55 protein-coding genes and 1 pseudogene (2 of these 56 running past the window's edge) are annotated in these 55,863 nt (G+C 68.2%); 33 read left to right on the top strand and 23 right to left on the bottom strand.

The window, feature by feature from the left end; genetic code table 11:
• The 5 genes in view from ABZS29_RS24020 to ABZS29_RS24000 are tightly spaced (at most 52 nt apart) and all read left to right on the top strand, a layout consistent with a single transcriptional unit that may run on beyond the window.
• Positions 1–379: the 3' portion of a class I SAM-dependent methyltransferase gene (locus ABZS29_RS24020; protein ID WP_355464715.1), read on the top strand. It extends 257 nt beyond the left edge of the window; 379 of the gene's 636 nt are visible here — the last part of the coding sequence; its start codon lies beyond the left edge, outside the window; its stop codon occupies positions 377–379.
• Entirely contained in the window at positions 376–1,017 is a 642-nt protein-coding gene (locus ABZS29_RS24015; RefSeq protein WP_355464713.1) for an ABC transporter ATP-binding protein, read from the top strand. Before ABZS29_RS24020 ends, ABZS29_RS24015 begins: the two co-directional genes overlap by 4 nt.
• Entirely contained in the window at positions 1,014–2,633 is a 1,620-nt protein-coding gene (locus ABZS29_RS24010; protein WP_355464711.1) for a DUF6297 family protein, read from the top strand. Before ABZS29_RS24015 ends, ABZS29_RS24010 begins: the two co-directional genes overlap by 4 nt.
• 52 nt (positions 2,634–2,685) lie before the next feature.
• Positions 2,686–3,036 (top strand): PadR family transcriptional regulator, encoded by a 351-nt coding sequence (locus tag ABZS29_RS24005; RefSeq protein WP_355464709.1) that lies wholly within the window; start codon positions 2,686–2,688, stop codon positions 3,034–3,036.
• Complete coding sequence (locus ABZS29_RS24000) at positions 3,033–3,587, top strand: hypothetical protein (RefSeq protein WP_355464707.1); 555 nt, start codon at positions 3,033–3,035, stop codon at positions 3,585–3,587. The genes ABZS29_RS24005 and ABZS29_RS24000 overlap by 4 nt, the downstream gene beginning before the upstream one ends.
• Here the strand turns inward: ABZS29_RS24000 and ABZS29_RS23995 are convergent.
• The 4 genes from ABZS29_RS23995 to ABZS29_RS23980 form a co-directional block, all read right to left on the bottom strand.
• A complete protein-coding gene (locus ABZS29_RS23995) occupies positions 3,576–4,616 on the bottom strand; it encodes an LLM class flavin-dependent oxidoreductase (protein ID WP_355464705.1) in 1,041 nt (346 codons plus the stop codon). The two genes, ABZS29_RS24000 and ABZS29_RS23995, sit on opposite strands and share 12 nt — an antisense overlap.
• A 260-nt stretch (positions 4,617–4,876) precedes the next feature.
• A complete protein-coding gene (locus ABZS29_RS23990) occupies positions 4,877–5,185 on the bottom strand; it encodes an NUDIX domain-containing protein (RefSeq protein WP_355464703.1) in 309 nt (102 codons plus the stop codon).
• Positions 5,124–5,591 (bottom strand): DUF4304 domain-containing protein, encoded by a 468-nt coding sequence (locus ABZS29_RS23985; protein WP_355464701.1) that lies wholly within the window; start codon positions 5,589–5,591, stop codon positions 5,124–5,126. The genes ABZS29_RS23990 and ABZS29_RS23985 overlap by 62 nt, the downstream gene beginning before the upstream one ends.
• 83 nt (positions 5,592–5,674) lie before the next feature.
• Complete coding sequence (locus ABZS29_RS23980) at positions 5,675–6,241, bottom strand: helix-turn-helix domain-containing protein (RefSeq protein ID WP_355464699.1); 567 nt, start codon at positions 6,239–6,241, stop codon at positions 5,675–5,677.
• Between the two features lie 76 nt (positions 6,242–6,317).
• On the opposite strand from ABZS29_RS23980, the gene ABZS29_RS23975 reads away from it, so the two are divergent.
• On the top strand, positions 6,318–7,181 hold the full coding sequence (locus ABZS29_RS23975; protein ID WP_355464697.1) for an aldo/keto reductase: 864 nt from the start codon (positions 6,318–6,320) through the stop codon (positions 7,179–7,181).
• Here ABZS29_RS23975 and ABZS29_RS23970 read toward each other — a convergent pair.
• From ABZS29_RS23970 to ABZS29_RS23960, 3 genes are read right to left on the bottom strand one after another with little or no spacing between them, the layout of a single operon-like run.
• Entirely contained in the window at positions 7,165–7,320 is a 156-nt protein-coding gene (locus ABZS29_RS23970) for a hypothetical protein (protein ID WP_355464696.1), read from the bottom strand. The genes ABZS29_RS23975 and ABZS29_RS23970 overlap by 17 nt on opposite strands.
• On the bottom strand, positions 7,317–7,592 hold the full coding sequence (locus ABZS29_RS23965; RefSeq protein ID WP_355464694.1) for a hypothetical protein: 276 nt from the start codon (positions 7,590–7,592) through the stop codon (positions 7,317–7,319). Before ABZS29_RS23965 ends, ABZS29_RS23970 begins: the two co-directional genes overlap by 4 nt.
• Positions 7,589–8,080, bottom strand: coding sequence for a DUF1990 family protein (locus ABZS29_RS23960; protein WP_355464692.1), 492 nt, complete (start codon positions 8,078–8,080; stop codon positions 7,589–7,591). The genes ABZS29_RS23965 and ABZS29_RS23960 overlap by 4 nt, the downstream gene beginning before the upstream one ends.
• A gap of 214 nt (positions 8,081–8,294) precedes the next feature.
• Here ABZS29_RS23960 and ABZS29_RS23955 point away from each other — a divergent pair, with 214 nt between their 5' ends.
• From ABZS29_RS23955 to ABZS29_RS23930, 6 genes are all read left to right on the top strand, one after another.
• Complete coding sequence (locus ABZS29_RS23955; RefSeq protein WP_355464690.1) at positions 8,295–8,888, top strand: PadR family transcriptional regulator; 594 nt, start codon at positions 8,295–8,297, stop codon at positions 8,886–8,888.
• A gap of 105 nt (positions 8,889–8,993) precedes the next feature.
• The gene (locus ABZS29_RS23950; RefSeq protein ID WP_355464688.1) at positions 8,994–9,947 is read left to right on the top strand and encodes an ATP-binding cassette domain-containing protein; all 954 of its coding nucleotides are present in this window, start codon (positions 8,994–8,996) and stop codon (positions 9,945–9,947) included.
• Entirely contained in the window at positions 9,944–10,789 is an 846-nt protein-coding gene (locus ABZS29_RS23945; RefSeq protein WP_355464686.1) for an ABC transporter permease, read from the top strand. Before ABZS29_RS23950 ends, ABZS29_RS23945 begins: the two co-directional genes overlap by 4 nt.
• A 165-nt stretch (positions 10,790–10,954) precedes the next feature.
• On the top strand, positions 10,955–11,233 hold the full coding sequence (locus ABZS29_RS23940) for a DoxX family protein (protein ID WP_355464684.1): 279 nt from the start codon (positions 10,955–10,957) through the stop codon (positions 11,231–11,233).
• Positions 11,234–11,281: 48 nt separating this feature from the next.
• Positions 11,282–12,094 carry an alpha/beta fold hydrolase gene (locus ABZS29_RS23935; RefSeq protein ID WP_355464682.1) on the top strand — a complete coding sequence of 271 codons (813 nt, stop codon included), beginning with the start codon at positions 11,282–11,284 and terminating at the stop codon, positions 12,092–12,094.
• Complete coding sequence (locus tag ABZS29_RS23930) at positions 12,091–12,585, top strand: ATP-binding protein (protein ID WP_355465561.1); 495 nt, start codon at positions 12,091–12,093, stop codon at positions 12,583–12,585. The genes ABZS29_RS23935 and ABZS29_RS23930 overlap by 4 nt, the downstream gene beginning before the upstream one ends.
• A 118-nt stretch (positions 12,586–12,703) precedes the next feature.
• On the opposite strand, the gene glnA is transcribed toward ABZS29_RS23930, so the two are convergent.
• Positions 12,704–14,128 carry a type I glutamate--ammonia ligase gene (glnA, locus tag ABZS29_RS23925; RefSeq protein ID WP_355464680.1) on the bottom strand — a complete coding sequence of 475 codons (1,425 nt, stop codon included), beginning with the start codon at positions 14,126–14,128 and terminating at the stop codon, positions 12,704–12,706.
• Positions 14,129–14,319: 191 nt separating this feature from the next.
• On the opposite strand from glnA, the gene ABZS29_RS23920 reads away from it, so the two are divergent.
• Positions 14,320–14,790 carry an RDD family protein gene (locus tag ABZS29_RS23920; protein WP_355464678.1) on the top strand — a complete coding sequence of 157 codons (471 nt, stop codon included), beginning with the start codon at positions 14,320–14,322 and terminating at the stop codon, positions 14,788–14,790.
• Position 14,791: 1 nt separating this feature from the next.
• On the opposite strand, the gene ABZS29_RS23915 is transcribed toward ABZS29_RS23920, so the two are convergent.
• The 3 genes from ABZS29_RS23915 to lipA all read right to left on the bottom strand — a co-directional run bounded on the left by ABZS29_RS23915 (position 14,792) and on the right by lipA (position 17,942).
• Positions 14,792–16,072, bottom strand: coding sequence for a cyclopropane-fatty-acyl-phospholipid synthase family protein (locus ABZS29_RS23915; RefSeq protein ID WP_355464676.1), 1,281 nt, complete (start codon positions 16,070–16,072; stop codon positions 14,792–14,794).
• 218 nt (positions 16,073–16,290) lie between these two features.
• Positions 16,291–16,986: a DUF4191 domain-containing protein gene (locus tag ABZS29_RS23910; protein ID WP_355464674.1), complete on the bottom strand. Its 696-nt coding sequence runs from the start codon at positions 16,984–16,986 to the stop codon at positions 16,291–16,293.
• Between the two features lie 17 nt (positions 16,987–17,003).
• Entirely contained in the window at positions 17,004–17,942 is a 939-nt protein-coding gene (gene lipA / locus ABZS29_RS23905; RefSeq protein WP_355464672.1) for a lipoyl synthase, read from the bottom strand.
• Positions 17,943–17,998: 56 nt separating this feature from the next.
• On the opposite strand from lipA, the gene ABZS29_RS23900 reads away from it, so the two are divergent.
• The gene (locus ABZS29_RS23900; RefSeq protein ID WP_355464670.1) at positions 17,999–19,330 is read left to right on the top strand and encodes a sensor histidine kinase; all 1,332 of its coding nucleotides are present in this window, start codon (positions 17,999–18,001) and stop codon (positions 19,328–19,330) included.
• Positions 19,327–19,989, top strand: coding sequence for a response regulator transcription factor (locus ABZS29_RS23895; protein ID WP_355464668.1), 663 nt, complete (start codon positions 19,327–19,329; stop codon positions 19,987–19,989). Before ABZS29_RS23900 ends, ABZS29_RS23895 begins: the two co-directional genes overlap by 4 nt.
• Here the strand turns inward: ABZS29_RS23895 and ABZS29_RS23890 are convergent.
• Positions 19,944–21,095 carry a low temperature requirement protein A gene (locus ABZS29_RS23890; protein ID WP_355464666.1) on the bottom strand — a complete coding sequence of 384 codons (1,152 nt, stop codon included), beginning with the start codon at positions 21,093–21,095 and terminating at the stop codon, positions 19,944–19,946. The two genes, ABZS29_RS23895 and ABZS29_RS23890, sit on opposite strands and share 46 nt — an antisense overlap.
• Before the next feature lie 117 nt (positions 21,096–21,212).
• On the opposite strand from ABZS29_RS23890, the gene ABZS29_RS23885 reads away from it, so the two are divergent.
• Both ABZS29_RS23885 and ABZS29_RS23880 read left to right on the top strand, forming a co-directional pair.
• Positions 21,213–21,953, top strand: a complete 741-nt coding sequence (locus tag ABZS29_RS23885; RefSeq protein WP_355464664.1) for an SDR family oxidoreductase — start codon at positions 21,213–21,215, stop codon at positions 21,951–21,953.
• A complete protein-coding gene (locus ABZS29_RS23880; protein ID WP_355464662.1) occupies positions 21,950–22,144 on the top strand; it encodes a hypothetical protein in 195 nt (64 codons plus the stop codon). Before ABZS29_RS23885 ends, ABZS29_RS23880 begins: the two co-directional genes overlap by 4 nt.
• A 37-nt stretch (positions 22,145–22,181) precedes the next feature.
• Here the strand turns inward: ABZS29_RS23880 and ABZS29_RS23875 are convergent, their stop codons facing one another.
• Complete coding sequence (locus tag ABZS29_RS23875) at positions 22,182–23,066, bottom strand: RNA polymerase sigma-70 factor (RefSeq protein ID WP_355464660.1); 885 nt, start codon at positions 23,064–23,066, stop codon at positions 22,182–22,184.
• 226 nt (positions 23,067–23,292) lie between these two features.
• On the opposite strand from ABZS29_RS23875, the gene ABZS29_RS23870 reads away from it, so the two are divergent.
• The 3 genes from ABZS29_RS23870 to ABZS29_RS23860 all read left to right on the top strand — a co-directional run bounded on the left by ABZS29_RS23870 (position 23,293) and on the right by ABZS29_RS23860 (position 26,402).
• Positions 23,293–24,174, top strand: a complete 882-nt coding sequence (locus ABZS29_RS23870; RefSeq protein ID WP_355464658.1) for an ATP-binding cassette domain-containing protein — start codon at positions 23,293–23,295, stop codon at positions 24,172–24,174.
• Positions 24,171–25,343 (top strand): ABC transporter permease, encoded by a 1,173-nt coding sequence (locus ABZS29_RS23865; protein ID WP_355464656.1) that lies wholly within the window; start codon positions 24,171–24,173, stop codon positions 25,341–25,343. The genes ABZS29_RS23870 and ABZS29_RS23865 overlap by 4 nt, the downstream gene beginning before the upstream one ends.
• Before the next feature lie 96 nt (positions 25,344–25,439).
• Positions 25,440–26,402 carry a LysR family transcriptional regulator gene (locus ABZS29_RS23860; RefSeq protein WP_355464655.1) on the top strand — a complete coding sequence of 321 codons (963 nt, stop codon included), beginning with the start codon at positions 25,440–25,442 and terminating at the stop codon, positions 26,400–26,402.
• A 35-nt stretch (positions 26,403–26,437) separates the two neighbouring features.
• Here ABZS29_RS23860 and ABZS29_RS23855 read toward each other — a convergent pair whose 3' ends face one another.
• Positions 26,438–28,150: a hypothetical protein gene (locus ABZS29_RS23855; protein WP_355464653.1), complete on the bottom strand. Its 1,713-nt coding sequence runs from the start codon at positions 28,148–28,150 to the stop codon at positions 26,438–26,440.
• A 143-nt stretch (positions 28,151–28,293) separates the two neighbouring features.
• Here ABZS29_RS23855 and ABZS29_RS23850 point away from each other — a divergent pair, with 143 nt between their 5' ends.
• A complete protein-coding gene (locus tag ABZS29_RS23850) occupies positions 28,294–28,773 on the top strand; it encodes a DUF2975 domain-containing protein (RefSeq protein ID WP_355464651.1) in 480 nt (159 codons plus the stop codon).
• Positions 28,773–29,003: a helix-turn-helix transcriptional regulator gene (locus ABZS29_RS23845; protein ID WP_355464649.1), complete on the top strand. Its 231-nt coding sequence runs from the start codon at positions 28,773–28,775 to the stop codon at positions 29,001–29,003. The genes ABZS29_RS23850 and ABZS29_RS23845 overlap by 1 nt, the downstream gene beginning before the upstream one ends.
• Positions 29,004–29,628: 625 nt before the next feature.
• Here the strand turns inward: ABZS29_RS23845 and lipB are convergent.
• Entirely contained in the window at positions 29,629–30,345 is a 717-nt protein-coding gene (gene lipB, locus ABZS29_RS23840; RefSeq protein ID WP_355464647.1) for a lipoyl(octanoyl) transferase LipB, read from the bottom strand.
• Positions 30,346–30,417: 72 nt separating this feature from the next.
• On the opposite strand from lipB, the pseudogene ABZS29_RS23835 reads away from it, so the two are divergent.
• Positions 30,418–30,846: pseudogene (locus tag ABZS29_RS23835) on the top strand (protein kinase); the annotation flags it as partial.
• Positions 30,847–32,883: 2,037 nt separating this feature from the next.
• Positions 32,884–33,213, top strand: coding sequence for a hypothetical protein (locus ABZS29_RS23830; RefSeq protein WP_355465586.1), 330 nt, complete (start codon positions 32,884–32,886; stop codon positions 33,211–33,213).
• Positions 33,214–33,486: 273 nt separating this feature from the next.
• On the opposite strand, the gene ABZS29_RS23825 is transcribed toward ABZS29_RS23830, so the two are convergent.
• From ABZS29_RS23825 to lpdA, 3 genes are all read right to left on the bottom strand, one after another.
• Positions 33,487–34,377, bottom strand: a complete 891-nt coding sequence (locus ABZS29_RS23825) for a TIGR01777 family oxidoreductase (RefSeq protein ID WP_355464645.1) — start codon at positions 34,375–34,377, stop codon at positions 33,487–33,489.
• Positions 34,378–34,462: 85 nt separating this feature from the next.
• Positions 34,463–36,394 (bottom strand): 2-oxoglutarate dehydrogenase, E2 component, dihydrolipoamide succinyltransferase, encoded by a 1,932-nt coding sequence (gene sucB / locus ABZS29_RS23820; protein WP_355464643.1) that lies wholly within the window; start codon positions 36,392–36,394, stop codon positions 34,463–34,465.
• 140 nt (positions 36,395–36,534) lie between these two features.
• A complete protein-coding gene (lpdA, locus tag ABZS29_RS23815) occupies positions 36,535–37,926 on the bottom strand; it encodes a dihydrolipoyl dehydrogenase (protein WP_355464641.1) in 1,392 nt (463 codons plus the stop codon).
• A 152-nt stretch (positions 37,927–38,078) separates the two neighbouring features.
• On the opposite strand from lpdA, the gene ABZS29_RS23810 reads away from it, so the two are divergent.
• Positions 38,079–38,396 (top strand): hypothetical protein, encoded by a 318-nt coding sequence (locus ABZS29_RS23810; RefSeq protein ID WP_355464639.1) that lies wholly within the window; start codon positions 38,079–38,081, stop codon positions 38,394–38,396.
• 38 nt (positions 38,397–38,434) lie between these two features.
• Here ABZS29_RS23810 and ABZS29_RS23805 read toward each other — a convergent pair whose 3' ends face one another.
• Entirely contained in the window at positions 38,435–39,928 is a 1,494-nt protein-coding gene (locus ABZS29_RS23805; RefSeq protein ID WP_355464637.1) for a leucyl aminopeptidase, read from the bottom strand.
• 97 nt (positions 39,929–40,025) lie between these two features.
• Here ABZS29_RS23805 and gcvT point away from each other — a divergent pair, with 97 nt between their 5' ends.
• The 8 genes from gcvT to ABZS29_RS23765 all read left to right on the top strand — a co-directional run bounded on the left by gcvT (position 40,026) and on the right by ABZS29_RS23765 (position 52,084).
• A complete protein-coding gene (gene gcvT / locus ABZS29_RS23800) occupies positions 40,026–41,132 on the top strand; it encodes a glycine cleavage system aminomethyltransferase GcvT (RefSeq protein ID WP_355464635.1) in 1,107 nt (368 codons plus the stop codon).
• A gap of 190 nt (positions 41,133–41,322) precedes the next feature.
• A complete protein-coding gene (locus tag ABZS29_RS23795) occupies positions 41,323–42,603 on the top strand; it encodes a BTAD domain-containing putative transcriptional regulator (protein WP_355464633.1) in 1,281 nt (426 codons plus the stop codon).
• Between the two features lie 412 nt (positions 42,604–43,015).
• A complete protein-coding gene (locus tag ABZS29_RS23790) occupies positions 43,016–44,023 on the top strand; it encodes an ABC transporter permease (RefSeq protein ID WP_355464631.1) in 1,008 nt (335 codons plus the stop codon).
• Positions 44,024–44,064: 41 nt separating this feature from the next.
• Positions 44,065–45,822: an ABC transporter substrate-binding protein gene (locus ABZS29_RS23785; RefSeq protein WP_355464629.1), complete on the top strand. Its 1,758-nt coding sequence runs from the start codon at positions 44,065–44,067 to the stop codon at positions 45,820–45,822.
• 107 nt (positions 45,823–45,929) lie between these two features.
• Positions 45,930–46,922 carry an ABC transporter permease gene (locus ABZS29_RS23780; RefSeq protein WP_355464627.1) on the top strand — a complete coding sequence of 331 codons (993 nt, stop codon included), beginning with the start codon at positions 45,930–45,932 and terminating at the stop codon, positions 46,920–46,922.
• A 32-nt stretch (positions 46,923–46,954) separates the two neighbouring features.
• On the top strand, positions 46,955–48,082 hold the full coding sequence (locus ABZS29_RS23775) for an ABC transporter ATP-binding protein (protein WP_355464625.1): 1,128 nt from the start codon (positions 46,955–46,957) through the stop codon (positions 48,080–48,082).
• A gap of 20 nt (positions 48,083–48,102) precedes the next feature.
• Positions 48,103–49,161 carry a dipeptide ABC transporter ATP-binding protein gene (locus ABZS29_RS23770; RefSeq protein ID WP_355464623.1) on the top strand — a complete coding sequence of 353 codons (1,059 nt, stop codon included), beginning with the start codon at positions 48,103–48,105 and terminating at the stop codon, positions 49,159–49,161.
• A gap of 76 nt (positions 49,162–49,237) precedes the next feature.
• Complete coding sequence (locus ABZS29_RS23765; RefSeq protein WP_355464621.1) at positions 49,238–52,084, top strand: BTAD domain-containing putative transcriptional regulator; 2,847 nt, start codon at positions 49,238–49,240, stop codon at positions 52,082–52,084.
• 57 nt (positions 52,085–52,141) lie between these two features.
• Here ABZS29_RS23765 and ABZS29_RS23760 read toward each other — a convergent pair whose 3' ends face one another.
• The 4 genes from ABZS29_RS23760 to ABZS29_RS23745 form a co-directional block, all read right to left on the bottom strand.
• Positions 52,142–53,455, bottom strand: a complete 1,314-nt coding sequence (locus tag ABZS29_RS23760; RefSeq protein WP_355464619.1) for a sugar ABC transporter permease — start codon at positions 53,453–53,455, stop codon at positions 52,142–52,144.
• On the bottom strand, positions 53,452–54,267 hold the full coding sequence (locus ABZS29_RS23755; RefSeq protein ID WP_355464617.1) for an ATP-binding cassette domain-containing protein: 816 nt from the start codon (positions 54,265–54,267) through the stop codon (positions 53,452–53,454). Before ABZS29_RS23755 ends, ABZS29_RS23760 begins: the two co-directional genes overlap by 4 nt.
• Positions 54,268–54,406: 139 nt before the next feature.
• Entirely contained in the window at positions 54,407–55,483 is a 1,077-nt protein-coding gene (locus ABZS29_RS23750; protein WP_355464616.1) for a substrate-binding domain-containing protein, read from the bottom strand.
• A gap of 114 nt (positions 55,484–55,597) precedes the next feature.
• A protein-coding gene (locus ABZS29_RS23745) for an ROK family transcriptional regulator (RefSeq protein ID WP_355464614.1) crosses the window boundary here: on the bottom strand, positions 55,598–55,863 show its end. It continues 919 nt past the right edge of the window; 266 of the gene's 1,185 nt are visible here — the last part of the coding sequence; its start codon lies beyond the right edge, outside the window; it ends in the stop codon at positions 55,598–55,600.

Here is a 55,863-nt window from a genome sequence, read left to right as displayed (position 1 = left end):
GCAGCTGATCTGCCTGGACGCCAGCGAGGAGTGGACCGCGATCGGCCGCCGGTACTGGGAGCGCGCCGGGGTGAGCGAGAAGATCGAGCTGCGGATCGGCGACGGGCACGCGCTCGCGGCGGCGTTGGAGGGATCGTTCGACCTGGCCTTCGTCGACGCCGACAAGCCCGGGTACGTCGACTACTTCGAGAAGCTCGTTCCGCTGATCCGGCCGAACGGGATCCTGCTGTTCGACAACACGCTGGCCGGCGGCCGCGTCGTGAACGCCGACGGTCCGGCCGACCGCAAGGAGTTCAACGCGCACATCGCCGCCGACAAGCGCGTCGACGTCACGATCCTCGGGATCGGCGACGGACTGACCCTGGTCCGCAAGAAGTGAGCAAGGCGACGCCGCGGCTGGCGATCACGGACCTGCAGCACAAGTACGGCGACCGGCCGGTGATCGAGGGCCTCACCTTCACGCTGAAGCCCGGCCAGGCGGTCGCTCTGGTCGGCCCGAACGGCGCCGGCAAGACCACCGTGCTCAAGTGCATCGTCGGCGCGGCCGAACCGGCGGCGGGCACCATCCTGCTCGACGGTCAGCCGATCGACGAGCGGTCCGACGTCGTTCGCCGCGACGTCGCCACCCTGCTCGACGACCTCGACTTCTTCCCCGACCTCACCGCGGCCGAGCACCTCGACCTGCTCGCCCGCGCCCACGGCAACCCGACGCCCGAGGACCTCGTCGACACGTTGCTGGACGACATCGGGCTGTTGCCGGCCGCCGACCAGCTGCCGGGCTCGTTGTCGTCGGGTCAACGCCGACGGCTCGCGCTGGCGACGGCCTTGGTGCGCCCGCGGAAGCTGATGGTCCTCGACGAGCCCGAGGCCCGGCTGGACGTCGACGGCGTGCGCTGGCTGTCCGAGCGGCTGATCGAAGAGAAGAAGTCCGGTACGTCGATCCTGTTCGCGAGCCATGATCCTGGTTTGGTCGAGGCGGTCGCGGACTCGATCGTGACGCTGACGCCGCTGCCATGAGTGAACCGGTGGTGTTCGACCCCGCGGACTTCGGCGCGATTCCGGCGCCGCGGGCGCTGCGGAAGTGGATGCGGGAGACCCGGCGGAAGCACGCGGACCGCTCGTTCGGGCAGCTGTTCGAGGATGTCTACCTGGTCATCTTCACGCTCGCCATGCTCGGCGCGACCGGCGGTAACGTCGTCAAGCACCTGAACGCCGACATGACGACCTGCGACTCGCTGCACTGCATGCGGTTGTGGAGCGTGATCCCGTACATCCTGATCCCGTTGCTGGTGGCAACCACCTTGCGGGTGCTCGTGAGCATCGGCCCGGTCTCCGCCTCGCAGGCGACCGGCTTCTGGCTGCTCGGTACGCCGGTCAACCGCAGTGCGATGCTGCGTCCGACGTACTGGAAGGCGATCGCCGGTACGGCGGTGCTGGGTGGTGTCGTAGCGACGGTGGCGTGGGCTGTGCTTGGTTCGCCGTTCACGTCGCTCGCGGAGATGTCGATCGTGACGACCGCGCTGATGATTTGTGCGGCGTGTGTGACGGTGTGGGCGCAGCAGACCGAGCGGCGGACGTGGTGGACGCTGCGCGCGGCTGACCTGCTGCTGGTGGTCGCGGTGGTGCCGGCGGTGTGGCTGGCTGTCCAGCGCTTCAGGGACCCGGTGAAGGTCCAGACCGCGAACGTCGTGATCGGGCAAGGTTGGGGCCTACGCGAGGGCAGCGGCTTCCCGCTTGCAGGGCCGACCACGGAGCATTGGTACGCGAGGGCCCGAAATGTGTACGAGCAGGAGCCGGCGTTGAGCTCCGGGGATGTGCGGTTGCTGGTGATTGGGGCCGCCGCGCTCGTCGTCGTGCTCGCGCTGGTTGTGCTCACCGCGCGGACGCTTGGGCGGCTGAGCCGGACAACCGTGATCGCGGGCGGCGAGCTGCTGGCGGGACTGGCAGGCGCGGCCTCCACCCTGGACCCGAGCATGCTGGCGGACGTGGTCTCCGGGCGGCACTGGCGGTTGCGTGGCCGGGCTCGTACGCGGCGGGGTCGTGGGGCTCATGGTGGCGCCCTCATCCACCGCGAGTTCGTGCGGATCCTGCGCTGGCCGCGGCGGCTCGTGATGGCGTTCGCGTTGCTCGTGGTCCCGTACGCCGTGGCCGGCGCCGGGTTCGATCCACTCGTACCGATCGCCGCCGGGTTCGCCGGCTTCGCCGCCATCCGGCCGTTGATGGACGGACTGCGGTCGGTGTGCCGGTCGAAGGGACTCGTCCGCGCGCTCGGCTACGACCTGCGCGAACTTCGCATCCTGATGGCGATCGCGCCCGGGCTGATCACGATCGTCTGGGCGCTCGCGGCGTACCCGATCCTCGGGAGCGGAGCCGCCACGTTCGCGGTCGGAGCCGGCATCATCGCAGGCGCGGTCCGCCAGGCGTCGGCGCGGCCGCCGTCGTACGCCGGGCCGTTGGTCGCCTCGCCGATGGGCGCGATCCCGCCGGGGTTGTTCTCGCAGCCGATGCGTGGATTCGACGTACTGCTGATCTGCCTGGCGCCGGTGCTGCTCGGCCTCAGCTCGACGTGGCTGCTGTCGATCCCGGGCTTCGTGCTGGCCGTGATGTTCGCCGTCCGCCCGAAGACCGACTGAGTTCGACCGCTGCGGTTGGCTTATCTTTGCGTGGACAGGTACCTTGTATCGCATGGTAGCGGAGAAGGTCTTCACCCAGCTGCGGCGCGGGACGCTGGAGTACTGCGTGCTGGCGCTGCTGCAAGGTGAGGAGCGGTACGGGTTCGACCTGGTGAAGGAGCTCGGCGAGATCGACGGAATGGTCACCACGGAGGGCACGATCTACCCGCTGCTCGCCAGGTTGCGGCGCGAAGGGCTCGTCGAGACCAGTTGGCGCGAGTCCGAGTCAGGCCCGCCGCGGCGCTACTACCGGTCCACACCGTCGGGCACTCAAGCCTTGGCCGACTTCACCACGGACTGGGATCGGTTTCGAACGTCGGTCGACGCCATCTTGCGGCGCGGCAACGAGGGGAGACGGAAATGAGCGCGGATCGACTGGTCGCGGCGTATGTGAGTGAGCTGGTGACGGCAGCCGAGCCGCTGCCCGAAGAACGGCGTACCGATCTGCTGATGGATGTCACCTCGCACATCGCCGAGGCGCGGGCAGCGGGCGCGTCATCGGAGGAAGACGTCCGGCAGGTGCTCAAGCAGCTGGGGGACCCTCGCGATATCGTCGCGGCCGCGACCGACGGCCTGGTCCTGGTCGACCGCCCGCAACCCCAGCCGCGCTTCCGCGCCCGCGACCTCGCGGTCTTCGGCTTGCTGCCCTTCGGGGTCTATGTGTTCTTCGCCGGCTGGATCGCCGGGTTGTACCTGCTGTGGACCTCGGATCGCTGGACAACTCGCGAGAAGTGGCTGGGGACGCTGGTCACGCCCTTCGGGTACGCGTCGGTCCAGGTCCTGGTGACCGTTGATGCCGGCTTCACGCTGCCCAGGGCGGTCGGCTGGCCGCTCGGCGTCCTGCTGCTGCTGGGGCCGATCGTGTCGATCGTCGTACTGGCTCGCAACGGCAGGCCCGGCCGTTCAACGCAGTAGCGGCAGCAGTTGGTCGCCGATGCGAATGGTCTCCTCGCGGTACGGCGTATCGGACAGGATGAAGTGCGTGATGCCGAGATCCTGGTACTTCTTCAGCGACTTCGCCACGTCCTCGGCGGAGCCGACGAGCCACGTCGTACCGGCGCCGCCACCGCCGTACTTGCCGGGGGCTGTGTAGAGGTTGTCGTCGAGTACGTCGCCGCGCGCGGCCAGGTCGATCAGCCGCTGCTGCCCGACCGCCTTGAACCAGCGGTGGTCGCGGTCGCCCGCATTCTCCGCCATGGTCGCGACCTTGGCCTCGGCATCGGCCCAAGCCTGCTCGGTGGTGTCGCGCACGAGCGTGGTGATCCGCAGACCGAACTCGAGCGGCTTGTGCTCACGGCCCAACTCGTCCTCAAGCTCGCGCAGCCGACTGATCCTTTGAGCAATGCCGTCCAGCGGCTCCCCCCAGAACAACTGCACATCCGCATCAGTCGCCGCGACCCGCTGCGCCGCCTCAGACGCCCCACCGAAGTAGAGCTTCGGCGGTACGACGGGCCTGGTGGCGACCGTGGAGTCGGTCACCTGGAAGTACTCGCCGGTGAAGGTGACGTTCTCCTCGGTCCACAGCCGCCTGGTCAGCTGCAGGAACTCCTTCGTGCGCGCATAACGCTGAGCCTGGTCACCCTCGGAGTCGCCGTACGCCTTGAGGTTGTCCTGCCCCGACACGATGTTCACCAGCAGCCGCCCGCCGCTCAGCTGATCCAGTGTGCCTGCCGCGGACGCGAAGTGCGCCGGCCGCCAATACCCCGGCCGAATCGCCACCAGCGGCCGGAAGGTCGTCGTACGAGCCGCTAGCGCAGCCGCCACGGTGAAGGTGTCTGGGCGCCCCCATCCTGTCCCGAGCAGCGCCCCACTCCACCCATGCTGCTCAGTGAGCAACGCCAACTCGGTCAGCCGATCAAGGCTGTTGTGCCCACTGGTCGCATCATCACCACGGTGCCCGGGCTCGACCTGATTAGGGATGTACCAAAGGAACTCGGCGGTCATGATTCAAGATTATGTCCACCAACTTACTTCAATTGGGCTGTCTCACGGTGCGGTTGTCAACCCACCCGCGCGGCTCGCTTGTGGTGCAGGTGGCGTTACCCGCCCGGGCCGGCTGGGGTGGCCCGCCGAGGGCAACTGACCGAACCAGTCGGCTACTCGTCGATCAGCCGAATGGACTCCCGGCGCCGCCGACATAGCGGCATAAGCACCACTCCGTCCACCCCGGGCGGTGACCGCCACGATCCGCTACTCCCGCGCAGTCACCGTTCTCGCGATTGGAATCCCGCTCGACCTGGAACTCGAATCTTGCACAGTCGAATCGGCGCAAGCTCGACACCACACTCCTCCCGCAGTTCCCCGCGCACCGTCTCGACCGCGGAATCACCCGCCTTCGGCGATCCACCCGTCAGATCCAACAACCCGTCGTACGACCCCCGAGCCTTCCGCGCCAGCACGAGCCGCCCCGTCTGCCGCCACACCCAATGACGCCGAAGTGCCTGGCGCTGCTCATCGAGTGAGTTGGCGCCGGAACCAGGGGAGTGCGTACTCGGTGATGTCGTGGGTGACATCCTTGGCCAGCTCAGCCGGGTCTGTTCGTGCAGAGAGGCGCCACCATTTTTCCTCCCGCTCCGGGGTGAGCTCGCCGATGCGTACCCATGAGGCCGGCTCTCCGTAGGAAACCGAGACAGCTGGGCGCTCCGGCAGGTGGGGGCGCTGATGCCTCGCTGCGTTCCAGGCGGACTTGTTCACGGCCAGGAGGTTGATGGTGAACCGCAGTTCGGTGGCGGTGCTGCCGGACGCTCTCTGGAAGCCGAGCAGGGCCCAGTAATCCGAGGATGGCAGCGAGTACCTGCCTGCGGAGCCCTTGAACCCAGCAGCGCGGAGTGCAGGGCTCAGCGTCTCTTTCACCAAGGCGTCGTACAGAGCTTGCGCCGGAACTGCAGGTGCCGTCCGCTGGAACCAGTTGCCCTGCATGATCACAAGCTAGCTGCCGATGAGTCGACGAAGCCCACCCAGCAATGGAATCCAGCTGCCCTTCCTTCTCTTCGTGAGGCTCATCAGGGGCGGAGACCGTTGACGAGTAGGGCGAGGAGTCGTTCGGCCTGCTCCCGGTGCTGGTCGGGTGCGGCTGCCAGGACACCGCCGACCATCGCGGCAACTACGTCGTCGGCCGGTACGTCGGGCCGCAGTACGCCGGAAGCCGCGCCTGCCTCCAGGAAGTGGCTGATCGCGCCGGCGACCCGGCGCCGCGTTTCGGCCTGGATGATCGCGCCGGAGGCGATCATCGCGCGCAGGCTGTCGCCCATTGCTCGCTTGGAGTCGATGAAGTCGAGGTAGCTGGTCATCCAGGCGAGCAGTGCGGCGTCCGCGGGACCGGTCTGCGCGAGCTTGGGCGCGGCGTCGCACAGGCGGGTGAGCTCCTGGCGGTAGACCGCCTCCAGGAGAGCTTCCTTGGTGGGGAAGTGCCGATAGAGGGTGGCGATGCCGACTCCGGCGCGCGCGGCGATCTGGTCGAGCGATAAGCGCACCGTCTCACCCTTGCGTGCCGCCTTGGCGAGATCGTGCAACTCGTCGATCGCCGCCGCGACCACCTGCTCGCGTTTCCGCGCCGCGTCCGCCCGCATAAGTGGAGAAACCTCCAGTTGGTGTATCGTCGATCCCTGAAACGGAGAAACCTCCATTTTACCGGAAGGATCGCAGATGGACCCGCTCTCCCTCGCCGGCCGGCCGATCAACCGCATCGGGTACGGCGCCATGCAGCTCGAAAAGGTGGATCGTTCCGCCGCGACCGCCGTACTGCGTCGTGCCGTCGAGCTCGGCGTCAATCACCTCGACACCGCCTCCTTCTACGGCGACGCCACCGTGAACGAGCACATTCGCGCGGCCCTGACGCCGTACCCGGCGGATCTCGTCATCGTCAGCAAGGTCGGCGCCCGGCACATTGAAGGCGACTTCCCGCTCGAGCTCGCCCAGCGTCCGCACGAACTCCGCTCGCAGATCCACCGCGACCTCGCCACCCTCGGCCTCGACCAGGTCCCGATCGTCAACCTCCGCCGCGCCGACCAAGGGCCGGGCTTGATTGCGTCCGGCGTCAACGTCGTACCGATCGACGATCAACTCGCCGAGCTGATCGCCCTGCGCGACGAAGGTCTCATCGGTGCCATCGGCCTCAGTAACGTCAGCACCGCTCAGATCGAGCATGCGCTGCCGGTCGGCATTGTCTGCGTGCAGAACGCGTACGGCGTTCTCGACCGAACCCACGAGGATGAGCTCGCCCTTTGTGCGGCTCATGGGATCGCCTGGGTGCCGTACTTCCCGCTGGGTTCTGCCTTCCCGCAGTTCCCGTCGCCGAACGACCACCCGATTGTTGGGCGCATCGCTGGTGACCATGGTGTCACCCCGGCTGCGATCGCCCTGGCCTGGCTGCTTGCCCACAGCAACCACATCGCGCCTATTCCCGGTACTCGCTCCATCGCGCACCTCGAGGAGAACCTCTCCGCGGCGGACGTCGTACTGACGGCTGACGAGCTCGCCGAACTGGACGGCCTCAGTCAAACCAGTTGAAGACGACGTGCCCGAGCGACGGCGGCTGGTGGTAGTCCACGTCGGCACGCTCGGCCGGTGACAGCTCTGCGAGGTGCTCGGCTCGCACTGGGGAGTTGAGATCGTCCGGCACGACGAACCCTGCCTGCTGGAAGATCACCGCCCCGGGACCTCGCAGAACGCTGCATCCAGCCGCTCCAGGTCCCGCGCCGCGGCCACCCATCGCAACGGGACATTCAGCCGTAGCTGGATCACCTCGTCGTCGCGAAGCTCCACCGAGTAGTAGTTTCGCCCCGGTCCCGGCGACTGCATCACCCCCGACACGGCGTACGCCGTACGCCGCGCGACCGCGTGAACCGCCCCCAGCCACGCCCGAGCACATGCCTCGTCCACCGCCGGCAACGTGCACCCCGCCGGTAACACGAAGCTCATCGCAACGCCCGGAGATAACGCCTGCGGTAGAAGACCTGCGCCACCCGCGCCAGCGGGTACACAACCCGCCGCACCCCCGTCGCCGGCCGCGTCAACGACCGGACCGTCAACCACACGGAACCGTCCTCCCGACGGCTCACCTCAAACGCTTCCTCGCCCCGAATCGGATGCCCCTCAAGCGTCCGATAAGCAAACCCCTTCCGATCCACCTCATCCACCACAGCAACCACTTCGACCGGCTCCCGCACTCGCAGCGGCCCGATCCGAGCAACAATCCAATACCTGTTGCCCACGGCCACCAACCGCTCGTCCGCAACCTCGAACCCACTGCGAGTCTTGACTCCCCACCTGAAAACCTCGCGCCCCGCAGACGCCCAAACCGCGTCCCCGCTCCCGACGCAAGCACTCCGCTCGACCCCACCACCCGCAAGCGTCACCCCGCCCCCGTCGTACGACGCCATCCTCCCCGCCAACGTCACACCAGTCATGCCCGGAACCTACTCCAGTCGCCACAGCAAACGACGAAGCCCACCCGGCGGTGCGTAGCTGGTGTGCGCACATGAAAGCGGATGGGTATCAGCGCCGTTTGTAGGTCAGTGCTGCACCACCCGGACCATGAGGGCACCCTAGTATTGGTGGGAGTTGACACCCTGGCGGGCGCGCAAGCGGAGCGAGTCCGAGCAGATTGAGCGGAGGGGGCGCATGTCGGCGACGAAGCTCCTGGTGCTCGGTATCGTGCACCTCTCCGGCGGCGCGCATGGCTACCAGGTGCGGTCCGAACTGCAGAGCTGGGGTGCGGAGACTTGGGCCAAGATCAAGCCCGGCTCGGTTTATCACGCGCTGAAGAAGGCGGCGACTGATGGCCTCCTCACCGAACACGCCGAGCCGGGCAACTCCGGGCCGGAGCGCGTTCTGTACCGCGCGACAGCTCGGGGACGTGACGAGATAGTCGAACTGGTCCGTGTCGGTCTGCGGCGCACCCACGACCCGGACATGCTCAACGCGTCCATCGCCATGTTGCCCATGCTGACCAGGACAGATGCCATCGCGCACGTCAACGAGCGGGTCGCGCGCCTGGAAGCGGAGCTCGTAGAGCAGGCCAAGTGGCGGGAACACCCCAATCGGGACACCCCCGAGCACGTCCGCGAGCAGGCCGAACTGTGGGCGGGACACGCACGCACCGAACTGGAGTGGGCGAAGAGCCTGAGCAAACGACTGTCTGAGGGCGCCTACACCATGGCCGATGATCCGGGTTCGTGGCGAACGGTCTCCGATCACCTCAAGATGCCCTACTAGACAAACTTGACTAGACGTTCCTCCTCGTGCTCTATTGGTCAAGTAATCAAATTTGACTAGCGCTCAACCAATCGGTTCGCAAGACCGAGAGAAGGAGTCGAACGCATGGGAAAGCTCGCGATCGAGACGAGAGGGTTGAAGAAGAGCTTCGGCAAGACCCACGCGGTCGCCGGTGTGGACCTGGCCGTGAGCGCGGGGGGCGTGTACGGCGTGCTCGGTCCGAACGGGGCAGGCAAGACCACCGTGATCCGCATGCTGGCCACGCTCCTGCGCCCGGACGCTGGAGAGGCGCAAGTGCTCGGTTACGACGTCGTGCGTGACGCCCGGGCGGTGCGGAGCAGGGTGGGCCTGACCGGGCAGTTCGCGTCGGTGGACGAGGACCTCACCGGGGTGGAGAACCTGTTGCTGCTCGCCAGGCTGCTCGGCTACTCACGCCGGGGAGGCAGGGAGCGGGCGGCCGATTTGCTCGACGCGTTCGGTCTTGCCGAGGCGGCCGACCGGCAGGTGAAGAAGTACTCCGGCGGGATGCGCCGGCGCATCGACATCGCGGCGAGCCTGGTCGTCACCCCCGAACTGATCTTTCTCGACGAGCCCACGACCGGGCTCGACCCGCGCAGCAGGAACCAGGTCTGGGAGATCGTCAGGGGCATGGTCGCCGAGGGCACCACCGTGTTGCTGACCACGCAGTACCTCGACGAGGCCGACCAGCTGGCCGACCGGATCGCGGTGATCGACCACGGGAAGGTGATCGCCGAGGGCTCGAGTGGCGAGCTCAAGGCATCGGTCGGTGCCGGCTCGCTGCACGTACGGCTACGTGTGCCCGAGCAGCGGGCCGAGGCCGGACGAGTCCTCGCCGGCGTCCTCGAGGTGCCGGCCGAGCCGTCCGCCGACCCGGCCGCGCTGTCCGCGCGGATCTCGGACCCCGAGCGGGTCGCCCGCGCCCTGGCCGAGCTGTCCCGCAGCGGCATCGACGTCACCGAGTTCGCGCTCGGTCAGCCGAGCCTGGACGAGGTGTTCCTCACCCTGACCGGACACGCCGCCGAGGAGGTTGCCGCATGAATGCCACGACCGCGGAACAGGCGTCGGCGCCGGTCACCGAGGACGCGCTGCGCAGTGTGCTGTTGGCCGGCGAGCGGCCGTCGCGCCCCGGCCCGGTGCTCACCTCGTTGACGTTCGGCTGGCGCGCTTTGCTGAAGATCAAACACGTGCCCGAGCAGCTCGTCGACGTGACCATGTTCCCGATCATGTTCACGCTGATGTTCACCTACCTGTTCGGTGGCGCGCTCGCCGGGTCGACTCAGGAGTACCTGCAGTTCCTGCTGCCGGGCATCCTGGTGCAGGCGAACGTCATGATCACCATGAACACCGGCATAACGCTGAACACCGACATCCAGAAGGGGGTGTTCGACAGGTTCAGGTCACTTCCGGTGTGGCGACCGTCGCCGCTGGTCGGCGCCCTGCTCGGCGATGTGATGCGCTACTCGATCGGGTCGGCGACTGTGATCACGCTCGGACTGGTCCTGGGGTTCCGGCCGGAGGGTGGCGCCGTCGGGGTGGTGCTGTCGGTCGCGCTGCTGCTGGTGTTCTCGTTCTGCCTGTCGTGGCTGTGGACGATGCTCAGCCTGATCCTGCGCACGCCGAACTCGGTGGCGGGGGTCAGCATGATGGTGATGTTCCCGCTGACGTTCGTGAGCAACATCTTCGTGGACCCGAAGACGATGCCCGGGTGGATGCAGGCGGTCGTCGAGCTCAACCCGATCAGCCACCTGGCGACCGTGGTACGCGGCCTGATGGACGGCTCGGTGCCCGCCGGGGAAATCGGCTGGGTGCTCGTCTCGTCCGTACTTCTCGTCGCGGTCTTCGGTCCCATCACCATGGTCCTCTACCGCAACAAGAAGTAGCTGCCGCTACAGGCCCGGACACGACAAGGAGAGCCGAATGAGCACCATCCCCAAGAACAACTCGGAAACCGTTGCGCACACGCCCGGGCGGGCGAGCAGCATCGGGGTCTGGATTCTGCAAGTCGTGCTGGCGGCGGAATCTCGAAGCTCGCCGGCGACCCGGTCATGGTGGACATGTTCGCCGACATCGGGGCCGGCCAGTGGCTCCGGTACCTGGTCGGAGCGCTGGAGGTCGCGGGAGGGGTTGGACTCCTGATCCCGGCTCTGGCGGGCCTGGCCAGTCTCGGGTTGGCGGCATTGCTGACCGGTGCTGTCATCACCGATCAGTTCGTGCTCGAGCAGAGCCCTTGGCTGGCGCTCGCCCTTCTCGTCGTGGCGGCCGTGATCGCAAGGGCGCGGTGGTCGCGCACCGAGGCCGTCGTCGGCACGCTGCTCAGGCGCTGAGACAAACCCCTCGAACGGAGATGTGAAATGAACGAGATGGACTTTCGCGTGACATCGAACGATGGCACCACCATCGCCTACGACCGGAAGGGAAGCGGCCCTGCTGTCGTCCTGGTAGGCGGCGCGCTGGACGACGGAGCCGAGAACGCTCCCTTGGTACCTGCTCTCGCCGAGCACTTCACGGTCTACAACTATGCCCGTCGGGGACGCGGCGCGAGCGGCTTCATCGAGCCCTACGCCGTGGAAAGAGAGATCGAGGACCTGGATGCGTTGATCGCGGAGGCGGGTGGCTCGGCACACCTGTCCGGGGCGTCCTCTGGTGGCGCGCTGGCGCTGGAAGCCGCCGCGGCCGGGTCAGCCATCGACGCGATCGCCGTGTGGGAGGTGCCCTACGCGGTCGGGGACGACATACGCCCGCGATTCGAGGAGTACATCGCGGACACCCGACGCGCCTTCGATGCCGGGCGAGACGAGGAGGTTCTCGAACTGTTCATGCGCCTGTCCGGCGCTTCCGACGACAACATCGCGGCCAGGAAAGCGGCAGGCAAGCAGACGTCGCATTGGGCGGATTCGGTCGCCCTCGCGCCCACGCTGGTCCACGACAGCGTCTTCCACAACCGCTACCAATTGCCGACCGATCGACTGGCAACGGTCACCCAGCCGGTCCTGGTCACCACCGGAGGACCGATCACGGTCCCCTACATGGCAGGCCTGCCCTCGGACTTCTTCGACCGCGCAGCCGACGAGCTTGCAGACCTACTACCCCACGCTCAACGGGAGACCCTCGACGGGCCGGATCACGTCGTCGACCCACAGACCATCGGCCCACTGTTGCTACGGTTCTTCAGCAGCGAACACTGAGAGGCCCGCGAGGTGGTGCGGGAAGACCGATTAGGCACCGCGCAAGCAGATCTTCGGGTGGTGCCGAGGTTGATGTCGTCGGCGGCGGCCGCTACGGCCGGGTCGACCTGCTGTGCATCGACGGACTCGGCTACAGGCAACTCGACCGCCGCGGCGCGGAACTCCTGTTCCTTCTCCTCACTGAGCGTGAGGAGAAGGCCTCGGTCGCGATCGCGTCCAATGACTCCTTCGGCGGCTGGACCAAGACCTTCGCCGACCCCCGGCTATGCGCAGCCATCGTCGACGCAAACCAACATCCGCGGCATCGACACGTGCCCGGCGGTGTCAGAACTCGCCAACAAGCGGTGTCGGACGAAACCTCCGCAGCCATGCATCCTGCCGAAGAACCCGTGCAGCCGTCGTACGTCGCCCGGATGGGTAAGCAGCGGCCGTACTGTGCGACCACCGAGCACGTGTGTGGGCGACGGGCACCTCTGGCCGGACGCAGATGAGTCGACCCGCGCCGCCATGGGTGCAGTGCTGGCGGCACGGGTCGATGGTCTCACGGAACAGCCACGGAACGCCGGGGCGGAATCATGACTCCGCCGCAGGTCAGAGGCCTATCGCGGCCTACACGTCGTAGTAGAGCTCGAACTCGTGCGGGTGCGGGCGCAGCTGGATCGGCGCGATTTCCTGGGTGCGCTTGAGGTCGATCCAGGTCTCGATGAGGTCCGAGGTGAAGACGTCGCCTTCGAGGAGGAACTCGTGGTCGGCCTCGAGGGCGTCGATGACGGCCGGGAGGGAGGTGGGGACCTGGGCGATGGACTCGTGCTCCTCCGGGGGGAGCTCGTAGAGGTCCTTGTCGACCGGGTCGGCCGGCTCGATCTTGTTGCGGATGCCGTCGAGGCCGGCCAGGAGCTGGGCGGCGAAGGCCAGGTACGGGTTGGCCGACGGGTCGGGGCAGCGGAACTCGATGCGCTTGGCCTTGGGGTTGGAGCCGGTGATCGGGATCCGGATGCAGGCCGAGCGGTTGCGCGAGGAGTAGACCAGGTTGACCGGGGCCTCGAAGCCGGGGACCAGGCGGTGGTAGGAGTTCACCGTCGGGTTGGTGAAGGCGAGCAGCGACGGGGCGTGCTTGAGCAGGCCGCCGATGTACCAGCGGGCGGTGTCGGACAGGCCGCCGTACCCGGACTCGTCGTAGAACAGGGGCTGGCCGTTGGTCCACAGGGACTGGTGGCAGTGCATGCCCGAGCCGTTGTCGCCGAAGATCGGCTTCGGCATGAAGGTCGCGGTCTTGCCGGCCTGCCAGGCGGTGTTCTTGACGATGTACTTGAACTTCATCACGTCGTCGGCGGCCTTGAGCAGCTCGTCGAAGCGGAAGTTGATCTCGGCCTGGCCCGCGGTGCCGACCTCGTGGTGGGCGCGCTCGACGATCAGGCCGGACCGCTCCAGGGCCAGCGTGATGTCGTCGCGGAGCTCACCGAAGTGGTCGGTCGGCGCGACCGGGAAGTAGCCACCCTTGTAGCGGACCTTGTAGCCGCGGTTGCCGCCGTCCTCGACGCGGCCCGTGTTCCAGGCGCCGGCGACCGAGTCGATGGAGTAGTGCGAGGAGTTCGCCTTGGTCTCGAAGCGGACGTCGTCGAAGACGTAGAACTCGGCCTCGGGAGCGAAGAACGCGGTGTCGGCGATGCCGGTCGACTTCAGGTACTCCTGCGCCTTGCGGGCGATGTTGCGCGGGTCGCGCGAGTACGCCTCACCGGTCAGCGGGTCGTGCACGAAGAAGTTGACCACCAGCGTCTTGGCGCTGCGGAACTCGTCGATGTAGGCGCTGGTCGGGTCCGGCAGCAGCTTCATGTCGGACTCGTGGATCTGCTGGAAACCGCGGACCGACGACCCGTCGAAGGCCAGACCGTCCTCGAAGACCTCCGGACCGAACGACGACACCGGGACGGTGAAGTGCTGCATGATGCCCGGCAGGTCGCAGAACCGGACGTCGACGATCTCGACGCCCTCGTCCTTGACGTAGGCGAGCAGCTCCTCAGCGCTGGAAAACATACGTACTCCTCGGGGTGGCTCAGAGATTACAACTGAACGTAGGGCCTGCCGATTACTCGACGGTGACCCCGATGTTTCGCGGATGTTACGCCCAGCGTGTCCGCGCTGACCCACTGGTGTACGCCGGTCACGCCCTGAGATGTTCCAGTCCGCCTGTTGGCGGTCAGGGACGCTTCCGTAGGCTAGCCATCATGGCATCATCGGCCCGGCCGGGCACAGGACCCTCCGGCGAGTTCCGTTATCCGGGCAATCGGCTCGGCCTTCCCGAGGATGGTCCGGGCGCCGCGGCCGGCTGGGGCCGCCGCATTCTGGCGCTGCTGCTGGACTGGTTCATCGCGGGCCTGATCGCCTCCGCGGTCACCGGCAAGCCCATCTGGGCCGGCGGCAACGACTTCGGTACGGCGCAACTGGTCACGTTCTTCGGTATGACCGCGATCCTGGCCGGGCTGGCGGGCGGCACGATCGGTCACCGGGTGTGCGGCCTGCGTGTCCTGAGCTTGCGGTCCGGCCCCGACGCCACCGGGTACGCCGCTCAGGTCGGACTCCTCGGCGGCGTGATCCGCGCCGTACTGCTGTGTCTGGTCCTGCCCGCGGTCGTCTACGACCGCGACCGCCGCGGTCTGCACGACCGCGCCGCGAACACCATCGTCGTACGACGCTGAGCTACCGCCGGGTGAGCCGGAGCTGGACGTCGTCGAGGTAGTTGGTGCGGAAGCCGGCCTCGGAGTAGGCGAGGTAGAACTCCCACATCCGGCGGAAGGTGTCGTCGAAGCCGAGCTCGGCGATGGCCGGCCAATGCTCGATGAAGCGGTTGCGCCAGATCCGCAGCGTGCGGGCGTAGTCGCCGCCGAGGTGGCGCAGGACCTCGGTCTGGAGGCCGGTGTGCTGGCGGGTGACGTCGTCGATCACCTTGACCGAGGGGATCAGGCCGCCGGGGAAGATGTACTTCTGCACCCAGGTGAAGGTGTTGCGGGTGGCCAGCATCCGCTCGTGCGGCATCACGATCGCCTGGACGACGGCGACGCCGCCGGGCGCGAGCCGCCGCTCGATCGCGTCGAAGTAGACCGGCCAGTACTTCTCGCCGACCGCCTCGATCATCTCCACACTCAGTACGGCGTCGAACTCGCCGATCTGGTCGCGGTAGTCGCGCAGCGCGACCTGGACGCGGTCGCCCACGCCCGCGTCGGCGATCCGGCGCTGAGCCAGGAGCGCCTGCTGGGAGGCGATGGTGATCGCGGTGACCCAGGCGCCACGCTCGGCGGCGCGGATGGCGAGGCTGGCCCAGCCGCAACCGATGTCGAGCACCCGGGAGCCGGAGTGGACACCGGCCGCGTCGAGGATCGCGTCGAGCTTGTTGAGCTGCGCCTGGTTCAGTTCGTCGTACGACGCCTCCGCGAGCCCGGCCGTCGGATCCGGCGTGCCGAAGTAGGCCGCGGAGTAGGTCAGGGTCGGGTCGAGGAACTCCGAGAACATGGCGTTGCTCAGGTCGTAGTGGCGGCTGATGTTCTCCCGGGCGCCGGCGCGGTCGTTCTCCTGGTCGCCGGGTTGGGTGCGGGTCACCAGCCAGCGCAGGGACTGCGCCCACTTCGGCAGCAGGTGCCGGGTCTCCTCGTTGCTGAACCGCTCGGCGAACGGGACCAGCAGGTCGGCCAGGTCCGTGCCGGGCTCGGGGTCCCAGTCACCGGCCAGGTACGCCTCGCCGAAACCGGAGCCGGCGTCCTGCCCGAGCCGGTCGAGGAACGCCGCGCTGCGGTGCACCCGCATCGCCGGGCCGCCCGCGCCGTACGACTTGTTGTCGAGGTGGATGGTGGCGGGGAGGTCCTTGGCGATCATCCGGATCGCGGCCAGCGCTCCCACCCGGCGGACCGGGTTCGACCGCGGTCTGGCCAGCGTGGGCCACGTCTCGGCCACCGGCTGGTGCACCGCCGGCATCAGATCCGTCATCTCTGTCTACCTCACCCCTCGAACTGTCCTGGCCGCACTCTAAGGCCGATCGGTGACCGGCGGGTGCGACACGAGGCACAGGAAAATCCCCACCCTTAGAGAAACGTCACGATCGCCGTTCGGTTACCCGCACCTTTCCGGCACAGACCAGTGACCGCGGGTGACATGCGTCGGCCCCCGTCACCAGGCAGGTGAGCGGGGGCCGATCGGAGCGTAGGTCAGCGGCCCTTCATGGCCTGGCGGGCGCCCTTCATGCTGGAGGGCACCGGGCCCTTCGGCATCGGAACCTGCGGGCGGACGGCGTCGAGCGCCTTCAGCCGCTGGAGCAGGTCGGTGATCTCCGACGGCTGCAGGGCGGCCGGGAGCTTCATCACGTGCTTGGTCAGCTTGCGGATGTCGATCTCGTCCTCGCCCTGACCGGCGACCAGCGTGATCACCGGCGCGCCACCGGCCACCCGGGTGTGCTTCTTGCCCTCGGCGGCCAGCAGGTTCTTGACCCGGCTCGGCTGGCCCTCGCCGACCAGGACGATGCCCGGCCGGCCGACGACGCGGTGCACGATGTCGGCGTTCTTGGTGACCGCGACCGCGGGCGTCACGTTCCAGCCGCGGCGCAGCGTCTGCAGGGCCGAGGCGGCGGCGCCGGTCTGTCCCTCGATCTGGCTGTACGCCGCCTTCTCGACCTTGCGGCCGAAGACGACCGTGGCGGCCAGGAAGCCGAGCGCGACACCGAGCGGGATCCAGACCAGCAGCGGGCCGACGAAGATCCCGACCGCGACGAAGACCGCGACGATGCCGAGGAAGATCCCGGCGAGCACCAGTCCGACCTTGGGGTCGGACTTCTTGGTCAGCTGGTACGCCGACCGGATCTGCTGGAGCCGGCTGGTCTTCTCGGCGGGCGCGTCGTTCTTGGCCATCTCTACCTTGTCCTGGTCTATGCCTGCGGGGCGTTCATACGTGACTCGACGGCCTGACGGTACAGCCGTCCGGCGCGGTACGACGACCGTACCAGCGGACCGGACATCACACCGGCGAAACCGATCTCTCCTGCCTCGTCCTGGAGCTCGACGAACTCCTCCGGCCGGACCCACCGCTCGACCGGGTGGTGCCGCACCGACGGCCGCAGGTACTGGGTGATCGTGATGATCTCGCAGCCGGCCGCGTGCAGGTCCTTGAGCGCCTGGCTGACCTCGTCGCGGGTCTCGCCCATGCCGAGGATCAGGTTGGACTTGGTCACCAGGCCGTAGTCGCGGGCCTGGGTGATGACGTCGAGCGAACGCTCGTAGCGGAAGCCGGGACGGATCCGGCGGAAGATCCGCGGCACCGTCTCGACGTTGTGCGCGAACACCTCGGGCCGCGAGGAGAACACCTCGGCCAGCTGCTCCGGTACGGCGTTGAAGTCCGGCGCGAGCATCTCGACACCCGTGCCGGGGTTCAGCTCGTGGATCTGCCGGATGGTCTCGGCGTACAGCCAGGCGCCACCGTCGTCGAGGTCGTCACGGGCGACACCGGTCACCGTCGCGTAGCGCAGACCCATGGTGCGGACCGACTCGGCGACCCGCCGCGGCTCGTCGCGGTCCAGGTCCTCCGGCTTGCCGGTGTCGATCTGGCAGAAGTCGCAGCGCCGCGTGCACTGGTCGCCACCGATGAGGAACGTCGCCTCCCGGTCCTCCCAGCACTCGAAGATGTTCGGGCAGCCGGCTTCCTGACAGACTGTGTGCAGCTGTTCGGATTTCACCAGCTTCGACAGAACCTGATACTCCGGGCCCATCTTGGCGCGAGTCTTGATCCACTCGGGTTTGCGCTCGATCGGGGTCTCCGCGTTGCGCACTTCGAGCCTGAGTAGCTTCCGTCCTTCAGGGGCGATCGTCACACCCCCCAGCGTACGCGCCCGCGTTCAGGGGCCATTCACCCGTACGCTGATGAGCTATGGCCACGCTTGAACTGGGGAGTACGTCTGTGACCGGGACCACTTCCGAACAGTGGCAGCGGCCGCGCCCGACCCGCGAGGAGCAGCGCAACGACGTCGTACTGGGGCTGGTGCTGGCCGTGCTCGGCGTGGCCGGGACCGAGGTTGCCCGCGGCGCGTTCCCGCAGCCGGTGGATCTCGGCTTCGGTGGTGTCGAGGCTTATCTCCTGAGCGCGGCAGTCGCGCTGCCGCTCTGCCTGCGCCGCCGGTACCCGATCCCGGCCATGCTCGCGGTCGCGGTCCTGTTCGTTGTCAACGGCGAACGCGCGATGTTCGCCTTCGGCGGCAATCTGGTCACCCAGTCGTCGATGTTCATGGCCATCTATGCCGCCACGGCCTGGTCGCGCGACCGCAGGCTGATGAAGGCGGCGGTCGGGCTCGTCTTCATCGCGATGTTCGCCTGGCTCGCGCTGAACTTCATCGAGGCACTGCAGGCGAACTCGATCGAAGGCCCGAACAAGGCGCTGCTGTCGCCGTACGTCTCGAACGTCATCCTGTCGCTCGCGCTGAACGGGCTCTATTTCTTCGGCGCGTACTTCTGGGGCCGGACCGCGTGGGGCATCGCGCGGCAGCGTCAGGAGCTGGAGCGACAGGCCGTTGAGCTGGCCGCGCAGCAGCAGGCCAACGCGCGCCGGGCGGTGATCGACGAGCGGCTGCGGATCTCCCGCGAGCTCCACGACGTGGTCGCGCACCACATCAGCAGCATCGGCGTACAGGCTGGGGGAGCGCGCCGGGTGATGGACACCGATCCGGCCGCGGCCAAGAACGCGCTCGGGGTGATCGAGGAGTCCAGTCGGACCGCGGTCAACGAGATGCGGCAGCTGCTCGGCATGCTGCGCGCAGCCGACCCGGATCTCGACGTCGACGCGCCGGATGCGAAGGCGCCGCAGGCCGGCGCCGACCGGCTGCCGGCGCTGGTGGCCCAGGTCCACGGCGAGGGGCTCGAGGTGGGCTTCCATCAGATCGGTACGCCGCTGCAGCTGCCGAAGACGGTGTCGGTCTCGGTCTACCGGATCGCGCAGGAGGCCCTGACGAACGTCCGCAAGCACTCGACGGCTCGCAGCGCGCACATCACGCTGCGCTATCTGGGTGACGCGGTCGAGCTCGAGGTGATCGACGACGGCCGGCCGAAGCATGCGCCGGTCGGCAGCCGGCTGGGCCATGTCGGGATCCGTGAGAGGGTCGGGCTGCTCGGCGGGGAGACGGAGATCGGTCCCCGGCCGGTCGGTGGTTTCCGGGTCCGGGCGCGGATCCCGGTGCAGGGTGGGCCCGATGGAGGAGTGGACGAATGATGCGCGTGCTGCTGGTCGACGACCAGGACCTGGTCCGGGCCGGCTTCCGGATGATTCTCTCGGTCGAGCCGGAGATCGAGGTGGTCGGTGAGGCGGCCGACGGCGAGAAGGCGGTCGAGCTCGCGCTGCAGTTGCGGCCGGACGTCGTACTGATGGACGTGCAGATGCCGGGCATGGACGGGATCACCGCGACCCAGAAGATCGTGGCCGCGGACGCCGGCAAGGTGGTGATCCTGACGACGTTCGACCGGGACGACTACCTGTTCGAGTCGCTCGGTGCGGGCGCCAGTGGGTTCCTGCTGAAGAACACCGCGCCGGAGGACCTGGTCGAGGCGATCGAGATCGTGCACTCGGGGCATGCGCTGCTGGCCCCTGAGGTGACCCGGCGTGTGATCAAGCGGTTCGCCGGTGGTGGTGAGCGCGTCTACCGCCCTGACCTGATCGCCGAGCTGACCGAGCGCGAGCGCGAGGTTCTCGGTCTGATCGCGCGCGGTCTCACCAACACCGAGATCGCCAACCAGCTGTACGTCGGCGAGGCCACGGTCAAGACCCATGTGTCTCGGGTGCTGCTCAAGCTGGGGCTGCGTGACCGCGTCCAGGCTGTTGTCTTCGCCTACGAGTGCGGACTGGTCACGCCCGGCGACGACTTGGCCGGCTGACGGACCAGCACAGCACCAACCAGCAGTACGACGACCACCGCGCACCCGGCGACTACGCCGACCGCGGGCAGCATCAGCGGGAGCACGAGCACCACGACCACGCCGGCAACGACAAAGGCCAGTGGTGTGACCGGTGGGTTGACGATCGGCGCATGCACCAGCCAGAGCATCGTTAGGAACACCGCCACTGGTAGGGCGACGGCGTACCCGACTGATTGTGGTGCGTAGGTGGTTTCCTCGACTGCCACCTCCAGTCCGCTGCCGAGTGCGGCCAGTGCTGCGAAGAGGAAGTAGTGGCCGTAGCCCCAGCGGTAGGACTGCTGGCGGCGTTCGCGGAGGCCGTCGCCGGACGGGTGCAGGAAGTAGAGCCACCACAGGGCGAACAGCAGCACCAGTCCGGCTCCGGCGACCACCAGAAACGACGCACTGACGTGGTCACGCGCCACGGCGGCCTCAACGCCTCGACTGGCCGCGAGCACGCTCTCGCCGAGCAGGATGATCGCGAACAGCCCATAGCGCTCGGCAATGTGGTGCGGGTGCCAGGTGGTCTGCGGTCCGCGCTCGGCCCACCGCGGTACGGCGAGCTCGACGAAGACCAGCAGCAGGAACCAGGGGAGTGCCAGCTCCGCGAGCGCTAAGGCGGCGAGCCAGCCAACCTGCGCTACTGCGATTCCCGCTGCGTACTTGAGCGCCGTACTGCGGCCTGCCGGATTCTCGTACGCCGCACGCAGCCACTGCAGCACCAGCCCGGCTCGCATGATCAGGTAGCCGACCAGCACAGCGCGGTAGTCGCCCGACGCTGCCGCGGCCGGTACGCCGGCAGCCAGCACAAGCACTCCGGCCATCTGCACCATCGTGAGCAGCCGGTACGGCACGTCGTCGGTGTCGTACGACGACGCGAACCAGGTGAAGTTCATCCACGCCCACCAGATCGCGAAGAACACCTGGAGGAAGCCGAGCACCTCGGCATGGCCCGCGGCGATGCTGTGCGCGAGCTCCGCGGTCACTGCGGCGACCGCCACCACGAAGGTGAGGTCGAAGAGCAGCTCCAGCGGGCTCGACGTCCGGTGCGGCTCATCGATCGAGCGTGCGGTCATCCTGGTCATGTCAGTGAAGACAGTCGACCGTGCGCCGGTGTGACGGCGGCTGTCACAACTCGGCACGCTGCTCTGTCTTGGCTGGTGAGTGGCGCCGGCCGGGCGCCTGGCAGACAGGAGCTGGTTGTGAAGATCGTCGTGATTGGCGGCACCGGGCTGATCGGTTCGAAGGTCGTACGGCGGCTGGAGGCGCACGGGCACCAAGCGGTCGCGGCGTCGCCCAACACGGGAGTCAACTCGCTCACCGGCGAGGGCCTGGACGAAGTGATGGCCGGCGCTTCCGTGGTCATCGACCTGTCGAACTCACCGTCGTTCGAGGACCAGGCGGTCCTGGACTTCTTCCGTACGGCGACCACGAACCTGCTCGCCGCCGAGAAGAAGGCAGGTGTCGGCCACCACGTCGCACTGTCGATCGTCGGCAGCGAGCGCTCGCCGCAGATCGGCTACTTCCGCGCCAAGATCGCCCAGGAGGAGCTGATCGAGGCCTCCGGCGTCCCGTTCTCCCTGGTACACGCCACGCAGTTCTTCGAGTTCGTGAAGGCGATCGCCGACACCTCCGAGGTCGACGGCGTGGTCCGGATCCAGCCGGTGAACTTCCAGCCGATCGCCGGTGACGACGTGGCCGACGAGGTCGCCAAGGTCGCCGCGGGCGAGCCGCTGAACGGCCGGGTCGACATCGCCGGACCGGACAAGGTCCGGATGGACGAGTTCTTCCGCAAGGCGCTGGCTGAGCTGAACGACTCCCGCGAGGTCGTGACCGATCCAGAGGCGACGTACTACGGCGCTGTGGTCAGCGAGGATGCCCTGGTGCCGATCGGCGAGGCAGTGCTCGGCCGGATCCACTACGCCGACTGGGAGAAGAAATGACCGGCGACGACTTCCTCCACGAGCTCGAGAGCGAGACCAAGGCGGACCTCGGCGCGCTGGCGGCTGCAGTACCGGACGCTGAGCTGCCCGTCGAGCAGTGGACGATTGATCCGGCCGAAGAGGCGATGGAGCAGGCCAGTCTGAGCAGCCTGCTCGGCGCTGTGCAGGCCCTGGAAGACCCGGGGCACTGAGACCGGTTCCGGGTGCGTGGCCGCGCACCCGGAACCTTCACCTGTCCAGCTGCACGAGGGCGAGCTTGTCCGGGTTCATCTGGACGTTGATCTGGAAGATGCCGTCGGGAGCCGAGCTGAGGGTGAGGACACTGGTGACCCGGCCATCGGTAGTCAGCACTGCGGCCGGCTGACCGTTCATCTGCGTCCACACGATCTCCACACCGACCCAGAACCGGGTGTGGAAGGAACGGAAGAACTTCGCGACCCGCTCCGAGCCGACCACCGGGAACTTCGACGCCCGCGCCTTGCCATTGCCGTCGGACACGCTCGTCACATCGGCCGCGAAGAGCCCTTCGAGCTCCATCAGGTCGCCGGACTTCGCGGCGTGCACAAACGCGGTCAGGAGCCGCTGCTGCTCGGCCGCGTCCACCTCGACCCGCCGCTCGCCGTCCACGTGCTTGCGCGCTCGGCTGACCAACTGCCGCACCGCAGGCTCGTTCAGCTGCAGGATGTCGGCGATCTGGCTGTACGGGTAGTCGAACGCCTCCCGCAGCACGTACGCGGCGCGCTCGTTGGGGGAGAGGCGCTCCATCAGCAGCAGTACGGCGAACGCGAGCGCCTCGCCGCGCTCCGCGCCGAGGTACGGGTCCGCGCTGGTGTCGACCGGCTCCGGCAACCACGGCCCGATGTACGACTCCCGCCGTACTCGGGCGGACTGGGTCGCGTTGATCGCGAGCCGGGTGGTCGCCGTGGCCAGATAGGCGGCCGGGTTGAGTACGACGCTCCGGTCGGCGGTCTGCCAGCGCAGCCACACGTCCTGCACGATGTCCTCGGCCTCGCTCGCGCTGCCCAGCATCCGGTAGGCGATGCCGAACAGTCTCGGCCGCACCTCGCCGAAGATCGCCGCTGCCTGATCGAGATCCTCGCTCACTCCTGTCATGATCCTCCCTCGTCGCAGCTGTCATCAGTTCCGACCATCCGGACACGCCGGATGTGACAGCGCGGGACCGTGGCGTAGCCCACGTCCACCGTGCGGATGACTCCGGCGGTCACCCTGGCGGCCGACGTTGGACGGGGTCCGGAGTGACTAACTTTGAGTTACTTCCGAGCGGAAGGCGGTTCGGCAGGGGCCGGCCGCGGGGGCATGAGGACAGGAATGGTGACGGATGCTGAGGGTGGCTGGACTCACTCGGCGGTTCGGTGAACAGCTGGCGCTGGACGACGTGACGTTCGACGTCGTACCGGGGCGGATGACCGGGTTCGTCGGGGCCAACGGGGCCGGGAAGACGACGACGATGCGGATCATCCTCGGCGTCCTGGCGGCCGGTTCCGGCGAGGTGTACTGGCAGGGCGCACCGCTGACCCAGAAGGTACGGCGGGACTTCGGCTACATGCCGGAGGAGCGCGGTCTGTACCCGAAGATGAAGATCCGCGACCAGCTGATCTTCTTCGGCCGGCTGCACGGACTGCCGGCGGCCAAGGCCGCGGAGCGAACCGACAAGCTGCTCGCCCGGCTCGGGCTCGCCGAGCGGGCGACCGATGTCCTCGAGGCGCTCTCGCTGGGCAACCAGCAGCGGGTGCAGATCGCGGTGGCGCTGATCCACGAGCCGATCGCGCTGGTCCTGGACGAACCGTTCAGCGGCCTCGACCCGCTCGCCGTCGACGCGATGGTGGACCTGCTCCGCGAGGAAGTCACGCCGGAGGTGCCGGTGCTGTTCTCCAGCCACCAGCTCGATCTGGTCGAGCGGCTCTGCGACGACCTCGTCGTACTGTCCCGCGGCAAGGTCGTTGCCGCGGGCCCTGTTGCCGAGCTCGCGGCGAGCCAGAGCCCGACGTACCGGCTGGTGGTCGATGGTGACGCCGGCTGGCTGCGGGACCTGCCCGGGCTGCACGTGCGCGACGTGGCCGGCGGTACGGCGCTCTTCGACGTCGAGGACCCGACCGCCGCGCAAGAGATTCTTCAGCAAGCGATCAGCCGTGGACCGGTCCTGGAGTTCGGGCCGGAGCGGGTGGCACTGAGCGACGTCTTCCGGGAGGCGACCCGATGAACGACCGGACCTTGGATCGGCCGTGGATGCTGATCGCCGAGCGCGAGATCACCACCAAGCTGCGGGACAAGACCTTCATCGGCTCGACGCTGGTGATGCTGACGATCGTGCTCGCCGCGGTGATCCTGCCCGCGGTGCTCTCGGGCGGCAGCAGCTCCGACAAGATCGCGGTGATCGACGACGGCGGCGCGGCCGTCGTACAGAGGGCTTCGGAGACGTCGGGCGGCGATGCCTATGAAGCGCTGCGAGTCGCGGATCAGGCCGCTGCTGAGCAGGCAGTCACCGAGACCGACGCCACCGCCGCGTTGCTGCCGGGACCCGACGGGTACGTCGTGGTCGGCAAGGACAAGGTGGATTCCGGAGTCGGGGTCGCGCTGCGCGCGGCCGTTTCCGCGATCGGGATGGAGAAGAACGCGGCCACGGCGAAGCTGACCCCGGAGGAGTTGCGGGCAGGCACGCAGGTGACCGAGAAGATCCTGGAGCCGGGGCCGCTGCCCGGATACGTCTCGGACTTCGTCAACATCGGGCTGGCGCTGGTCTTCTACATGACCGCGCTCGGGTTCGGCATGATGATCGCGCAGAGCGTCGTCCAGGAGAAGGAAAGCCGGGTCGTCGAGATCCTGGCCGCCGCGGTCCCGATCCGGTCGCTGTTGTGGGGCAAGGTGCTCGGCAACACGGTCCTCGCGCTCGCGCAGATCCTGGTGATCGCGCTCGCCTCGCTGGTGGGGCTGACCGCTACCGACCAGCTCGACATCCTGTCCGTCGTGGCGCCGGTGGCCGGCTGGTTCGTGGTCTTCTTCGTCCTCGGGTTCGTCGCGCTGGCCGGGCTGTGGGCGGTCGCGGGCTCGCTCGCGACCCGGCAGGAGGACCTCGGGTCCACCACGCTGCCTGGGCAGATGATCCTGATGATCCCGTTCTTCTTCTCGGTCTTCGCCGGGCACGACGCCCGGACGATCGCGTCGTTCGTGCCGATCGCGTCCTCGATGTCGATGCCCGGCCGGATGCTGACCGAGGACGTCCCGCTCTGGCAGCCGCTGGCGGCGATCGGGATCCTGCTCGTGGCGACCGTGCTGATCATCCGGCTCGGAGCCCGGTTGTACGAGCGGACGCTGCTCAAGACGGGTCGCCGGATGGGTTATCGCGAGGCATTGTCGCTCGAAGCTGCGTGATCATCGTTACAGCCCGGGCAAGCGTTACAGGGTTTGCCTGGGCTGTAACGGAACCGCAATGTTGCTGGGTGTGCACTTGGACTACGGTCTCAACGCATGAACGTGGAGCTGCGCCATCTCCGGGTGGTCGTCCTGGTAGCCGAAGCGGGGTCCGTCGGACGGGCCGCCCGCTGGCTCAAGGTCAGCCAGCCCAGCCTCACCGCGCAGCTCAAACGGATCGAGGCCGCCTTCGGCGGTGAGCTCTTCGAGCGTTCCCGCACCGGTGTCACCCCCACCGCCCTCGGCCGGTACGCCGTCGACCGCGCCCGCGCGATCCTCGTCGACGTCGACCACCTGGCGGCGACTGTCTCCGCGATGACCGCGGTCGAGTCCAGCGCCGTACGGCTTGGTGGGTTTCCGACCGCGCCGATGTCAGGGATCGCGCAGCGGCTCCGGGATCACGGTCAGATCGAGCAGGTCAGCATCGAGGTCGAGTGGTCGACGAGTGTGCTGCTCCAGCAGTTGGAGAGCGGGCGCCTGGACTTTGCGTTGCTGCGCGAGTTCCCGGGTTTTGAGCTGCGGCTGCCGACGGGCGTCGAGGCGTGCACGGTGGTCGAGTCTGAGTCGGCGTACGTGGTGATGTCGGCTGACCATCCGGCTGCGTTGGTCGGCCGCGAGGAGATAGAGCTGGCTGCGCTCTCCGATGAGGAATGGATCGGCGAACCACCGGACGACAGTGGCTTCCATGTGCTCTTCCGTGCCGCCTGTGAGCAGGCCGGGTTTCAGCCCAAGATCGAGCACCACTCGGTCGATACCTCGGTCCTGATGGGCTTTGTGACCAGCGGTCAAGGCGTCGCGCTGATCTCGCCGACGTCGTACCGGATGCTGTCCCGCGAGGTCGTCACCCGACCTCTGGCCGGGGACCCGATTCACCGGCGCCTGCTCCTTGCCTGGAGCACCGACTCGCCGCGAGCGCAGATGGCTCCGGATGTCCTCACGATGGCCACGGCCGCCTACGAGGAAGCCTTGGCGGAGCATGCCCGCCGCGACCAGCCGCACCAGCACATGCATGTGGCGTGAGCCTTACCGGCCTCACGCCACTTCTGCTTGTTGTTTCAGGCTCCGGCCGGCCGAATCCCCGGTGTGTGGAAGGGGCCTTCGAAGGCGCTCACGTGGAACTCGCCTGTGTCCTCGGGGTCTTCCATACGCTCGCGGTACTGCTGACCGACTCGCTCGGGCTGCTGTCCGGTTGACGTGAATCCTTCGGCTGCCTGCCGTCCGGTCCGGTGAGCTGCGGTTTGCGCCTCAGTTGCCGGAGGGGCGAGCCGCCCGCCACCGCCGGTCGGCCGGCCGTCATCAGACCCAGCCTGGTCGCCAGTCGCTGGAGCTCCAGTTGCGGTCACGTGTCCGCCACCAGCCGCCCCGCCGCTCGCCGACCCGCCGCCAGCCGGACGATCGTCGTCGGGCCCACGGTCGGACTCTGACTCATCCGCTGGCGCTGCGTCCGCCGGAGCGTCAGCCGGTGCCGGTGCGGCAGGCGCGGGAGTACCCGCCACCTGAGCGCCAGCCTCTGGCGCCGCTTGCGCATCAGCAGGCGGAGCAACTTGGGTCGGCGCATCATCCATCGGAGCTGCGTAGGCGGACGCTTCAGCGGTCGGCGCCTCAGTCGCCGGAGCGACCTGGGTGGGAGTCTCATCCGTCGGAGCCGCAGGTGCGGGCGCCTCGGCCACCGGCGCTTCAGCCCGCGGCACGCTGACTACGGGTGCTGTCTGCGTCGGCGCCTCGGCGTTAGCGGTCGGAGCGACCTCGGTGGGAGCCTCGTCGGGAGCGGCCGGTGCTGCCTGCGCGGCAGCGTCAGCCGCCGCGGCGTTGGACTCGGCCTCGGCGCGTGTGCCTGCTTCCGTCGCCTCGTCCGCGGGTACCTTCGCCCCAGGTGCCGCAGCTACCGGTGTACCCAGGTGCGCCGCGCCACTCGCGTTCTCGCTCGTCTTCTCATCGTCCGCCGCAGCAGCCGGGGGAGTAGCAGCTGTTGGCTCGTCATCCGCTGGCGTGACAGGCATCGGCTGAGTTTCCGGCCCGGCATCGGCAGCTACCTGCGTGCGCTCCTCGGCGGGCACGACAATCGTCTCGTCCCGATCGGACGGCACCAGCACAGTGTCATCGTTGCCATAAGCAACCGGATACGTGGCCGTCCGCTCCGGCGCCGACTCCGCGACCGGGAACTGTGCCGTCTGCTCATCCGCCTGGTTCCGCGGCTGCTCGGGCTCGTCGTCGAACAGATCGTCGTACCGGCTCGACGGCTCGTACGAAGGCGCGTACGACTCAGCCGGATAGGTGCTTCCAGCAACCGGATACACCGCCGCCGCAGCCGCCTCCTGCTGTGCCTGCGCGGCTTCCTGCTCACGCTGCAGCCGCTCGGCCTCGGCCCGCGCGCGCCGCCTGCGCTGCACACTCCGCACGATGAGCTGGATCGAGTACACCAGCGTGATCACGGTGAGAATCGGTACGACGCCGTTCAGCGTGTACTGCTTGGTGCCCTCGACCATGCCGTTCGTCACGCCCGGAACGTCGTCGAGGAAGTTCGTGGTCCGGTTCGGGATCCACAACCAGCAGTACACAAGGGTGCCGAACGCAAGGAAGGCACCGATCGCGGCCGCGCCCGAGAAGTACGACACGACGGCCCAGAAGATCAGCGCGCCTACACCGTAGGCGAGCGCCATCTCCTTGGTATTCAGCTGAATGCCGCCCGCTGCACTGAGCACACCGAAGACCGCCGGCCCGGCCAGCGCGACCGCAACCCCAAGCAAGAAGCCGAGAAATTTGGACACGCCTCCACCGTAGCGACGTTTCCCCGCCACGCCCGGCAGACACTTCGCAGCCGCGCGCAAGGGTGACTACTTTCAGTACGCACCATCGCCCACAGCTGACATCGCCTATTGACAATCGATAGATTGCCAGCGATTCTCGATGCATGCTGAGTGAGAATCGAGCGGTCGCCGCGCTCCGGGTGTTCCTGGTGGCGCTGTTCGCGATCCTGGTCGTGTTCCAGACGCTGTCGCTGCCCGGTCAGTTCCGGCACCAGGCCCAGGTGAATCCCGAAGATGCCGACCTCCGCTGGCCCGCCACGTTCGTCGCGGCCTTCGTGGTGCTCTGCGTACAGATCGTCGTGGTGGCCACCTGGCAACTGCTGACAATGGTCAAACGCGACCGCATCTTCACCACGGCCGCCGTCTTCTGGGTGAACCTGATCATCGGCGCGATCACCGGCGTCTGGCTGGTCGTCGGCGTGATCTTCCTCTGGGTCGGCTTCCACGCCGACGATCCCGGCCTGCCGATGCTGCTCCTGCTGGTCGAGGTCGTGATCACCGTGATCGGCCTGCTGATGGTGGTCCTGCGCGCACTCCTGCAACGAGCAACCACCCTGCGCACCGACATGGAAGCGGTGATCTGATGCCGATCGTCGTCCGGATCGACGTCGAACTGGCCCGCCGCAAACTGAGCGTCGGCGAGTTCGCCGAGCGAGTCGGCCTCACCCCCGCCAACGTCGCCGTACTCAAGAACGGCCGCGCCAAAGCCGTCCGCTTCAGCACCCTGGAAGCCATGTGCCGAGTCCTGGAATGCCAACCCGGCGACCTCCTCGAATGGATCGAAGACACCCCCGCCGAAGACACCCCGGCCTAGCAGCAAGGCCTTCCCCTCACGCTGCACGCGGATCCGCCGACCGACAGGACGTATACCCCCACTGAGCTCCCGCCAGCTGCGACTCCAAGCCTGCGCCACCCGCCCAGCACCCCTATACGTCCTGTCCGTCCGGCGACGCCGTCGGCAAGAACACGGAGTAGTCGACGCCGGCTCCCACGCTCACGCTCAAAAGCCCCAGCAATGAGGCCCGAGCAGCCACCTCTACGTGTTCTTACCGACGCTCGTGTTTGCCGACGCTGGCGGCGAGTTGCCGACCGACAGGACGTATGCCTCCACTGGGCTGCCGCCAGGTACGGCGCTGATCCTGCGTCGCCCATCCAGCACACCTATACGTCCTGTCGGCCGGGAGGTGCGGCGTCGGGAAGGACACGGAGTGGTCGATGCGTGGCTGCCACGCTCACGCTCAGAGGCCGTAGTGATGAGGCTTGAGCGGCCACCTCTGCATGTTCTTACCGACGCTCGTGGCGAAGCGTTGACTCGCAACAGTCCTACTGCGACTGCAAGCCAACACTCTCGGCGGCGGCTGCGCGCGCATCCGCGCACGCCTCAGGGGCCTGGTGTCGGGCGACGGCAACTCTTGTTCAGTGCGGGTAGCGACAGGTGGTCAGACGGTGAGGCCGTAGGTGATGCCGGTGGCGGGAGCTTCGGGGTGCGCGATGTCGGGGGAGCGGTCGTAGGAGTCCCACGACAAGAATCGGTCGAGGTGACGCTTAACTGAGTCGAGCACCTCGTTGACCGGTACGTCGCGGCCGAGTTCCTTCGACAGGGTGGTCACGTCGGCGTCGGCGATTCCGCACGGGACGATCCGGTCGAACCATGTGAGGTCGTTGTCGCAGTTCAGCGAGAACCCGTGCATGGTGACGCCTTGGGACACACGGATCCCGATCGCCGCGATCTTCCGCTCGCGGCCACGCTCGTCGGCTGCGACCCAGACGCCGCTCCGGCCCTTCACCCGGCCGGTCGTGACACCGAGCTCGGCACAAACCGCGATCAGCGCTTCCTCGAGCCGCCGTACGTAATCGACGACGTACACGTGGGAAGCCAGCTTGACGATCGGGTACCCGACGAGCTGCCCGGGGCCGTGCCACGTGATCTTGCCGCCGCGGTCCACATCCACCACCGGCGTCCCATCGACGGGACGCTCGTGCGGCTCGGTTCGCTTGCCCGCGGTATAGACCGGCGGGTGCTCAAGCAGGATGACCGTGTCCGAACCGGTGCCTCCGGCAACCTCCGCGTGCAGCCGGCGCTGCTCGGCCCACGCAGTCTCGTAGTCCACTGCTCCGGCGCCGAACCCGGCCTCGACGTACTCGATAGCCCTCACGTCATCGAGTGTAGGCCGGGTGCCTGTGGATAACTTCCGCGGGGCTGGAGCCGATCGGTGCATCCTCTTGGCATGGCACTCGAAGACCTCGCCGGCTACAGCCTGCGCCGGAGGCTCGGGTCCGGATCGGCCGGCACCCTCTGGCAGGTTCGCGACCTCGCCACCGGCCGCCACGCCGTGCTCAGACGCGTCCCCGTCACCGCAATCCACGACAAGGAGCAGTTCCGTGACCAGCTGATCGTCCTGCAACGCGTCAACCACCCACACATCACCCGCGTCCTGGAGGTCCGCGAGACCCCCGCCGAGTGGCTCGTCTTCAGTCGGTACGTCGTTGCGCTCAGCCTGACCGAGATCCTGCTCCGCCGAGGCACCATGTCGCCCGGCGAAATCGTCACCCTCCTCAGCCCCCTGGCCGACGCCCTGCACTTCCTCCACCACTGCGGTCTGATCCACGGCCACCTGACCCCGCCCAACGTCCTCATCGACGTCGAAGGCCGCCCAATCCTGACCGACGCAACGTTCCACTCCCTGAACCTGCACCCTCTGACCACCCCACCCACTCAGCCCCCATCACCCGCCGCAGACCGGCTCGCCCTGTCCACCCTCGCCGTCGACGTCGGCGGCCCCGCCACCCTGTTCGCCCCCGCCGTCTTCACCCAAACCCCAGCCCCCCGCCTAGCCGCCCACCTCCTAACCCTCACCACCCCCGAACCAATCAACCTCGGCGACCCCGACGACCTCCCACCACCCGCCGACGGCACCCCGCCCACCTCCGACACTCCGCCGCGCACCTCGGACGAGACTCCGTCGCCTACCTCGGACGACACTCCGCCACTCACCTCCGACGACACTCCGCCACTCACCTCCGACGACACTCCGCCGCCCGCGTCAGGTGGTACCCCGCCGACATCCGAAGGCGCCCCGCCCTCGACTGCCCCGCCCACCTTCGACGACACGCCAGCAGGAGTTCCGCGCGATCTTCGACCGCACACCCTGCCCCCGACCTCCCCGCCCACGTCTCACGGCACGCTGCCTCCGCCTATCCCGCCCGCCCCGCCCACGTCTGACGGCACGCTGCCCCCGCCTACCCCGCCCAGCCCGCCCACGTCCGACACCCCACCCGCCCCGCATCGCACCACCCCGCCCGCCTCGGATGACGCCCCGATCGACCAGTCCCGCACCCCGCTTGCGCCGGCCCGGCCGCGACCGCCCATCCCCGCCGCCACCCCGCAATCCGCCGCCCCAACACCACCCGTCCCCAAATCCCTACCCAGTCGCCCCAAGCCGCCCCGTCGCCTCCGCCTCCCCAAACTCGCCCGCCGAACCCCCGACCCGGCTCCCGACCCGCTCGCGCGCCTAACCGCCCAACCCCTCACCAAAACCCACGTAGTCCACACCGCCCAAACCCACCTGATCGGCACCACCCACATCGAACCCGCCATCAGTTGGTCCGCACCGCCCGCCGAACGCCGAGAGCCCACCGAATGGCGCGCGTCCGCTGCTCGCTCGATCGAGCAGCGAGACCCCGCTGACCCGTCCACGGAAGGGCGCGGGCCTGTTGCTTCGTCGGTTGAGGGGTGGGGGTCGGGTGTCGTGTCCGCGGAGGGGCGTGGGCCTGTTGCTTCGTCGGTTGAGGGGTGGGGGTCGGGTGTCGTGTCCGGGGAGGGACGAGGAGCTGTTGGTTCGTCGGTCGAAGGGTGGGAGCACGTTGCTCCGCTCGCCGAACGACGGGCCCCTGCCGACTCGCCTTCCGAATGGATCGCCTTCGCTGGCTCGCCGTTCGAATCGCGCGTGCCCGAGCCGCCCGCTGAGCGGCGAGCGCTCACTGACTCTGTCGCTGGACCGCGAGAGGCAGCCGCCCTGACGGCTGCATCCGCCTCACTCGCTTCACCCGCCTCACTCGCTTCACCGGCCTCGCCGGATTCTCTGTACCGTGCCACCCGGTCGCCCTCGCTGACACCGGACCGCGAACGACGAGAGTCGGCCGGCTCGCCGGCTGAACGGCAAGAGTCGGCGGTCTCTCCCTTCGCCAAGGCCCAACGACTACAAGGCAGTCACCTCACAGACGTGGCCGGGAAGCCGAGGCCTGTTGCGGCCGCGCCTGTTGCAACGCTCAAGCGGTCGGGCACTCGTCGTCGGGTCTGGCGTCGACGACACACCTGGTGGGGACGCCTGCGTGCATCGAGGTTGATCGTGGAGTTGGGCTACCGGTTCGAGCATCCCGCGTACGGCGTTGGGGCGGCAGTGGGACTCGGGATCACGGTGGTGCTGGGACTTGGGCTCGGGGCTCGGGCGGTCCTGGGTTCGTCCGAAGTTGCCAGTTCGGCCGAGACATTTAACTCCGCCGCCACACCAAGACCGCAGTCGACTAGCACCGGCACCGAGAAGACACCCACCCCGAAGCGCACCGCTCCGACTCGCCCGGCGACCCCGCCACCGACACCCCGGCGTACGAGTGGTGGGCGGAGTGTTGCCGAGTGGCTCACGATCCTGCGTTCGCTGGATGCCCAACGCGCAAAGGCGTTTCGCACTCTCGACGTGGCGACGCTCGACAAGGTCTACGTCCCGGGCAGCCAGCCTTGGCAAGCGGACCGGGCACTGCTCGCTGACTATCGCAAGCGTCGCATCCGCATCCACGGGCTACAGATCCACATCGACAAGAGCACCGTCATGCAGCAGAACTCGAGCACAGTCACCCTCCGCACTACCGACCATCTCGCCGCTGGCGAAGCAGTTGATCGAAGCGGCGCCCGAACAACTCTTCCGCCCGGCACTCCGACCACCCATCTGATAACCCTCACCAACGCACCACCCGCTGCAAACTCACCACAATCCAGTTGGCGCATCCGGTCGGTCAAGGCCGCGTGATCTCCGCGTGAAAACGCAAGCGGGGCAAGGGATAGCTGGTTGACGCCGTGCGCGCGTGCCGCCTCGCTGCCGACGCCGGGACCGAGGTCGAGGTAGCTGGCGTGGAGCGGATCACATGCCCATGACGCACGAGCGCACGTCCAGCTGCTGACGCGCCCGAGCACATCCTTCAACTGCTGGCTTAGCTCGTGGGCAGGCGGCGTCGGGACCGTCAATGCCCGGCGCCGAGCTGTGAGCGGGTCGAGGCAGCCGACGGTCAGCGCGACTACTGCGTTAGAGAGTGAGTGCTGCTGTTACTGCGTCGGGAGCGGTGGGGTGGTGGAAGGTGAAGCCGGCGGTGTCCAGGCGGGTGGGGAGGGCGCGTTTGCTGCCTAGGAGTTCCCAGGCGAACTCGCCGAGGGTGAGGCGCATGAGGGCGGCGGGGACGGGGAGCAGGGCGGGGCGGTGCAGGGCGGTGGCGATGGCTTGGGCCACTTCGGCGTTGGTGGTCGGGGTGGGGAGGGTGATGTTGATCGGGCCGGTCAGGGAGTCGTGGTCGGCGACGAAGCGGGTGGCGCGGAGCCAGTCGGGGAGGGAGACGACGGGGAAGTACTGCTGGCCGGAGCCGAAGCGGCCGCCGAGGCCGAGGCGGAAGGGGAGGGTGAGGAGCTGGAAGGCGGGGGCCTTGCGGGCGAGTACGACGCCGGTGCGGAGGGAGGCGACGCGGCAGCCGGCGGCGCGGGCCGGGGCGAGGGCGCCTTCCCAGACGCGGACGACGTCGGCGAGGAAGCCGTCGCCGAGCGGGGTGTCTTCGGTGAGGATCTCGGTGCCGCAGTCGAGGCCGTAGCCGCCGATGCCGCTCTGGGTGATCAGTGCTGGGCGGCGCTCGAGTTGGGCGGCGGCGTTGGCGAGGGTGGCGGTGGTGGTGACGCGGCTCTCGCGCAGTGTCTTGCGGTACGTCGGGGTCCAGGGGCGGCCGATGTTCGCGCCGGCGAGGTTGATCAGGACGTCGGCGTCGGCGATCGCGGCGAGGTCGAGTTCACCGCGGGCCGGATCCCATTGGAGTTCGCCGGGACTGGACGGCGTACGGCGTACCAGGCGGACGACGTCGTGGTCGTCGGCGCTGAGGTCGCGGGCGAGGGCTTGGCCGAGGAAGCCGGAGGCGCCGGCGAGCACGTACTTCATCCAGTTGGCTCCTTGCTGTGGAAATGGGACCGGCGCCGGTCCGTCGAACGGAACCGGCGCCGGGTCGCGCGGTACTGCGGGTCGATCAGACGTCGAACTGGGCCTCTTCGAGCCGCTGCTTGACCGCCGTCAGATAGCGGGCCGCGTCGGCGCCGTCGACCAGGCGGTGGTCGTAGGTGAGGGCCAGGTAGACCATCTGGCGGATCGCGATGGTCTCGCCGAGCTGCGGGTGGGTGATGACGACCGGGCGCTTGACGACGGCGCCGGTCCCGAGCATGCCGACCTGCGGCTGGTTCAGGATCGGGGTGTCGAACAGGGCGCCGCGGCTGCCGGTGTTGGTGATGGTGAACGTGCCGCCCGCCATCTCGTCCGGCGTCACCTTGTTGTTGCGGGTGCGGTCGGCGAGGTCGGCGATCTTCTTCGCCAGGCCGGCGATGTTCAGGTCACCGGCGTTGTGGACGACCGGGACCATCAGGCCGCGCTCGACATCCACCGCGATGCCCAGGTGCTCGGCAGCGTGGTAGGTGATCTCGCCCTTCTCCTCGTCGATCGACGCGTTCAGCTTCGGGTACTGCTTCAGCGCGTCGATGGCGGCGAGGGCGAAGAACGGCAGGAACGAGAGCTTGGTGCCCTCGCGGGCCTCGAACTCGGCCTTCTTCGCGTTCCGCAGCTTGGCGATCTCGGTGACGTCGACCTCGACCACCGTGGTCAGCTGGGCCGAGACCTTGAGGCTGTTCACCATGTGCGAGGCGATCGCCTTGCGGATCCGGCTCATCTTCTCGGTGGTGCCACGCAGCGGGCTGACCGTCGCGGCCTTCGCGGCGGGAGCGGCTGCTGCCGGGGCAGCGGCCGGTGCGGCAGCGGCCGCGGCCTTCTGGGCCTCGGCGGCGCTGATCACGTCCTGCTTGCGGATCCGGCCACCGACGCCGGTGCCCTGGACGCTGTTGAGGTCGACCTGGTGCTCGGCCGCCAGCTTGCGGACGAGCGGGGTGACGTAGTTCGGGCCGTCAGTGGACGACCCGTTCGACGACGCGGCGGGAGCCTGTACGGCGGGTGCCTGGGCGGCCGGGGCCTGCGCAGGGGGAGCCGCCTGCGGGGCCGGTGCCTGTGCCGGGGGCGCCGCGGCCGGTGCCGGAGCGGCGGCCGGAGCCTGTGCAGCCGGGGCCTGGGCGGCGGGAGCCTGCGGGGCGGGTGCCTGAGCAGCGGGGGCCTGGGCGGCCGGGGCCGCGGCGGGCGCCGGGGCTTCGGCGGGGGCCGGGGTCTCGGCCTTCGGGGCGGCGGCGGGGGCCGCGTCGCCGGAGCCGACGATCGCGAGCTCGGCGCCGACCTCGACGGTCTCGTCCTCGGCGACCTTGATCTCGAGCAGCTTGCCGGCGACCGGGGACGGGATCTCGGTGTCGACCTTGTCGGTGGAGACCTCGAGGAGGGGCTCGTCGACGGCTACGTCGTCGCCGACCTGCTTGAGCCAGCGGGTGACGGTTCCTTCGGTCACGCTCTCGCCGAGTGCCGGGAGGGTGACGGAGGTGCCCGATGCGGCCGAGGAGGCCGCGGGGGCTGAGGCCGAGTCGGCCGAGTTGGAAGACGAGGAGTCAGCCTGCCCGGTAGAAGCCGGGGCGGACTGCTCGGCGGCAGCCGGCGCCTGCTGCGCGGCGGGCGCGGCCTCGGCGGCCTGAGCCTGCGGCTGCTCGGCGGGCGCGGCCTCAGCCGGTGCGGCCTCGGCCTGCGGCTGCTCAGCGGGAGCTTCGGCGGGCGCCTCGGGCGCGGAGCCGGAGGACTCACCGGCGTCACCGATCACGGCCAGTTCGGCGCCGACCTCGACGGTCTCGTCCTCGGCGGCCTTGATCTCGAGGAGGGTGCCCGCGACGGGCGACGGGATCTCGGTGTCGACCTTGTCGGTCGAGACCTCCAGCAGGGGCTCGTCGACGGCAACCGTGTCGCCGACCTGCTTGAGCCAGCGGGTGACGGTTCCTTCGGTGACGCTCTCCCCGAGGGCCGGCAGGGATACAGAGGTCGGCATGACGGTCGTTGCTCCTTCGTCTGATCGGTCGAGTGTCAGCCTACGGTGCCGCTGGCGCGGGCGGGACGCGGGTCACGAGAACCCGGGATTACCCGCCAGTCACAAACGTACTAGGGCACGCCAGCGGCGCAGGCTGAACCTCAGTCGTGGAAATGCAAGGGCTTACCGGCCAGCGCGAGGTGCGCCTCGCCGAGGGCCTCGTTCTGGGTGGGGTGCGCGTGCACGAGCGGCGCGACGTCGGCGGGGTAGGCCTCCCAGTTGTAGATCAGCTGGGCTTCGCCGATCAGTTCGCCGACCCGGGAGCCGACCATGTGCAGGCCGACGACGGCGCCGTCCTTGGCGCGGACCAGCTTCACGAAGCCGGACGTCTTCAGGATCTGGCTCTTGCCGTTGCCGCCGAGGTTGTAGTTGAGGATCTCGACGTCGCCGTACTTCGCCCGGGCCTGCTCCTCGGTCAGACCGACCGACGCGACCTCGGGCTCGGAGTACGTGACGCGCGGGATGCCGGCCTCGTCGATCGGCGTCGGCGCCAGCCCGGCGAGGTGTTCGGCGACGAAGATGCCCTGCTGGAAGCCGCGGTGCGCGAGCTGCAGGCCGGGCACGATGTCACCGACGGCGTACACGCCGGGAACGCTGGTCTGCAGGGTCGCGTCGACGGTGATGAAGCCGCGGTCGAGGGCGACACCGACCTCCTCGTAGCCGAGTCCGGCTGTGTTCGGGCCGCGGCCGACCGCGACCAGCAGCACCTCGGCCTCGATCACCTCGCCGCCGGCAACCGTCACCTGGACGCCGTTGTCGACGACCTTGACCGACTCGAACGGCGTACCGGTCTTGAAAGCGATCTTGCGCTTGCGGAACGCCCGCTCGAGCGTCTTGGAGCAGTCGGCGTCCTCGGCCGGTACCAGCCGCGGCAGTGCCTCGACGATGGTCACCTTGGTCCCGAACGACGTCCACGCCGACGCGAACTCGACGCCGATCACGCCGCCGCCGAGCACGACGGCCGACTCCGGCACGCGGTCCAGCGTCAGCGCGTGCTCGCTGGCGATCACATGCTGACCGTCGATCTCGAGACCGGGCAGCGACCGCGAGTGCGAGCCGGACGCGAGGATGACATTGCGACCCGTGTACGTCGTCCCGCCGACCTCGACCGTGGTCGGGGAGGTGAGCCGTCCCTCGCCCTCGATCACGGTGATCCCGCGGGCCTTGAGCTGGCCCTGCAGTCCCTTGAACAGCCGGTCGACGACGCCGTCCTTGTACTTGTTGACGCCACCCATGTCGACGCCCTCGAGCGTCGTCCGGACGCCGAACTGCTCACCCTCGCGGGCGGAGTCGGCGACCTCGGCGGCGTGCAGCAGTGCCTTGGTCGGGATGCAGCCGCGGTGCAAGCAGGTGCCGCCGACCTTGTCCTTCTCGACCAGGGCGACGGATTTCCCCAGCGTCGCGGCGCGCAGGGCCGCGGCGTAACCGCCGCTCCCGCCGCCGAGGATCACCAGGTCGTACGTCGTACCGCTGCTGTCTGCCGCGTTCGTCACAGGTTCCTCCGTGGGCGTGTGGTCGGCGGGCCGGCCCCGGATCGCGGTGCGGGCCCGGCGACATCTTCGCACGACCGGAATTGCCGCAAGTGGCAGAAACCGTTACCGCGACTTTCTGCCGTCGAGTTGCGGTGATAGGCGACACTTACCCCATGAAGTGGTTCGGACGCCGGCAGAAGGCCGGCACGATGCGCAAGTCGGACACTCCTGACCAGGCGCACCTGCGTGAGTTCGCCACCAGTCGCCAGGGGGTCGAGGGCTTCGTCGAGCCACGCACCGCCGTGACGGAGTACACGCTGCTCCTGGTCGCGGTCGACGGCGAGTGGACCCGTCGCCGGGTCCCGTCGGTGCAGTGGGCGCACAACTTCGCCAACAAGCTCGGCATCCCGTCGTACGACGCAGCCGTGGTCGGCTACCCGCCGCGGATGCGCGAGTACAACGCGCGGATGAAGAAGCAGGGCCTGATCTGATCCGCTCGTGGGGAGGACCCCACGAGCGGATCAGTTGATCAGCTGGCCGAAGCGGCGAGCTCCACCAGCGTCCGTACGGCGTACCCGGTGCCGCCGGACGGCGTGTAGCCGGAGGCGGAGCCGTCGTTGAAGGCCGGGCCGGCCACGTCGAGGTGCACCCAGTCGATGCCGTCGGCAACGAAGTCGCCGAGGAACGCGGCGGCGGCCAGCGCGCCGCCCCAGGGCTCACCGGTGATGTTGGCCAGGTCGGCGACCTTCGAGTGCGACTTCAGCTTGTCCAGCATCTCGCTCGGGATCGGCAGCGGCCACATCGGCTCACCGGCCGCCACCGCGGCGTCCACGACGCGGTCCCGGGCGGTGTCGGTGTTCGCGAACGCGCCGGCCACCTTGGTGCCCAGGGCAACGACACAGGCGCCGGTCAGGGTGGCCACATCGACGATCAGGTCGGGCTGGTCCTCGGACGCGCGGACGAGCGCGTCACCGAGCACCAACCGGCCTTCGGCGTCGGTGTTCAGCACCTCGACGGTCTTGCCGCCGTACATGGTCAGGACGTCGGAGGGCCGCGCCGCCGATCCGGACGGCATGTTCTCGGCCATCGCCGCGTACGTCGTCACCTGGACCGGCAGACCGAGCTTGGCGATCGCCAGCGTGGCGGCGATGACGGCGGCCGCGCCGGCCATGTCGGACTTCATGCTGATCATGCCGCTGGCCGTCTTCAGCGAGAGGCCGCCGGAGTCGAACGTGATGCCCTTGCCGACGAACGACAGGTGCGTGACCGGCTTCTTCGGCGCGTAGCTCAGCCGGACCAGCCGCGGCGGGTTGGTGGACCCCTGGCCGACGCCGAGGATGCCGCCGTACCCGCCCTTGACCAGGGCCTTCTCGTCGAGCACCTCGACCTTGACGCCGTACTCCTTGCCCAGCTTCACCGCGTGCGCGGCGAACTCGACCGGGTGCAGGTCCGACGGCGGGGTGTTCACCCAGTCCCGGACCAGGCGGATCGCCTCGGCGGTGACGTCGGCGCGCTCCAGCGCGGCCTTGGCCTCCTTGGTCCGGGCCAGGTCGGTCAGCACGGTCAGTGCTCCGGCCTGGTCGGCCGAGCTCTCCGACTTGTACGTCGTGAACGCGTAGCGGCCGAGCAGTGCGCCCTCGGCGACCGCACGGACGCACTCGGCGTCCGGGGTCGGCAGGGCGAAGGCGACCGACTGGGTCAGTTTGGCGGCCCGGACACCGGTGCCGGCGGCGATCCGCAGATCCTCGGTCTTCAGCGTGCCGTCGGGGGCCTCACCCAGCCCGACGGCGATCAGGGTCGCCGACTTGCCCGGCTTCGGGCCGGGCACCTTGGTCACCTCACCGGTCTTGCCGGTGGCGCCCAGTCCGGACAGCACCTCCACCAGTTGCCCGCCGTACGCGGCGTTGAGCGACTCAGTGCCGGCCGGCAGGGTCACCGCGCCGTTGAGTTTCACGACGCCGACGACGACCGCATCGGTTTTGACACCGGCCGGATCGGACTTGCTCAGGGTGATGGTGCTCACGAAATTCTCAGTCCTCCTTGACCGGTAGGCGAACAGCCGGTCGTGACGGTACGTGAATACTGCCTTCGCATGCTACGCGTCCGGTAGTTTCCCCTCCATGACCGGATCGCCAGAACTGAAGAAGTCCCCGTTGCACGAGCGCCACGTCGCACTCGGCGCCAAGTTCGCCGAGTTCGGCGGCTGGGAGATGCCACTGGAGTACTCCGGAGTGGTCGCGGAGCACACCGCGGTCCGGAGCTCGGTCGGCGTCTTCGACGTGAGCCATCTGGGCAAGGCGACGGTCACCGGCCCCGGCGCGGCGGCGTACGTGAACGCCTGCCTGACCAACGACCTCGGCCGGATCGCGCCGGGCCAGGCGCAGTACACGCTGTGCTGCAACGAGCGTGGGGGAGTGGTCGACGATCTGATCGCCTACCTGCACGCCGACGACGACGTCTTCCTGATCCCGAACGCCGCGAACACCGCCGAGGTGGTGCGCCTGCTCGAGGCCGATGCGCCGGACGGCGTTGTGGTGAAGAACACCCACGACGACTACGCGATCCTGGCCGTCCAGGGCACCCACAGCGACGACGTGGTCGCCGCCATCGGCCTGCCGACCGGCCACGACTACATGTCCTTCGCCGTCGCCGACTTCGCCGGTACGCCGGTAGTCGTGTGCCGGACCGGTTACACGGGCGAGCGGGGGTACGAGCTCGTCGTACCGAATGCTGCTGCGGTTGCCGTGTTCGACGCGCTGTTGTCGGCCGGCGCGCAGTACGGGATCGTCCCGGCCGGCCTGGGCGCGCGGGACACGCTGCGCACGGAGATGGGCTACCCGCTGCACGGTCAGGACATCTCTCCGGAGATCACTCCGGTGCAGGCGCGGTCCGGCTGGGCCGTGGGCTGGAAGAAGGAGCACTTCTGGGGCGACACCGCGCTGCGGGCCGAGAAGGAGGCGGGCCCCGCGCGCATCCTTCGCGGCCTGCGGGCCGTCGGCCGTGGCATTCCGCGGCCGCACATGTCAGTGCTGGACCCGGCCGGGACCGCACTGGGTGAGGTGACGTCCGGTACGTTCTCGCCGACGCTGAAGAAGGGCATCGCGCTCGCCCTGCTGGACGCAGGAGTGAAGGAAGGTGACCAGGTCACCGTCGACATCCGCGGACGGCAGGAAGCCTTCGACGTCGTCAAGCCGCCCTTCGTCACCGTGAACGTTCGCGAGGGCTGAGGTCGCCACCCAATTCGCCCTGTACAAGAACCTGTTCGGGATGTTGTTCCTGCGGCGATCTGCTGGGTGAGCGCAGATCGCCGCTACTGGATCAGTCCCAGGATTCTGTGATCACGGTGCCTACTTCCGACGGGGGCGGGTGCCCCGACATGGTCGGCTCGGGCTGTTACCAGGCGCTTACCATGAGCCGGTGGAATTCCGCTTGCTCGGTGCGGTCCAGATCTGGTCGGGCGGCGCTCAGATCATCCTGAAGCGCCGCCAGGAGCGGCTGCTGCTCGCTGTTCTCTTACTGGAGCGGGGCAAGATGGTCGCTGCGCAGCGGCTGCTCGAGCTGCTGTGGCCGACGACGATGCCGGTCAATCCACGGCGGGCGATGCAGGTCTACGTTTCTCGGCTGCGCACCATGCTGGACGTTGAGCTCACTGGTGGGCCGGAGGGGTACGCCATCCAGGCGCCTCCGGGGAGTACCGATATAGAGCAGTACCGGTCGCTGGTGGCCCAGGCTCAGCGCGAGGAGAAGTTGGAGCAGCGCAGCAAGCTGCTGACGGATGCTCTGAGTTTGTGGCGCGGGCCTGCGCTGGCCGATGTGACTACGGAGCCCCTCCGCCAGCGCCTCTGCGGAGGATTGGAAGAAGAGCGCTGGGTGGCCGACGAGCTGCTGCTGTCGACAGAGCTCGCCCTCGGCCATCATCAGGAGATCCTGCCCCGCCTGGCTGAGCTGCGCGCCGCTCACCCGACCCACGAGAGTTTCGCGAGCGCCTGCATGTTGGCGCTCTACCGTTGTGGCCGGCAGGCCGACGCTCTAGCTGTCTATAGAGCCCTGGTGCGGCGTCTCGACGAAGAGCTCGGTGTGGAGCCGGGAATCGAGGTCCGTGACCGCCACGTGGCCATCCTGCGCCAGGACCCGGCCCTCGACTATACGGCCGAGCCGAACGTGCCGCGCGAGCTTCCTGCGGATGCGGGCCTGCCGGCCGGACGGGACGATGTGCTGGACGAGCTGTCAGCCGTACTGCTCGGCCCGGCCCGGCCCGGGGTACCGACTGTTGTCTGCCTCCACGGACCGGCGGGGACGGGCAAGTCCGCGGTTGCCGTGCGGTTGGGGCACCGGTTGGCCGCCAGGTTCGCGGACGGTCAGCTCTTTGCGCGCCTCCAGGACGTGAACGGCCAGGCCGAGGAGCCGAGGGCAGTCCTCGGACAGCTCCTGCGCTCACTCGGCGTGGAGGAACCGGACCTGCCTGAGTCCCTGGAAGAGCTTTCTGCCCTGCTTCGCAGCCGCCTGGCCAAGAAGGCCGCACTACTAGTTCTGGACGATGCCATCGGCAGCGGCCAGATCAGACCCCTGCTGCCGGTCAGCGGAGCGGTGATCATCACGTCTCGGCTACCCATGCTCGGCCTGGAAGACGCAACGCACCGAGAATTGCGCCGGCTCGACGATGAGAGCGGGGAGATTGCCGGGTGCGGAGGTGCTTGACGACCGCTACGCGGCGGCGGTCGTCAAGCTGGCGACCATGGTGTCATCGATCCTCACTCGCAGGCACCGGCAGACGGACCTCGAATTGTTACATTCTGTTATTTTGTGGCACAAATTGGCCACTGTCGGTGCTGTGCCGACGCGTTTCGCGAAGGATTGATCGCGGACAGTCACCATTAGGGGCAATTGTTCCGGTCGAGTACCCGTTCCGGTAACGATTTGTGCACTGCTGCCGAGCACCGCTGGTTTGGTGTCACAGTGTCAGGCAGGCTACTCGCGGCTGGGGGGTTTGCCGGTGTCAAGGGATTTGACGCAGGCCCTTCCAGCGAGCGAATGTTCGGCACGATCTACAGACCGCCGCCGGACACAAATGGACCATATTCATCCGGCTGACAGAGCTGACGGAGCGCGAATGAGCATTGGGTCACCAGACTCGACCGTGGGGATCGAGGACCACCCGGCCTCTGCCGAACCGGAGCGGGCCAAGGGCGTCGCGCACGGCAAGTCGCCGACCCGGATCGCGATGGACCGGTTGCGCAAGGACAAGGTCGCGATCGTCTGCGCGTCGATCGTGCTGTTCTTCGTCCTGGTCGCGATCTTCGCGCCCGTGCTGGCCGGTCTCGAAGGCGGCAACATCGCGGACTTCAACCCCAAGCTGATCGACGAGTTCGGCTTCCCGACCATCGGCATCACGCCCGACCACTGGTTCGGCGTCGAGCCCAGGACCGGTCGCGACAACTTCGCTCGCTGGGTGTTCGGCGCCCGGCCGTCGCTGCAGGTCGCGTTCACCGCCACCGTCTTCGGCACCGTCGTCGGGGTCGTGATGGGGCTGATGGCCGGCTTCCTGGGTGGCTGGGTCGACCGCGTGATCTCCTGGGTCATCGACTTCGTGCTGAGCCTGCCGTACCTGCTCTTCGCGATCGCGCTCGTTCCGATCGTCGAGTCGTGGCGCGGCGGTTCGCTGAACCTCTCACCCGAGCAGCAGTCCAGCACGCGGTTCCTGGTACTGATCTTCGTGCTGTCCTTCTTCGGCTGGGCCGGACTGGCCCGCATCATCCGCGGCGAGGTGCTCTCGCTCCGGGAGCGGGAGTTCGTCCTGGCCGCCAAGGCGATCGGGGTCTCTACGCCGCGGATCCTGTTCCGTGAGCTCCTCCCCAACCTGGTTGCACCGATCGTCATCTCGGCCTCGCTGGCGTTGCCCGCCTACGTCACCGCGGAGGCCGGATTGTCCTTCCTCGGTGTCGGTCTGATCGAGCCGACCCCCTCGTGGGGCCAGACGATCGCGACCGCCACGAACTGGTTCCAGGCAGACCCGGTCTATCTGTGGCTGCCGGTCGGCGCGATCACCATTCTGGTGCTTTCGCTCGCGCTGCTCGGTGACTCGATCCGGGACGCCTTCGACCCCAAGACTCGCCGGTAGTGCGGCGATTGCCCGAGCGGCAGAAAAGGAGAAAACCGACCATGCAGGTGAAACGGATCACCGCAGTCGCGGTGACGGTGATGTTGGCCGTCGCTGCCTGTGGCAGCCCGTCTTCGAAGGGCGGTAGCGGCGGCAGTTCGGACGGGCCGGCGAACACGACCCAGACGAAGGTAATGGACGCAGCCGCCAAGGGCCCCGCACCCGACGTCGACGGATTCAAGAAGGGCGGCACCGCGACGATCCTCTCGGACGTCACGCCGTCGACCTTCGACCCGACCGACACGTACTACGTCGACGGATTCCAGATTCAGAAGCTCTACTTCCGGGCGCTGACCCAGTACCGGCTCGACGGACCGGACCACAAGCCGGTCCTGGTTCCCGACCTGGCCGAGGACCTGGGCACGGTGTCGGACGACAAGCTGAAGTGGACCTTCAAGCTGAAGCAGGGCATCAAGTACTCCGACGGTTCGCCGGTCAAGGCCGAGGACTTCGCGTACTCGATCAAGCGGTCGTTCGCGTCCGACATCTTCACGAACGGACCGGCGTACCAGCGGCAGTTCTTCAAGGGCGCCGACAAGTACAAGGGCCCGTGGGCGAGCGGCGACAACTTCGAGGGCGTCGAGACGCCGGACGACCACACCCTGGTCATCAACCTCTCGAAGCCGTTCCCGGACATGCCGTTCTTCGGCGCGTTCACGCTGTTCACGCCGATCCCGAAGGCGAAGGACACCAAGGACGCCTACCAGTCGAAGCCGCTGGCCACCGGTCCGTACATGGTGGACTCTTACAACCCGGGCTCCGAGCTCAAGCTGGTCAAGAACCCGAACTGGGACCCGGCCACCGACGCGGTGCGCCACCAGTACCTGGACGGCTACCACTTCCGCTTCGGTCTGGACACCATCAAGATCCAGCGGCAGATCCTGGCCAGCACCGGGCCCGACTCGAGCTCCCTCACGTACAGCAACATCGACGCGACGCTGATGCCCGAGCTGAACCAGGGCACCAAGAAGGACCAGCTGATCCAGGGCGACACGCCGTGTAACCGGATGGTCCCGCTGGACACCCGCAAGATCCCGCTGGAGGTCCGCAAGGCGATCGCGGTCGCTTACCCCTACGACACCGAGCGCAAGGTCGCAGGTTGGACCTCGCTCGCCGAGCCGCCGGCTTCGACCTACATGTCGCCGTCGGTTCCGGGCTGGGAGAACTACGAGATCCCGGGCCTGAACGGCAAGGGTGACGGAGACGCGGTCAAGGCCAAGCAGATGCTGCAGGAAGCGGGCAAGGAGAACTTCGAGCTGTCCTGGTACTACTCGAACGACGCCAAGATCGCCACGCAGCGCAGCCAGGTTCGCCAGCAGGCGCTGGAGAAGGCCGGCTTCAAGGTCAAGGCGATCGGTGTGCCGACCGCCAAGATCCGCGAGGTCACCGGTGACCAGAACGCTCCGGTGAACATGTTCAAGTCTCCGGTCGGTTGGTGCTCCGACTGGCCGAGCGGCTCCTCGTGGGCGCCGGTGCTGTTCCGCTCCGACGCGATCAAGCTGGGCAACAGCGTTGGCCAGCTCGAGGACAAGGCGCTGGACGCCGAGATCGACAAGGTCAACAACATGTCGCCGGAAGAGGCCCTGAAGACCAAGGCCTGGATCAACCTCGACAAGAAGATCATGCAGGACTACCTGCCGGCTCTTCCGGTCTACCAGTCCAGGTCCGCCTTCCTGGTCGGTACGAACATCGGTCACCCGATCAACGACCCGACGCAGGGTATGCCCGAGTTCACCTCGCTGTTCCTGAAGCAGCCCTGATCGCCACCAGTGATCGGACGGCCCTGAGCCGTTCGTTCTGATCGCGCAATGGGTGGCCGGCCAGTCTCTGGCCGGCCACCTACGGCGATCGGTGAGGAGAATCCCACGTGTTGTACTTCCTCGGGCGCCGCATTCTCAGCGCTCTGTCCGTCGTCCTCGTCACCCTGGTGGCGACGTTCGCTCTCTTCTTCATCGCACCGACGGATCCGGCGGCGGCGATCTGCGGCGAGCGCAACTGCCCGCAGCAGCGGTACGAGGAGATCAAAAAGGGCCTGGGGCTCGATCAGCCCAAGGTGAAACAGTTCGCCGACTACATCGAAGGCATCGCAGTCGGCCGGACGTACATCAACGGGGGTGTCGAGCGCGAGTGCAAGGCCCCGTGCCTCGGCTTCTCCTTCAAGAACGACCGCTCGGTGCTGGAGATGCTGGGCAACCGGGTTCCTGTCACCGTCTCGCTGGTTGCCGGAGCGGCCGTCATCATGCTGACGGTCGGTGTGACCGTCGGATCGCTGGCCGCCAAACGGCGTGGAACCGCCGGCGACCGCATCCTGGTCACCAGCACGCTGGTGATCAGCTCGATCCCGTACTACATCGTCGCCTTGATGATTGCTCTCTACCTGACGATCTTCTACCCCATTCTTCCCCGCGGCAGCTGGACACCACCGAGCGACAACATCGGGAAGTGGGTGGCCGGCCTGCTGACGCCGTGGCTGGTACTCGGCCTGGTCAACATGACGCAGTACGTTCGGTACTCGCGCGGTTCGATGGTCGAGACACTGAACGAGGACTTCATCCGGACCGCCCGGGCCAAGGGCCTGTCGGACCGGGTCGTGACCTACAAGCATGCACTGCGCTCCGGTCTGATCCCGGTCATCACGATCTTCGGCCTGGACGTGGCGGGCATGCTGGCCGGTGCGATCTTCACCGAGCGGATCTTTGACCTGCCGGGTCTGGGTAACCTCGTTCTCGAGAGCCTGGTCAACTTCGACCTGCCGGTCATCATGGGGACCGTGCTGGTCTCGTCGATCTTCCTCGTGACGGCCAACGTGATCGTCGACATCGTCTACAGCCTGATCGATCCGCGGGTGAGGTTGTCGTGACCACACCTGCCCCAGAAGACCGAAAGGACAGCATGGCCGAGAGTGCAGCGGAGCGGCCGGCAGCGGCCGCGGACGCCAAGCGCGGTCCGTCGGTCGCGACCCGCGAGCGCCGGTCCGGTCTGATGAACCCCAGCGGCGAGACGCCGTACCTGGTAGTCGAGGACCTGACTGTGAAGTTCCCGACCGCCGACGGTGTGGTCAGCGCGGTGAACGGGCTGAGCTACTCGGTCCCGCTGGGCCGCACCCTGTCGATCGTCGGCGAGTCGGGCTCCGGCAAGTCGGTGTCGAGTATGGCCGTGATGGGTCTGCACGACCGCAAGCGAACCCAGATCACCGGGTCGATCCGGCTCGGCGGCGACGAGCTCATCGGGATGCCGGAGAACGACCTGATGAAGGTCCGCGGTGACGCGGTCGCCATGGTCTTCCAGGATCCCCAGTCGTCGCTGCACCCGCTCTACACGGTCGGCAACCAGATCTCCGAGGCCTACCGGGTGCACCACAAGGTCTCCAAGGACGTCGCCAAGAAGCGCGCCCTGGAGATGCTCGACCTGGTCGGCATCCCGAACCCGATCCGCCGATTCGGTCAGTACCCGCACGAGTTCTCCGGCGGTATGCGGCAGCGCGCGATGATCGCGATGGGTCTGGTCAACGACCCGAAGCTGATCATCGCCGACGAGCCGACCACCGCGCTCGACGTGACGGTGCAGGCGCAGATCCTGGACCTGCTGAACAACCTGCAGAAGGAGTTCGGCTCGGCGATCGTGCTGATCACCCACGACCTGGGTGTGGTGGCCGAGATGGCCGACGACGTTCTGGTCATGTACGCCGGTCGCTGCGTCGAGTACGGCACGGCCACCGACGTACTGGCGAACCCGCGGATGCCTTACACCTGGGGCCTGCTGGAGTCGATCCCGACGGTGTCGGCGGCGAGTGAGAAGCTGCGCCCGATCAAGGGTCTGCCGCCGAGCCTGCTGAACCTGCCGAGCGGGTGCTCGTTCAACCCCCGCTGTCCGTACAAGGAGCGGGTCAAGGGCGACCGCTGCATCACCGACCTGCCCGAGCTGCTGCCGGTCGACGGCGCCGGTGCCCACACGTCCCGTTGTCATCTGCACGACAAGGCCTCGATCTACGAGGCCGAAGTCCTGCCGAGACTGAGCTGACGAGCGGACTGAGGAGAGTAATGAGCGACACAGTACGTCCGATCGACCAGCCGGCCGGTCAGGGCGAGACGCTGCTTCGGGTCCGCGACCTGAAGATGCACTTCCCGATCAAGGAATCCGCCGGTCTGCGCCGGACGAAGAAGATGGTCCAGGCGGTGGACGGTGTCAGCTTCGACCTGAAGGCCGGTCAGAGCCTCGGTCTGGTGGGTGAGTCCGGTTGTGGCAAGTCCACCACCGGCCGGATGATCACGCGGCTGCTCACGCCGACGTCGGGTGAAATCAACTTCAAGGGCACCGACATCGCGCGGCTCAAGGAGCGCGACCTGCGCCCCTTCCGCCGGCAGTTGCAGATCGTCTTCCAGGACCCCTACAGCTCACTGAACCCGCGCCAGACGGTCAGCAACATCATCAGTACGCCGTTGCGCGTGCACAACCTGGTCAAGAAGGGACAGGAGCTCGCCCGGGTCCAGGAGCTGCTGGAGCGGGTCGGCCTGAACCCCGAGCACCACAACCGCTACCCGAACGAGTTCTCGGGCGGTCAGCGGCAGCGGATCGGGATCGCCCGCGCACTGGCGGTCGAGCCCGAGGTGATCATCGCCGACGAGCCGGTCTCCGCGCTGGACGTCTCCATCCAGGCCCAGGTGATGAACCTGCTCGAGGACCTGCGCCGGGACCTCGGCATCGCGTTCGTGTTCATCGCGCACGACCTCGGCGTGGTCCGGCACTTCTGTGACCAGGTCGCGGTGATGTACCTGGGCAAGATCGTCGAGCAGGGCCCGCGGGAGCAGATCTACGGCGCTCCGCAGCACCCGTACACGCAGGCGCTGCTGTCCGCCGCTCCCGACCTCGGCACGATCCGCGGCGTACCGCCGAAGGAGCGGATCCGGCTGGTCGGGGACGTCCCGTCGCCGATCGACCCGCCGAGCGGCTGCCGGTTCCGGACGCGCTGCTGGAAAGCCGAGGACATCTGCGCCCTGCAGGAGCCCGAGCTCGAAGGCAAGCCACAGTCGGTTCCCGGCCACGCGGCCGCGTGCCACTTCGCCGAGCCGAAGGTGGACCTCATCGCCGAGATCGCCTGAATCAGCTGTTCCGGAGCCGCCCCGATCCCTTCGGTCGGGGCGGCTGTCGTTGCGCCGCGGTGGGTATCATGCGCGGATGGAGTTCCGCCTGCTGGGAGCGCTCGAGGTTGAGGACGGCACGACCGAGATCAAGCTGGACCGGCGGCAGGAGCGGCTGCTGCTCGCCGTCTTGTTGCTGAGGGCGAATCACGTCGTACCGCGGGAGCAGTTGATCGATCTGGTGTGGCCGGACGATCCGCCCGCGGACGCGCGAGGGGCACTGCAGGTCTACATCTCCCGGCTGCGGAAGACTGGGATCACGATCGACGGTGGCCGTGACGGGTACGCCGTTCGCGTGCCGTCCGGAGCTGCCGACCTCGACCGCTTCCGGACAATGGTCGCCGAGGCACGAGCGTTGCCGGACCCCGCCGACCGAGGGAGCCTGTTGCGGGCGGCGCTGGGGCTGTGGCGCGGCGAACTGCTCCCCGATCTTGTCGATCCGCCAACTCGTGATCGGCTCTGCGCATCGGTGGAGGAGGAGCGGCGCAGCGCGTTCGACGAGCGGATCCAGGCCGACCTGGCCGCTGGACTGTTCCTGCCGTTGCTTGAGGAGCTTCCCCTTCTCGTCAAGACTGATCCGACCCGGGAGGTCGCCGTCGCGGCCTGGATGACCGCCCTGCATCGAGTCGGGCGACGACAGGACGCACTCGACGTATACGCCGATGTGACCGCGACGCTGGCCGACCAGTTCGGCCTTGAGCCGGCGCCGTCCCTGCGCCGGCTGTATTCGGCGATCCTGCGCGACGACCTGGCACTGGCAGCGGACGGCAAGGCCTCGAGCGAGACGGTGCCGAGGGAGCTGCCGGTCGACATCTCGGTGCTGGCCGGACGCGACGGCCTGGTGCACGAGGCGGTCGAGGTGCTGACCCGGCCTGATCGCGACCAAGCAGCCGTCTTCCACGTGTGGGGCGGCGCAGGCGTCGGTAAGTCGGCGGCCGGAGTTCGCATCGCGCACCGGGCGACCGCGGCGTTTCCTGATGGCCAGTTGTTCGCGCGGCTGCAGGACGTGACCGGTGAAGCGGTTTCGGCGCGGACGCTGCTGGGCCGCATGTTGCGGTCCCTGGGGCTCACCTCCGGCGAGATCCCGGAGGGCCTCCCCGAACGTCGCGACGTACTGCGTGAGCGCACGGCGGACCGTGCCATCCTGGTGGTGCTGGACGACGCACTCGACGCGGAGACCGTTGAGCTGCTGCTGCCGCAGGGGCCGCGTAGCGCAGTGATCGTCACGTCCCGTGCGCCGTTACCGGAGCTGTCGACAGCGGTGCATCGCCATGTCGTACCGCTCGAACCGGCGATAAGCCGGGATCTCCTTCTCCGTCTGATCGGTCGGCGCGTTCGCGACGAAGCGTCGATCTCGGTGCTGGTCGATCACTCTGCCGGTCTGCCGCTGGCGCTGCGGATCGTCGGTTCTCGGCTGGCGTTGTCCGGCGACGAGCTGCTGCCTGAGCTGGCCGCCTCGTTGGCAGTCGAGGATCAGCGGCTCGACTCGATGGTGGCCGGCGACCTCGCAGTACGGACAAGTCTGGACCGCACTCTGGTCCTGGTGGACACGCAGGCCCGCGACTTACTGGAACGCCTCTCGCTGGTCGGCGTGACCGAGTTCCCGGCCTGGGTGGCGGCGCCGCTGCTGGACACCGACGAGGCGGCGGGCGAGGCTGCCTTCGCGCGACTTGTCGACCTTGGGCTCGTCGAGCACGTCCGGCAGGGACGATTCAAGATGCACGCCTTGGTCCGGTCCTACGCTGCCGAGCGTCTCGAGTCCCCGGACGAGCCACTGGCGCGGTTCTTGCAGGCCGCCCTGCGGCTACTCGTGGTTGCTGATGACGCGCTCGGGCACGGCTTCACCACCGCGCAGGCGGTTCTCGCGCCCGGCGAGGTGGGACTGGAGCAGGCCGAGCGTGAGATGGCCGGCAACGAACGGGCATGGCTTGGTGAGTCCTGGCCGTTGCTGCAGGCAGCAGCCCTGACCGGGATCGCTGCCGGGCGCCTGGAGCAGGCCGTGGCGCTCGGCTTGCGACTGAACAGCTTCTACATCATCACAGATCTTCGGGAACCACGGATCGAGGTGCTCGAGGCTCTGCGCACCGTTCTCCGGGAGGCGGGAGAGCTGGAGTGGCTCGTCCGGACCGAAATCTGCCTGGTCGCCGCGCTCGGCTCGGCCGATCCGCGGAGCTGGCCGGTAGCGGAAGAGAGCTGGGAGAACGCGCAGCGCTCTGGATCGGTCGAGCTGAAGGTCCGCACCCTGATCAATCTCGCGAACTCGGTACGCCGGCAATGCGACTTCGATCGGGACAAGGAGGCCAGCGAGCTCGCGCTTCGGCTTATCGATCACCACGACGGTCCGGCGATCGTCAGGCACGTGATCCTGCGCAATCTGGGGCAGAACAGCGCCGCCCGGCGCGACTACCCGGCTGCATGCGACTGGTTCGGGCAGCTCCTGGCCGAGTGTTCCCCGGGAACCGTGCAGGAGTTCTACGGGCAGAACAGCCTCAGCGAGGTCCTGGTCAAGGAAGGGCGCTTCGACGAGGCGGAGCAGGCGTTACTGCGCAGCCGCGAGATCAGCGCACCGATGCAGAGTCCGTACTTCGAGGCACAGATCGACTGCCTGACGGCGCATTTGGAGATTCATCGCGGCAACGTGGACGAGGCGCGACGACTGCTCGACCAGGCTCACGGCCGGTTCGATCACGAGCCGGGACTCGACATCGGCATGTTCCTCGACGAGTACGAAGCCGACTTGGCGATGGCGCTCGGCGAAGTGGCCACCGGTCGCCGAATTCGCCTCAAGATGCTGGAGACGATGGAGGAGCGCGGCGATCTCCTGGGCGCCTACCAGGTGCGCTACGAGCTGGAGCACGACCCGCGCGACCCGGCGAACGCTTGAGGTTGGAACCGGTGGGCCCCCGCTGCGCAGGGGGCTGGCGGGAGCCCACCGGGTCTGTTAGGCGCGGCCGTGCGCCTGGCGGCTGCGGCGGCTGAGCGAGTCGATGGTGACGGCGATCAGCAGTACGCCGGCGGTGACGACGTACCGGACGCTGGAGTCGAGGCTGAGCAGCGCGAGGCCGTTCTGGATCGACATGATCACGAAGGCACCGAGCAGGGCGGAGTACGCCGAGCCGCGGCCACCGAAGAGGCTGGTTCCGCCGATGACGGCGGCTGCGATCGCGTTCAGGTTGGTGTCGGTACCACCGCTGCTCTGGCCGACCGCGACCAGGCGGGCGGCGGCGAGGATGCCGCCGACGGCGGCGAAGGTGGAGCAGGCGGCGAAGACCGACAGGTAGATCATCCGGACGTTGATACCGGCGCGGCGGGCGCCTTCGACGTTACCGCCGACGGCGACGACCGAGCGGCCCCAGCGGGTCCGGCGGATGGCGAAGTCGGTGGCGACGACCAGCGCCAGGAACAGCAGGAACATCGACGAGACCCCGCGGTCGCCGTTCAGGATGATCGCCGGGATCACCAGTACGGCGGCCAGCGCGGCAGCCTTGATCGCGATCATCGAGTGCGGAGCGGCCGACAGACCGGCGGCGAGCCGGGCAGCGCGGGCGCGCAGGCGGGTGAGTACGTAGGCGACCACGACGACGGCGATCAGGCCGTACGACAGGGCCGGCGACAGGAAGCTGCGCGCGGCGAAGCCGACCAGCGCCGAGTCGAACGGGAAGTTCAGCGTGCCTTCCTTGCCGAGCACCAGCAGCTGCAGGCCGAGGAAGCCGAGCAGACCCGCCAGCGTGATCACGAAGCTCGGGACACCGAACCTCGTGAAGAGCGCTCCGTAGAACAGTCCGATCACCAGGCCGAGAACGACCGAGACGATCAGGGACAGGACCAGTGACCAGCCCTGGTTGACGAACGTGACGCCGAGGACGGCCGCGGCCAGGCCGCTCACCGAACCGACGGACAGGTCGATCTCCCCGAGCAGCAGGACCAGGACGATGCCGAGGGCGATGACGCCGATCGAGGTGGTCTGCAGGGTCAGGTTGACCAGGTTGCGGCTGGACAGGAACGAGCCGTTGGCGATCTGGAAGACCGCCCAGATGATGATCAGGCCGATCACCACCGGGACCGAACCCAGGTCGCCGGAGCGCAGCCGGCTGGTGAAGGCGGAGATCGCGCCGCTGACTCCCCGGCTGGCGATCAGGCGCTCGTCCTGCAGGTCGGCGGGCAGGTTCTCCGGCGTCGTGACGCCACCGTCGCCGTTCCCGTTGCCGTTCGGTGTGGAGTCCTGCGCCCGGGCCTCGGATCCGTGCACGGTCATGATGCCGAGCCCTCCTCCCGTGTCCGGCGCGCCGCGCGCTCGGAGACGGCGTTGTCGGTCGCGCCGGTGATGGCGGCGATGATGTCCTGGCTCTTGGTCTCGCTGACCTGGAAGACGCCGTTGTTGCGGCCGAGACGCAGGACGGCGACCCGGTCGGCCACCGCCATCACGTCGGCCATGTTGTGACTGATCAGGATGACCGCGAGGCCGCGTTCGCGCAGCCGCTCGACCAGGTTCAGCACCTCGGCGGTCTGAGCGACGCCGAGTGCCGCGGTCGGCTCGTCGAGCATCACGACCTTGGGCTGGCCGAGCAGGCTGCGGGCGATCGCGACGGTCTGCCGCTGACCACCGGACAGGCTGGCCACCGGGATCCGGACCGACGGGATCTTGGCCGACAGCTGACGGAGCAGCTCCCAGGAGGAACGCTCCATCTCGACCTCGTCCAGCACGCGGCCCTTGCGCAGCTCGCGGCCGAGGTACAGGTTCGCGACGACGTCCAGGTTGTCGCACAGGGCCAGATCCTGGAAGACGGTGGCGATGCCGAGCTGCTGCGCCTCCGCCGGGCTTCCGACCCGGACCTCGCGGCCGTCGAACACCATGGTGCCGTCGTCGGCGGTGTAGACCCCGGCGATCGTCTTGACCAGCGTCGACTTGCCGGCGCCGTTGTCGCCGACCAGGGCGAGCACCTCGCCGGCCCGGACGTCGAGCTCGATGTTCTTCAGGGCCTGGACGGCGCCGAACCGTTTGGACACGCCCCGCAGCGCCAGCACCGTCGAGGTACCGGGTGGTGCGGGGGTGGGAATGACAGTCACTCGATCAGCCTCCTGAGGCTTCGTTCTGCCCATGATCCCGGCGTGGGGGCCGTCGGGGTAGGGCGACAAGGCAACAAAAACCACACATCCGGGACCGGTACCGCCCCGACCTCACTCGGGGCGGTACCGGTCGCGGGGGTCAGCTCAGGCCGGCAGCGGTGCAGGCGGCCTGGAACGACGCGGTGCAGATGTCGGTCACCTTGTAGATGCCGTCCTTGACGACGGTGTCCTTGATGTTGTCCTTGGTGACGGCGACCGGGTCGAGGATCGTCGACGGGACGCTCTTGAAGTCACCGGTCGACTCCGGCTTGCCACCGCCGGCCAGCGCGACGGCTGCCTTCGCGGCGGCCTCGGCCTGCGGCTTGACGGCCTTGTAGATGGTCATCGCCTGGTCGCCGGAGACGATCCGCTGGATGGCGGCGAGCTCGGAGTCCTGACCGGTGACCGGCGGCAGCGGGGTCACGCCGCCACCCTTGAGGGCCGCGATCGCGCCGCCCGCCGTACCGTCGTTGGCCGCGTAGACGCCGACGAGGCCGTTCTTGATGGCGCTCAGCTGGCCTTCCATCCAGGCCTGGGCCTTGTCCGGGCTCCAGTCCGGGGTGTCGAACTCGGCCGCGATCTTGTAGCCGCTGGAGTCGAGCACGCTGTGCGCGCCCTTCTTGAAGTCGGCGGCGTTCGGGTCGGTCGGCGAGCCGTTGATCATCGCCAGGTTGCCGGAGGTCTTGCCGGCCGCCTTCAGGGTGTCGACCAGGGTCTGCGCCTGCAGCTTGCCGACCGCCTCGTTCTCGAACGAGACGTAGTAGTTGGCGCCCTCGATGAACCGGTCGTAGGCGATCACCGGGACGTTCTGGCCCTTGGCCGAGGCGACGACCGCGGCGGCGGCCTTGCCGTCGACCGGGTCGAGGACGAGGACGTTCGCACCCTGGGTGAGCGCGGCCTCGGCCTGCTGCTGCTGCTTGGCCGGGTCCTGGTCGGCGTTGCTGTAGATCAGCTCGCAGTCCGCACAGGCCGCCTTCAGGGCCTCGGTGAACAGCGGCCGGTCCAGGGCTTCGTACCGGGTCGTCTTGGACTCGGGGAGCAGCAGGGCGATCTTCTTGCCGCCGCCCTTCGAACCGCTACCGGAGCCGCCGTCGTCGGAGCCACAGGCAACCAGCGAGACGGCGAGGGCCGAGACGGCGATGCCGAGGCCGACGAGACGAGGTACTGACACGGACATATGCGACTCCTTGACGTGAAGGCCCGAGTAGGCCTGACCGAAGTCAAGACCCTTCCTGGCTTTGACGTCAAGACTTGAATTCAAGAAATAGACATATCGTTGTTACACGGCCGTCTAATTCGCCAGCGACTCCGTGGCGTGACTGTGGCTGAGCAGCGAGGCGAGGTGGATCGCGCCGACCACATCGGCATCGTCACCAAGCGTAGCCGGGCGAAGCTCGACGGTAGCGGCCGCGCTCGGAATCGCGCAGCGATCCAGGGCCTCGCGGAGCGGATGCAGGACCAGATCGCCGGCCTCGGCGATCAGGCCGCCGACCACGATCACCTCGGGATTCAGCAGGTTGACGAGACCGGCGACGGCGACTCCCACCCGGCGGCCGG

Source organism: Kribbella sp. NPDC005582, assembly GCF_040605415.1.
Taxonomy (GTDB): Bacteria; Actinomycetota; Actinomycetes; order Propionibacteriales; family Kribbellaceae; genus Kribbella.
The sequence above is the reverse complement of the archived record's forward strand: the minus strand, read 5'-3'. Positions and strand labels throughout refer to the sequence as shown.

Coding starts and splice junctions, on each gene's coding strand:
- ABZS29_RS23865 (WP_355464656.1), top strand. CDS start 24,171: ATGAACGACCGGACCTTGGATCGGCCGTGGATGCTGATCGCCGAGCGC.
- ABZS29_RS23975 (WP_355464697.1), top strand. CDS start 6,318: ATGGACCCGCTCTCCCTCGCCGGCCGGCCGATCAACCGCATCGGGTAC.
- ABZS29_RS23880 (WP_355464662.1), top strand. CDS start 21,950: ATGACCGGCGACGACTTCCTCCACGAGCTCGAGAGCGAGACCAAGGCG.
- ABZS29_RS24005 (WP_355464709.1), top strand. CDS start 2,686: ATGGTAGCGGAGAAGGTCTTCACCCAGCTGCGGCGCGGGACGCTGGAG.
- ABZS29_RS23910 (WP_355464674.1), bottom strand. CDS start 16,986: ATGGCCAAGAACGACGCGCCCGCCGAGAAGACCAGCCGGCTCCAGCAG.
- ABZS29_RS23890 (WP_355464666.1), bottom strand. CDS start 21,095: ATGACCAGGATGACCGCACGCTCGATCGATGAGCCGCACCGGACGTCG.
- ABZS29_RS23850 (WP_355464651.1), top strand. CDS start 28,294: ATGCTGAGTGAGAATCGAGCGGTCGCCGCGCTCCGGGTGTTCCTGGTG.
- ABZS29_RS24010 (WP_355464711.1), top strand. CDS start 1,014: ATGAGTGAACCGGTGGTGTTCGACCCCGCGGACTTCGGCGCGATTCCG.
- ABZS29_RS23860 (WP_355464655.1), top strand. CDS start 25,440: ATGAACGTGGAGCTGCGCCATCTCCGGGTGGTCGTCCTGGTAGCCGAA.
- ABZS29_RS23750 (WP_355464616.1), bottom strand. CDS start 55,483: ATGTCCGTGTCAGTACCTCGTCTCGTCGGCCTCGGCATCGCCGTCTCG.
- ABZS29_RS23770 (WP_355464623.1), top strand. CDS start 48,103: ATGAGCGACACAGTACGTCCGATCGACCAGCCGGCCGGTCAGGGCGAG.
- ABZS29_RS23915 (WP_355464676.1), bottom strand. CDS start 16,072: ATGACGGATCTGATGCCGGCGGTGCACCAGCCGGTGGCCGAGACGTGG.
- ABZS29_RS23810 (WP_355464639.1), top strand. CDS start 38,079: ATGAAGTGGTTCGGACGCCGGCAGAAGGCCGGCACGATGCGCAAGTCG.
- ABZS29_RS23920 (WP_355464678.1), top strand. CDS start 14,320: ATGGCATCATCGGCCCGGCCGGGCACAGGACCCTCCGGCGAGTTCCGT.
- ABZS29_RS23760 (WP_355464619.1), bottom strand. CDS start 53,455: ATGACCGTGCACGGATCCGAGGCCCGGGCGCAGGACTCCACACCGAAC.
- ABZS29_RS23870 (WP_355464658.1), top strand. CDS start 23,293: ATGCTGAGGGTGGCTGGACTCACTCGGCGGTTCGGTGAACAGCTGGCG.
- ABZS29_RS23945 (WP_355464686.1), top strand. CDS start 9,944: ATGAATGCCACGACCGCGGAACAGGCGTCGGCGCCGGTCACCGAGGAC.
- ABZS29_RS24000 (WP_355464707.1), top strand. CDS start 3,033: ATGAGCGCGGATCGACTGGTCGCGGCGTATGTGAGTGAGCTGGTGACG.
- sucB (WP_355464643.1), bottom strand. CDS start 36,394: ATGCCGACCTCTGTATCCCTGCCGGCCCTCGGGGAGAGCGTCACCGAA.
- ABZS29_RS23900 (WP_355464670.1), top strand. CDS start 17,999: ATGGCCACGCTTGAACTGGGGAGTACGTCTGTGACCGGGACCACTTCC.
- ABZS29_RS23965 (WP_355464694.1), bottom strand. CDS start 7,592: ATGAGCTTCGTGTTACCGGCGGGGTGCACGTTGCCGGCGGTGGACGAG.
- ABZS29_RS23845 (WP_355464649.1), top strand. CDS start 28,773: ATGCCGATCGTCGTCCGGATCGACGTCGAACTGGCCCGCCGCAAACTG.
- ABZS29_RS23895 (WP_355464668.1), top strand. CDS start 19,327: ATGATGCGCGTGCTGCTGGTCGACGACCAGGACCTGGTCCGGGCCGGC.
- ABZS29_RS23940 (WP_355464684.1), top strand. CDS start 10,955: ATGGTGGACATGTTCGCCGACATCGGGGCCGGCCAGTGGCTCCGGTAC.
- ABZS29_RS23790 (WP_355464631.1), top strand. CDS start 43,016: ATGAGCATTGGGTCACCAGACTCGACCGTGGGGATCGAGGACCACCCG.
- gcvT (WP_355464635.1), top strand. CDS start 40,026: ATGACCGGATCGCCAGAACTGAAGAAGTCCCCGTTGCACGAGCGCCAC.
- ABZS29_RS23995 (WP_355464705.1), bottom strand. CDS start 4,616: ATGACCGCCGAGTTCCTTTGGTACATCCCTAATCAGGTCGAGCCCGGG.
- ABZS29_RS23950 (WP_355464688.1), top strand. CDS start 8,994: ATGGGAAAGCTCGCGATCGAGACGAGAGGGTTGAAGAAGAGCTTCGGC.
- ABZS29_RS23960 (WP_355464692.1), bottom strand. CDS start 8,080: ATGACTGGTGTGACGTTGGCGGGGAGGATGGCGTCGTACGACGGGGGC.
- glnA (WP_355464680.1), bottom strand. CDS start 14,128: ATGTTTTCCAGCGCTGAGGAGCTGCTCGCCTACGTCAAGGACGAGGGC.
- ABZS29_RS23825 (WP_355464645.1), bottom strand. CDS start 34,377: ATGAAGTACGTGCTCGCCGGCGCCTCCGGCTTCCTCGGCCAAGCCCTC.
- ABZS29_RS23955 (WP_355464690.1), top strand. CDS start 8,295: ATGTCGGCGACGAAGCTCCTGGTGCTCGGTATCGTGCACCTCTCCGGC.
- ABZS29_RS23765 (WP_355464621.1), top strand. CDS start 49,238: ATGGAGTTCCGCCTGCTGGGAGCGCTCGAGGTTGAGGACGGCACGACC.
- ABZS29_RS23990 (WP_355464703.1), bottom strand. CDS start 5,185: ATGTCACCCACGACATCACCGAGTACGCACTCCCCTGGTTCCGGCGCC.
- ABZS29_RS23875 (WP_355464660.1), bottom strand. CDS start 23,066: ATGACAGGAGTGAGCGAGGATCTCGATCAGGCAGCGGCGATCTTCGGC.
- ABZS29_RS23980 (WP_355464699.1), bottom strand. CDS start 6,241: ATGCGGGCGGACGCGGCGCGGAAACGCGAGCAGGTGGTCGCGGCGGCG.
- ABZS29_RS23775 (WP_355464625.1), top strand. CDS start 46,955: ATGGCCGAGAGTGCAGCGGAGCGGCCGGCAGCGGCCGCGGACGCCAAG.
- ABZS29_RS23785 (WP_355464629.1), top strand. CDS start 44,065: ATGCAGGTGAAACGGATCACCGCAGTCGCGGTGACGGTGATGTTGGCC.
- ABZS29_RS23985 (WP_355464701.1), bottom strand. CDS start 5,591: ATGCAGGGCAACTGGTTCCAGCGGACGGCACCTGCAGTTCCGGCGCAA.